A 57,671-nucleotide genomic window follows, 5' to 3' on the forward strand; every position below is an offset into this window, starting at 1 on the left:
TAAGTCTAGGGGTTTATTATTTAAGACATTAAGTGCATAACTCCAAGACTAAATGATCGAACAGCATCCGAACGCCTTTAGATGCTGTTTTTAGTCTTAACAACCTGATGGTGTTCCTTTCCTTTGCGGGTCGTGCATCCACATAAAAGTCTTTTTTAAGACATCATTATTCTTCTTCCTTTTGTGGTTCACTCTAGTAATATCCATTGCCACAACGTCTTACGGCACAAGTCAGAACCAAACCTAACCTTTTTTTCTTGCTTCTTGCCGCTTGATGACTCAGTAGGCGCAACCCCTAACATTTTCTCAAATCTACGTCTTGATAAATACCTTTTAGTGTATTTATTCTTGCTGCGTTTGGTCGCTGGTTTAAAGACTACAATCGGCTTGTTATCTTCATCTAAGAAATTCTCAAACGGATAAATTTGACCAATTAAAATTGCTTGCTGTCTTTTTCCAAATCCAAACTTAATTAACACTTTTAAGTAAGGTTTAAACCGTTCATCTTGCATCAATTCGGTTAACTCTTGCTCTATTTCTATTTCTTCTGATTGAAGGTCAATTAACCGTTTAGCGTGCTTTCTGACCGTATCAGTTAACCCTAACCCTATCGTCTTGGAGTATAGATTATCGTACCGTTTCCAAGGTCTTAAACCCGCTAACCATCGATAAAAGATAGGCACAGTATAACCACGTCTACCCACTACTTGACTACTAATTTCTGGGAATTGCCATGATAAATCTTGGCGCATTCGATTAATAATCGGATTTTGTACCCGATTAAGATGCTCAAGTCTTAAACTTAATTCCCTAACTCGTTGGGTGACTTTATCTCGGATGATCAAGAATTTCTTCGGTCGCTCTAGGTTACTTAACCCATAATGCGCCAACGCAAAAGCATCTGTCTCGTCTTCCTTATCGGGTAAACCCAGATGATCTCGATGCGTCGTTAGGGCGTTATGTCCTATCAGTCTAACCTCAATGCCGTGATCAATCAAAACCGTTGACCATATTTTAGAGTAATTAACTCCTGTTGGTTCTAAAACCGCAATGTCAGGTTTTAAGGCAAGTAACGCTTTAACATCGGCGGAATTAGCCTCAAAATGATGATAAAGACTTCGATCTATATAAAATTGTCTAGGTTCACTCGGCAGCGCGTCAAGTAGACAACAGACTGCCGTTCCGTTGCCAATGTCCATACCAAGGACTCTCATAGTTTTAATCAGGTGATAGTGAATATTCCAAACACCCCAAACCAAAAGCCGATGAATCACCCAAAAGCCCTAACAAAAAGTGAGCCTATTTCCCTGTTACAGCCGTTTTAGCTTAAGCATGACTCAAGCTAACTGATTTGAGCATTCCGTTAAAACTGTCCGAGCCGACGAAGTTTAAAAAGCCGAAGCCTGCTTCAGTCCTACAGCCCTAAAACAGTCCTAAACAGAAAGACGGGAAGGTTTGGAAGCTTCCCATTATGTCCCCAAAAGTTAGGGAACATTTCAACTAGTAGCTAACCAGTCTCATCAGATGGGAGAGCGATCGCACTCAACTTTATCAGTAAGTTTGTCCCTAGTGAATTGTTTCAAATTGTAACAATCACTTAGTTAGTAATTACTTATTGTTATTGATGTGAAACTTCATCAATTGTTCAATAACAATTTGACGTTCTTTGTCAGAAAAGATGCGAGGGGAACCATTTCTTAATTTAAGTCGTATAAATTCCCCATCATCGTTAACTTCTGCTATCTCAAAGGTGTTAATCATAGTGAAGCATTCCTTCTCTTTAACTGTGTAAGGAATTAGAACAAATTGAGGTATGGATAGATTAATATCAGTCATTTTGTGTTATCATCAAAATAGGTTTAAACAATTAAACGAAAGGACGTTTGAGTATCCCTCACTGTAACTTGCAAAATTAATTCAGTGAGGGATTTATTATTCCTTATGTCTCGTTAAATTCTTGGTTAAAGTACCCTTTTTAATCTCCTCATAGAAAGTTTTTAACTCCTCACAATTTTCGGTCAAAAATTCTGTAAATGAGTCACTAGCATCTTTTATTAAACACAGATGATATTCTTCAAAAGCCTTTGAAGCAATTGCTAGACAACAAGACACATTAACTAAGTGTAATTGAGTGTAATTGAAAGAGACCTTAAAATTGTCTTTGTTAAGCGTTGCTTGTTTAAAGACTAATTGTTTAAAGTATTCCAATTCGATATCAATTTTCTCTAAGGATCGAGAAAGAACCATTCTTAAAGATGTGTTAGGAATTGTTAGCTGTGTGGATGTCAATTTTTCAATTGACAAACCATTTAAAATCGCAAAAAATTCATAAGTTTTTACTTTTTCTTCTTCGGTTAATACTTCCTCTGGTATCTCCCAAAAGTAGGTTATCTCATCGGATGATTTACCCTCTATTTTTTGGATGAAAAGTACGGGAATTCCATCAGGGAAAATTTTTTGTAAAGGTTTAAAATCTGACTTTAGCTTAGTATAAGCGGTAAAGTAACCCGAAAAACCCATTTTAGGCATAATTTACTCCGTATTGTACAAGCGTTGTAATTGTTGCAAGTCATAGCTTGCGCAGAGATTCTCAAGGTCGTCTAGCCATCGGTTAACCTGTTCAACCGTAACAGGTTCTATTATTTCATCCTCTAATACCTCCTCATCTTGTGTTTCTTCTTCGGGTTCCCATTCTCCCAAAAGCTTCTCTAGTTCCTTTTTTGGATTACCTCCTTTATCTAAGACTTTAGCTTCAAATTCGTCCCATACTTTTCTAGGTATCTTAATACTTCGATAGGCATATTCTTTCTTTTCATCCATTCTCTCCTCAACAATTTCAGCCGTGATTAAATGAGAGGGTATTGTGTGAATAACCTCATTCCATCTATCCGCTAATTCATCCCCCTGATACTTAGTTAATGGCCGTGCTTGTGCCTCATTAACTGGTAATTTACTAAAGCCCATCTGTGCTAATTCTATTACGATTTTAGAAGCTTTAATAAGCCGTTCTATATAACTTCTGCTACGGTCTAGGGCTTTTTCACAAAAATCTTTAAAGGTCTTAAATTTACCTTGATAAATTTTCAACTCTTTAACAACTTGTGCGATTGCTCCCATATATAGCCAAGAAAAGGATGAGCGATGAAATAATTCTATGGCCTCATCTAATTCTAGCCATTTACCGTTATCTACTTGCTCCGTAATGACATTTAGAATGTGTTGTAAGTAGTTGGGTAAAATCTCATAAACCTCTTGATCCATGTAGACACGGGGCAAAAAGTCCTGACAACTTATTTCATGTCCATTGTGAAAAATACGAGAGCAAAGCCCTTTTAAGAGAGTTTGAGGATTAGCGTCCATAATAAAGACCTAAAGTTGAGTAAGTTAGGGAACAATCCCTAATTAGGGAACAATTTGAGGGAAGAAATAAGGGGAAATTCAAGCCTATTAATAATTCCCCTTAGACTTAAAGACAATAGGAAACTGTAATGGTAAAAAGTTTGCTTGTGTCACTCAATAGCCTAATTTTTAATTAAACACCTCCCAATTAATTAGCAATTCGTTACAACACTAGACTATAACCTGTTCCCTAACTATGACTTAACCTTGCCAGGAGTCCTTAAGGGAAGGGGTTTGTGTTGTCTCTTGTTAACAGTCTACTGTTTACCGGCCTTCCTGTCAACTGTTGACTGTTGACAGTCTACTGTCTACAATGAAAGAACAAATCAACAAAGAACCTAACTTAAAAGTGAAAGCTTATCGTGAAGCGATGGGCTATTCTCAGCAAGAATTAGCTCAGTTATTAAATTGTCACTGGCGGACTGTTGCAGATTGGGAACTAAAAGGGACTATCCCAAACTTTGAAAAAGTGGTGTTACTGGCTAAAGTATTCAAGATTAGTCTTAAAACACTGGCCAATGATTTCGGACTTGATACCGTAGGCATCCCAGATGATTCCAATTCACAACCATCAAACGAATTAACCGCTAGTAAGTGTTAACTGTTCCATGTGTTCCCTAAATTGTTTTAAGCGATCGCGATCGCGGATTTGTTCCCTAAAAACATTTGTCCTGAAAAGGTAAGGAGTTTTTAGAAACTAATTAACAGTGCCAATTGGCAGAAAATTAATGACTATATTTTTTTGTGCCAATTGGCATCAATCCGCTTCGATCCATCACCGCCCCCTTAGAGCTTTATGCCAAACCCAGAAAAATCCCAGTTGAATAGAGCGTCAAACAATTTCTATCTATATAGAAGAATTTTTCGCCTTTTCAAAGCCATCATAAATGACCATCACCGCCATTACCGACCCGACCGAAAAATTTGCAACCAGTCGAAAAATGGAGCATTGGCCCTATGGGGAATGGTCGGGGTTTGGTGCGCGATCGCGCCCTTCTTTCCCCCAAGCTTGATCTAAAACCGCGATCGCCCACGTACCAAATAACCTAACCCGTCTAGTCGGGTTAGGGAACAATCTACACACATTAATCAAGAGGGAGTTAATTAAATGCTCATAGAAAAGGATGGATATAGCCTAAAAAAAGGCTTTCGTAGTTTGATTGAGACGATTGCTTATAATAATGTTTTTGAAGACGATGACTTATGTTATGGGCATAAAGTTCTAACCCACAAAGAAGTACGAATTATTGCCAAATCAGCTATAGCAAACAATATGTCACACTGCTTTTATGGAGACATTGACAATCAAATAATGTTTTATCTTTGGAGTTTACAATGTTACGGTTTAACCCATAAAGAAAGAATTTCTATCGCTAGACAAATTTTAGATTTAATTAAAGAACAAGAAACTAGAGAAGAAATCGAAAAAGAAAACGATACCATAGAGGGATTTTAAAATGATTAAACATTACGAATGCTTAAATTGTCAGCTGGCGTGGGGACATAAAAATCTATAAGCTAGACTTAATCAGGGATATAGCCCGTCGTCCTCGTCGATAATAGGCGCGTTTTTCGGGGCTTAATTGCATTAATGCCTGGGCTTCAACGGTAAATAAATCACAAGAGTCAACCCAATCTTTTCCATGAAGACCGATATAAAAGTTACTGTGTCTCCGTCGCATTTTCTTGTTTTTTCTGACTCTCCCCACATATTTTGCCAATCCTTTCTCTTTAATAATTTTTCCAGAAAATGTTGCCATTGAATAAGCTAGAGTAATCAATATAATTAAGGAAGTAAGGCGATGTCCTGTTAATTTCGTTCTTTCTAAATCATAACCACCTTTCTTAAAATCCCGAAACATTTCCTCAATACAAAATCTCTTTTTATAAGCGTCAATCGTCTCATCAATACTGGTTAAATTTGTGATAATAAACCAAGCTTCTTTTGTCTCTATTCCTCTATACTTCTTTTTCCATTTCGCCACTATATTACTGCCTATAAATCCTTTTGTTTTCGTAACTTTAACTCCTTGATAAAATAAAGACATTCCTGAAGATAATCCTAAATCTTTTAGTCGCGTCCACATTTCCTTTTCTACTTCAATATAGTTGCTTTTCTTCAATCTGAGTGCATAATAAACTCTTTTTTGTCCATGTAACCATTTTGCTAGTTCAACTGAGCAGAATTCTCTATCCCCTAAGACAACTATTTTATATTCTTTTAGAAAGAGTAATATTCGGGCTAATATACTTTTCTGTGTGTCAAAGTTACTATTACCGATGTGATCTAGCAACTCAAAATATAAGGGAATTCCTCTATTATCAATTACCAGACTTACCATCAAAATATTAATCAACCCCCATTGGGTTCTATCTATGGCAATATGTAAGACATCTCCTGTACTAAATGATTGCTTTAACCACTGTTTTATGATAGGTATCCATACTCCTTCAATTGTCAAACAAGGAATCTCGAAAAACCGTTTTAACTTTTTTCTCTTACTTTCAAATAAAATGGGACTGGGAAAATAACTAGCTAACTCATAAAACCTAATTTTCCTATATACTTGCACTAATTCTATCATGATTAACAGTATTAAATATTCCGATTTTTTCAGATACTTTGTTAAATGGTTGTTATAAATTTCTGGTAACATTTTGGGTTTAGACGGCGATCGCTAAAAAAAGAACATTTTCTTTTTACCATGTTTTGCTCTTTTCGTCATCTGGTAAGGCTTTCAGGGTTTCATGTCCCCACGCCAGATCTCAGGGTACTTAACTCTGACTCCATCAGGAATATTTTTAACTGCTTCTCCGATAATCTCAATTAATTTTACAACTGATAGGAAGATTTCTACCCTAGCTAAAAATTCTTCAAAGCTTATATTCTTAGTAATTTTTTCTAGTTGATAAATTGCTTCTATTATGTCTTGTAAGAAATCGGTAAAATCTCTTTGTGTCATACATAAATGACCTCGGATAGAATTCTTTCTTTCCTTTTCCCTTTTAAGCCATTTTTACTGATAACGTCTGTTTTTACTTTCAGTAAATCACTTAAATAGTATTCCATATCTACTAAATCTAGTAAACTTGGTGGTTCTGTATAATCTATCAGGATATTAATTTGACTATCTTCTTTAACTTCTCCTTTTACATAATCGCCAAAAATACCTAATTCACTAACCTGATACTTTTCTTTTACAAAAGATTTTACTCGATTTAAAATTTCTTGAATTTCTTCTAAGTTTTTCATGATATTTACTCTGTAAAGGGAATTATCAATTATCCATTGTTGAAAAAATCGATATAGGATATTAACTTATTTAATAAGCTCAAAAAAACTATCATCAATATCATAACCAAATAATTGGGCCATTGATTTTAGACGAAATTGAGCAGGAATTTTTTGCTGTTTTAACCACTCAGAAAGAATAAATAATTTGTGCATGACAAAGATTTCTAACGCTTCTGGGTTATATTGAATACCTTCTGTGCGACTAAATTGATGGGGAACTAACATAGCAGTATAACGGGCTAATTCTCCCCTCTTTGCGTCTAAAATAAAGGGTATCCAGGGATAAAGTGCATCTAGACGCACAAACCATAAACGAACCTCGGAAATTTCTGAGAGTTCCCTGGGATCGGACGGATCACGAGGATAATGAATCTCAAAGGTGAGGGTTTGTTCTTGAGAGGCGATCGCCCCTTGTTGCAGCAGAGGATCAACTACCGTTTTAACAGGGGAGAGATCTAAGCGAGTGAGGTGATCAAGTTGAATGGCGATCGTCTGAGACATGGAATTATGAATTATGAATTATGAATTATGAATTATGAATTATAGTTAATTTAGCCGCTATTATAACACATATAATGCTGATCTCCAAGGATAAGTTAAGATAAGTAAATACTAAAAATGGGTTAGGAAATGTCCACTTTAATGAATTAAAATAGTGTTGATAGGCAAAAGAGCCACTAGGAATTGTGTTAACTTAATTTCGCAGAATAAAGGCTTTTTAGCATTATATCATAAAGGGGGCTTTTTGTCTTTAAATTCTGAGGATCTTTTAAAATTAACCTCAGTCATTTTACCAAGAAATAACAACAGCAGACCTAGATTACTATCACCTTCAATGAGCAAAAAAGGATTATCAAAAGGAATAAAAATACCATGGAAAAATTATTAGACGATGCAAGTAAACGACTAGAAAAAGCTTTAAAATATGTCTCAATTTCTGACGATGCCAGTCAACGATTAAAACATCCTAAAACCAGTTTAAGTGTGTCAATTCCAGTGCGGATGGATGATGGTTCTTTACGCATTTTTCAAGGATATCGGGTACGGTATGATGATACGAGGGGGCCAGGTAAAGGAGGTGTACGATATCATCCTAATGTGACGATGGATGAGGTGCAATCTTTAGCCTTTTGGATGACCTTTAAATGTGCCTTATTAAACCTACCTTTTGGGGGTGCAAAAGGAGGGATTACCCTAAATCCTAAAGAATTATCCAAACAAGAATTAGAACGATTAAGTCGGGGATATATTGAAGCGATCGCAGATTTTATTGGCCCTGATATTGATATTTTAGCCCCGGATGTTTATACAAATGACATGATTATGGGGTGGATGATGGATCAATATAGCATTATCCAACGCAAAATTACCCCAGGTGTAGTGACAGGAAAACCCAAAACTATGGGGGGAAGTCAGGGACGAGATACCGCCACAGGAACGGGAGCTTTTTATGTAATACAGGCTATTTTGCCTAAATTTGAACGAATTACAGAAAATACAACTATTGCCGTACAAGGATTTGGAAAAGCGGGGGCCGTTGTTGCCGAATTATTAGCAAAAGCAGGCTATAAAGTAGTAGCAGTAAGTGACTCCAAAGGAGGAATTTATGCGGAAAAAGGACTCGATATTTTGAGTATTCGTGGCTATAAAAAACAACACCGAGATATTGCGGCAATTTACTGTGAGGATACTGTCTGTAATATTGGGGAACATCAAAGTATTAGTAATGACGAATTATTAGCCCTAGATGTAGATGTTTTAATTCCGGCCGCGTTAGAAAACCAAATCACTGAAAATAATGCCCATAATATCAAAGCAAAATATATCTTTGAAGTAGCTAATGGGCCAATTACTTCGGCGGCTGATGACATTTTAGATCAAAAAGGCATTTATATTTTCCCTGATATTTTAGTCAATGCAGGAGGGGTAACAGTCAGTTATTTTGAGTGGGTACAAAACCGCAGTGGTTTGTATTGGACACGAACAGAAGTTCATGAAAGAATGAAAGAAAAAATGGTGACTGAAGCGCAAAAAGTTTGGTCTATTAGTCAAGAATACGGGGTATCTATGCGAACGGGGGCTTATATTCATGCTTTAAACCGTTTAAGTGAAGCTTTAGATGCAAAAGGAACCAGGGATTATTATATTAATGGGGTTACTCATTAAATATAGCTTTAGATTCCTTCAGTCTTTAGACTGAGGCTATAAAAACTAAGCCTGCCTTCGCAGGCTTTTAATGTTATCATTAATTAAGCTTTGATCAATTTGTTGATATAATGTATCTAAGGTTGAATCATTCTCTAAAACCACATCAGCAGCCGCAATTTTTTGGCTCAATGGTAATTGACTATTGATACGAATGATAGCCTGTTCTTCCGTTAAATTATTGCGCGTCATTAACCGTTTAATTTGTTGATCATAAGGACAAGATACCACCCAAATTTCTGTGACTAAATGAGTCAGATTAGACTCAAAAAGCAAAGGAATAACTAGAATAATAGTAGATGATTCTGATTCCTGAATAGCTTCTTCAAACTGATGTCTAACATAGGGATGAATTTGAGATTCTAGCCATAATTTTTCTTGAGAATCATTAAAAATAATGTCCCCTAAAGCTTGACGATTTAACTCACCTTCTCCCAAGATAACGGATGAACCATAACGATTAAAAATTGCAGTTAAAATAGGAGAATTCCGATTAACCGCTTCTCTAGCGTAAATATCAGCATCAAAAATTGGCAGATGATAAGTATCCCCCAAATAACGAGATACGGTTGTCTTACCTGTAGCAATTCCACCCGTTAAACCAATAATACGCCTCACATTATTTATCCAATTAGTTTAATAAAACTAGCATATAAACGAACGTTTATAGTAGGTTCTCTTTAGGGCTTAAAAGCTTTGTATAATAATGGCTAAAGCCATCACTACGAACTTTTCTATTGAGATTTTGTAACATAAGTAGGTACACAAAATTAATTACCCAAAATTTGTAGGGGCGGGTTTTTTACATAAATCAATGATTTTCACAAAAAAACTAGATAAACCCGCCCCTACAACCTTTGTTACTCAAGCATTACGACTATATCAAAACCCGCGCCTTGACTGTGCAATTAATTTTGCGCGCGGTACTTAATAAACATTGTACCCCATGATCCTGAGAGAACCGACGTTGTGTGTTAGGTTGCACTTCGTTTAACCCAACCTACGGGTTATGATGATGTTTGATAGTGCGATTTTATACAAAAATTCTAAACTATTAACTATTAACTATTAACTATTTATGCACCGTCTTTACCTGAGATAAAAAAATAGATTAAGATTAGATTTGTAATAGCAAATATTAATCATAAAGGAACATGAATCCGTTAGCCTGTCCCAAATGCAAGGGAACACTCAAGGCAATTATATATCAAAACATTGAAATTGATCGGTGTGATGATTGTTTAGGAATTTGGTTTGATTCCTTAGAAGCAGAAGAACTGAAAAATTGTCAAGGATCAGAAAGTATTGATAAGGGAGATCTTAACGAAAAAAGTCTCAGTGATCCTTTAACTAAACCCATCTTTTGTCCCCGTTGTCAAGTTACCATGCTCAAAATGCTCGATCTTGATCAATATCCCATCTGGTATGAAATTTGTTCCCAATGTCAAGGTATTTGGTTTGATGCAGGAGAATTCAAAAAATTCAAATCAAATTTTTTGCCAAAAGGGTTTTTTACGCAAGCAAAACAAGCCTTTAGCTTCAAAAAAAACCGATCTTAGCCCAAAAAAACAAGGGCGATGCTTAAAACCTATACTTAGTTAGCATCGCCCTTTATTCAGTTAATCAAATCTTGCTCTTGTCACCGAATTCTCTAACTTTCTGAATCTACTAATCTACCACAGACCAGGTACAGGTTCAGGAGCAGGAGCGGGTTCTAGAACTGCTGTATTAGGTGGTAAAGGAGGAATAGTAACATCAGGACGACTCCAATTAATGGCTGTCCGTTCAATTAAAGCAACTTCTTTGAGATCTAGACGAGATACCCATACCGGCATAGCAAAAGCCTGGTATGCCTTAAGATCGGCTCTTTTATCGCTAACAATAACCCATTTACCATCAACAACTCTCATGATGGCATCATCACCGGGTTTGAGATTAGGCCAGAAGGTAGGCATTGAGGTTGAAACAACGGTAACATCACGATCGCCAACTCTGACAGAAGAAGGAGAGATGATTTGAATTTGAGCCACATCTCCGGTGACACCACGAATACGACCAATGGCGAAATCTTCAAATTTGAATTTTAACCACTCGTCCCGATAGACCTCAATGGGATCTTCTAATTTGTGGCCACGTAATTGGCTAATTAACACTTCATTTTGCGCGGGTTCTGCTTGAGCAGGAGTCACAGCGATCGCTGACCAAGAAAGGGTTATAGCTAGACCGGCGAGTAGAGTAGACTTTGCATTTAACACGATAACCTCACTCCATCTTTTTTTGGGTAAATTATCCTTTGACACTTATAAGCATAGTTTAGTTCCCACGGTTATGCCACAAAATTTAAAAATAAATTTATAAAGTTTCAAAAGAGAAAAAACTTATGGTATTTTTACGAAAAGTTACTTAGTTTACGGAAAGAATTTATTTTTCAAATTGTCCCAATACTGAGTAATCTGAGTAACATTAATTTGCTTAAAAGAATCCTTTAATTTCTCAAGCCCTTGATTTTTCTGTGGTATCGAAGATGGCTGAGAAGGTGGATTTTCTAGGGTTGGTTGGATAATCTCAGTGGAGTTCACCACCGAGGAGTCCAGCACTGTAGACTTTTCTGGGAGTGGAGTTTCCTTTTCAACTGTAGACGAAATCGGAATGACTTCGGGTTTAACCTCATCTGCTTGTTGTTCTTGGGTGAGGGGTTCTTCTGAAACGGGCGGTTGTTCAGTAACCTTGACAGGTTCTTCTGGTTGAGTTTCGGGTTCTTGAGTTAAACTTCCTTCTGGGACAATTTCTTCTGTAACAGGTTCACTCGGTTCTATTTCAGTTAAACTGTCTTCTGTTATAGGTTCTTCAGGTTCTGTTGCGGTTTCTTCAACGGGGGACAGTTCAGGGGTAGGAGAGATAGGTGTAGCGATGTAATTAGGATCAACAATAGAACGGACAGCTTGGGCCGAGAGTTCTCCTCGAACCATTTTTGATAGAGTATCCTGACCATTAGGAGTATAGGTAATTAGTCGAACCGTATTATTAAAGGCGTTATCAACTAAATTTCCTTTTTCATCTATAAATTCTAACTGTACCCAGTTTTTCCCTTCCTCAAACCCAGTCAGATAGATAGGTTGCCAAGTATCTAATAAAAAGCTTTCCCCATTAACTGTGACTCGAATGCGCCAGTCTACAATCTCATCCTCATTATTATCTCTAGCGACTACATGAAGCGGGGCATTGGTTAAATAAAAATCTAACATAATTGGTTGGGCCCCATAATCCCTTTTGGGACGACTGTAAGTTAAGAGAGGAAGGGAAGGATTAGGGGCATTTTCTCCTGTTTTCGTTAAAATATGAAAAGTACTTTGAGCATAGGCTCCTTCATTTTTAAAGCTTTCATGCCAAGGGCGAGAAGCAAATACGCGAATGGTATGGGTTCCAGGCGTTAAATTTTCTAAAATAATCGGTTTATCTACGTTGTAAACGGCTTGATAGGGTTCATTATCTACAATTAGATGAATATGAGGCCCCATTTGAAACTCAGCATTATTAAATAGAGGTAAATCTCTGACTTGTAGCTTGACAGAGATAGTAGTTTCCTCAAACATTTGATCGGTTTTAGGACTGACAATACTTACTTGAGGCGAATATTGTTCTAAGACTTGACGCAGTTCTTGAATGACAGGTGGTGGTGTAACTTCAGCTAGTTTCCCTGTGATCACCACTTGGGGTATAGGTTCGCTTAAGGGTTCCGATGCTTGTAAGCGGTCGCTACAACTAATTAACCCCCAACTGAGGAAAAATAGCAAGCCACATAGCCATAGGGATTGAATAGGTTGCGATCGCAATTTAAACCGAAACACAGGCTTATCTCCTTAATTGCTTTGCTGATTCTTTTTTTTGTTCCTTAGTTCCATAATAAACCCTAGGGGGTTATCCCTTGGTTTATCAGAAATTTGGGTTTAAAACCCTGTCATTTCCACAAGCTTAGGGTATCCCTAAAAGGAACGGCTTTTGATTCAATCAGCGAACCCATATATTGTTAAACTTAGTAAAGAACTCTAATAATGTTAACGATACTATTAAAATTATGGGTCGCGTTGGGATCTTATTACTAAATTTAGGGGGGCCAGAACAGTTAGAAGACGTTCGCCCTTTTCTCTTTAACCTGTTTTCTGACCCAGAAATCATCCGCTTGCCTTTTCCTTGGTTACAAAAGCCTTTAGCTTGGCTGATTTCTAGCTTAAGATCCAGTAAATCTCAGGAAAACTACCGTCAAATTGGGGGTGGCTCTCCTTTACTGAAAATTACTCAAGCACAAGGGGAAGCCTTAGAACAACGGTTGTCAGATATTGGCCAAGCTGCTCATATATATATTGGAATGCGTTATTGGCATCCCTTTACAGAAGAAGCTATAGCCAGAATTAAACGGGAAAGAGTGGAAAAACTCGTTATTTTGCCCCTATATCCTCAATTTTCTATCAGTACTAGTGGCTCTAGTTTCCGCGTGATTGAGGAAATGTGGCAAGCTGATCCGTCTTTGCGACAAATTGAGTATACTTTAATTCCCTCTTGGTACGATGATCCTGGTTATTTAGCAGCCATGAGTGATTTAATTGTTCAAGAATTAGAAAAATTTGAACATCCTGACCAAGTTCATCTCTTCTTTAGCGCGCACGGTGTCCCCCAAAGTTATGTCGATGAAGCTGGAGATCCTTATCAGGCGGAAATTGAAAGTTGTACGAGTTTAATTATGCAAACTCTCAACCGTCCTAATCCTCATACTTTGGCTTATCAAAGTCGTGTCGGGCCAGTAGAATGGTTGAAACCTTATACCGAAGAAGCACTTCACGAATTAGGTGAAGAAGGAGTTAATGATTTACTGGTGGTTCCTATTAGTTTTGTCTCGGAACATATCGAAACCTTACAGGAAATTGATATTGAATATCGAGAAGTGGCAGAAGAAGCAGGAATTCACAATTTTCAAAGGGTTCCAGCTTTGAATACTCACCCGATTTTTATTGATTCTTTGGCTCAATTAGTAATTAATTCCCTAGAACAACCTCCTATTACTTTTGATTCTGTAACCCATCCCAAAAAGAACATGAAAATGTATCCTCAAGAACGTTGGGCCTGGGGTATGACAACTGCGGCTGAAGTCTGGAATGGAAGACTCGCTATGCTTGGTTTTATCGGACTTTTAATTGAGTTAATTACTGGACATGGCCCCTTACATTTTGTGGGGTTACTGTAATTTATTCTTGTTAAATTAAGGTTAAGAAATAATAGAAAATTAACAGAAAATGCTAAAGACAAATCAGCTAATTCTGTGATAAAAATCTATTATTTCAAAGGGTAAACTGTATGCTATGTTACAAAATCTCGGAAGGTGGATTACGGCGCGGACAGGAAAACTAGATTATAATTCACAAATTATGACCCGCGCCTAACCCACCCTACGATATATAAGATTTTATCACCACAGGTACGGGAGAGGGACTTCTCCGAGAATTCTGTTAAGAAAGAAAAAAGTGTAATTCTGTCCCGACAGCCCGTTAATATCCCTATAATGATTAATTAAAGATGACGGTTAAGTGACTACCCTATGTCAAAAATTGAAACTAGAACCGAACCCATGGTACTCAACATGGGGCCTCATCATCCCTCAATGCACGGGGTATTACGTCTAATTGTCACCCTAGACGGGGAAGATGTAATCGACTGTGAACCCGTAATTGGTTATCTCCATCGAGGGATGGAAAAAATTGCTGAAAGTCGCACCAATATCATGTACGTTCCTTACGTTAGTCGCTGGGACTACGCTGCAGGAATGTTTAATGAAGCTATCACCGTTAACGCTCCCGAAAAATTGGCGGATATTGAAGTTCCTAAACGGGCCCAATATATTCGGGTGATCATGTTGGAATTAAACCGCATCGCTAACCATTTATTGTGGTTAGGGCCTTTTATGGCAGATGTGGGGGCGCAAACTCCCTTTTTCTACATTTTCCGAGAACGGGAGATGATTTATGATTTGTGGGAAGCTGCATCAGGAATGCGTTTAATTAATAATAATTATTTTCGCATTGGTGGTGTAGCTGTTGATTTACCCTACGGTTGGATTGATAAATGTGAAGACTTTTGTGATTATTTTCTCCCTAAAGTTGATGAATACGAGAAATTAATCACGAATAACCCCATTTTCCGTCGTCGGGTTGAAGGAGTAGGAACCGTTACCCGCGAAGAAGCGATTAACTGGGGACTTTCTGGCCCGATGTTACGAGCATCTGGGGTACAATGGGACTTACGAAAAGTCGATCATTACGAGTGTTACGATGATTTCGACTGGGAAGTTCACTGGGAAACCGCCGGAGACTGTTTTGCTCGTTATCTCGTCCGTATTCGGGAAATGCGCGAGTCAATTAAAATCATTTATCAAGCGTTAAAAGGCATTCCAGGGGGCCCTTATGAAAACTTGGAAGCTAAACGGATGATGGAGGGCAAAAAATCCTCCTGGAATGATTTTGAGTATCAGTATGTGGCCAAAAAAGTCGCCCCTACCTTTAAAATTCCCACCGGAGAACATTATGTTCGCATGGAAAGTGGTAAAGGAGAATTAGGCATCTTTATAGTTGGTAATAATGATATTTTCCCCTGGCGATGGAAAATTCGCGCTCCTGATTTTAATAATTTGCAAATTTTACCTCACATACTTAAAGGGGTAAAAGTGGCGGATATTATGGCTATTTTGGGCAGCATTGATGTTATTATGGGTTCGGTTGACCGTTAACGATTGACCATTCATAATTAGGTAGTAGAGGGGATTTATTCCTCTCTTTTTTTGCCTAAATAAAAAACTTTCGGGGTCAACGGCCGTTGACCCCTACTTAAATTAATTAAGGTTCTACCGAACCTAGAATATAAAACTATTAGAAATTATACGTTTAAACCCGCTCATGGTTAAGCTATAAAGACAAAACCCGCCTACGCGGGTTTAATTTAGCCCCCTTCGGGAGGCTTTGTTCATATAGCATCAGACTTTAGTCTGTGGTGTAGACGTTTAAATTAATTGTCATAATTTAAAATTTCCCTATCGATTTAAATTACTTGCAATATTCTATCTTTTTTGACACTATAAGTAGTCGGACATAAATAAAGAATGCTGTGTTAAGAGATATTAAGGAGATTCAAAGCGTTTTGGCGTTGCCTATTGCCTGTTGCCTAACCTCACCGTTAACTTTAATTTTGTCCAACTACTTAGCTGTTGCAAAATGCTATGATTGATGCTGATAGTGACATCAATCATCACATCATGACCCAACCAACCGTTCGCACAACCATTACCCTTCCTGAAGAACTCTTAAAAGCGACTGATTTAATGATCACTCAAGGCAAAGTCAAGAGTCGCAATGAATTTATTGCTCAGGCATTACGACACGAATTAGCTGCTCTCAAACAAGCTGAAATTGACGCAGCACTGGCGGAAATGGCGCAAGATCCCGATTATCATACAGAAGTATTAAGGATGGAAGCCGAATTTACCACAGCCAGTTGGGAAGCATTTCAATTAGGGGAATCTCAATCGTGAAACGAGGAGAAGTCTATGATGCTCGTCTCGAACCCGTCGAAGGGTCTGAACAAGGGGGGACTCGTCCCGTTATTATTGTTAGTCGTGATGTTATCAACGCCTACAGTCCGGTCGTCTTAGCTATTCCCTGTACCACCTATCAACCAAGAAAACGAGTCTATCCAACTCAGACTTTGATTCGTGCCAATGATGGGGGATTAACTAAAGATTCCATTGCTATGGCTGACCAAGTAAGAGTTCTCTCGAAAACTCGCTTGAGTCTGTTACGAGGAACCCTTAGTAATGAGGTAATGCAACAACTTAATCTAGCTCTCTTAATTGCTTTGGATTTACTTGAATAATTTGCTCATTATAATATATGACCGAAACCTCTCAAACCCTTCAATTACCAAGTCATGAAAGTGCGATATCTTTAGCTGGAATAGGCGAAGAAAACCTTAAATTTTTGTCTCGTCATACGGGGGCAAATTTAGTATTACGGGGTCAAGAATTGCGTATTTATGGACTTGAAAAACCAGTCGAACGGGCCTTAAAAGTAGTGCGATCGCTGCAACCTTATTGGCAAGAAGGAAAAAGCATTTCTCGGCCTGATTTAATGACCGCTTTTCAAGCTTTAGATACAGGTAGAGTGGAAGAATATAAAGACATACAAACATCAATTTTAGCTCGTACTCGTCGCGGTGAATTAATTCGGGCAAAAACCTTTCGTCAACAACAATATATTAAGGCTATTCAAACTCATGATATCACCTTTTGTATTGGGCCAGCCGGAACTGGTAAAACTTTTTTAGCGGCAGTTTTAGCAGTCAAAGCTTTATTAAATGATGACTATGAAAGGTTAATTTTAACTCGTCCAGCAGTTGAAGCAGGGGAAAAATTAGGCTTTTTACCAGGAGATTTACAACAAAAAGTTAATCCGTTTTTACGCCCTTTATATGATGCTTTATATGAATTTATTGATCCACTAAAAATTCCCGATTTAATGGAACGAGGACAAATAGAAGTGGCCCCATTAGCATATATGCGTGGACGAACTTTAAGTAATGCGTTTGTCATTGTAGATGAGGCACAAAATACCACACCAGCACAATTAAAAATGGTCTTAACTCGCTTAGGTTTTGGCTCAAAAATGGTAGTAACAGGAGATATTACTCAAACTGATTTACCAAGTCATCAAGAGTCTGGTTTAGTAGTAGCAAGAAAAATCTTAAAATCAGTGGAAGGAATCGCATTTTGTCAATTTTCTCAAGCGGATGTGGTGCGTCATTCTTTGGTACAAAAAATTGTAGAAGCCTATGAAAAATTTGAAGTTTAATTAAATACTAATTTGTTTCAATTTGTGTTTGTTACTAATAATAATCTTTTTATTTAATTTATTTTTGAAATTCTTTCTTTTATCCATTGACGAAAAGCTTTGATAACTTTATTTCGCCCTATTATTTTACTATCTCTTAAATAGCTCATTATTACTGAAATCGGTATATCTGGAAAAATAGAACTTTGTGAAACTTCTATATATTCTCCATTTTCTAATACATTAATTTGTATATTTTCTCCTTCAATTCTCCATAGTTCTGCTACTCCTAAAGCTGCATAAATTAGAGGATTAGTTCGAGAAGTTATATCAATTTCAATCGCTAAATCAGGGGGCGGGTCTATGCTTAGATCAATTCTTTTTTTGCCTCTAATAATTGCTTCATTTTGAATATAAAAACATTGATCAGGTTCAATCCCTTTACTCATATTCTTATTTTTAAAGGTTGTGGAACCAAGGGTTCTAAATTCAATTTCTAATTCTTCTAAAAGTGCTTTGGTTAAATCTCCTAAAATTTCTTTATCATCTTCATGTTCAGGTAAGGGTGTCATAATTTCTAGAATTCCATTATCATAAGTTAAACGAAATGCCCGATGTTCTCCTAATTCTGTTACAATATTTTCAAATTCAGTCCAACTTATATTGTCTAATAAAACTCGTTGTCCAGGAGGAATATTTAGTTGTCTGAGTTGTAATGTTACCATAAGTTTAAACCGTTTTTTAAGGTACTTAAATGAATCTGCCTACTTGGATTACTTTATCCCGTTTATTAGGATTACCTTTTCTTTTTTATTTCTTAAATCATCCTACTCCATTATATCGCTGGATAAGTGTTACTATTTTCTTAATAGGAGCAGCAACGGATTGGGTTGATGGTTATGTAGCCAGAAGACTCAATCAAGTCACAGAATTAGGCAAATTTCTTGACCCTTTAGTAGATAAATTATTTGTCTTAGCTCCTTTATTGAGTTTACTTCAATTAGGAGAAATTTCTCCTTGGGGAGTCTTTTTAATTTTAGGTCGAGAATTAATGATCGCGGGATGGCGTGTCAATCCTAATTTAAGTGGAAATACCAGCATTCAAGGAGCAAATATTTGGGGAAAATTAAAAACAGTAAGTCAAATTATCGCTATTACTATATTAATTGCTCCCCGTCCTTCTAGTTGGAATTTGCCCAGTATAATTATGTTTTGGGTATCAGTTATACTAACGTTAGTCTCTGGAATAATTTATCTATTACCTCCAAAAGATACCCATTCTGAATCAGAATGAGATTCCTTACTTTTGGAATCAGAAAAAGTCTTAAATTCAGAAGATACAGAGTTTTGAGGTTGTTTAAATTCTTCAACTTTTAAAAGTATAAGATATTCATAAAAAGCTTGAAGGGTACACCAAGCAAATCCGGCCTTACCGTCTAAAATCCCTCCTAAAATAAAATACATATAAAACCAACGGACTAGAGGTCTAAAAGGTATCCGTAAAGATAAATCTTTTAAAGCACGTCGTCTTTCTACTTCCGAAGAACCAAATAATAATTTTTTCCAACTAACCCCCCCTTTTTCTAATTGATAAAGGGTTTCTTTGGCCTCATCAGTAGAGTAACGGTTATGTTTTTCAATCCAACGACTTAAGCCTTTACTACAGGTATAATGAGGGTAAGTTTCTTTAATAAAACTGACCGGACCTGCATAAACTTCTCTTTCTGTATGGCCATAGTCATCAAACCAAACTTGATCCTTTTTAAATAATCGCATTTGATAGCGAGGATATTGCGTACTACGACGAATCCAACTTCCCATAAACATAACTCGTTCAGCTACATAATAACCAATAGCTTCTTCTCCAAGACTTGCTTTAAGACATTCGGCAAATAATTCAGGAGTCATGCGTTCATCAGCTTCTAAAAGATAAATCCATTCATATTTAGTACATATATTTTTTAACATCCAGGTTCTTTGTTTTCCATGACTTTCAAACTTATTTTGGAAAATTTGAACCGGATAAAGTGAAGCAATTTCTACAGTGCGATCGCTACTAAAAGAATCAACAACAATGACATCATCTGAGAGAGAGATAACGGACTCGATACACTCAGCAATATCAACTTCTTCATTATAGGTCAGGATATAAATTGAAATCATTAAGGGTTGGGCTGGTTATTTAATCTAAGGGTTTATGGTTTAAGGGCTGTTTATTCGCTAAAAATTAAGTCTATCAGCTAGTTTATCAAGGTATCTCTGGTTTGTCTCAATTTTGTTAAAATTTATCTGTCTTGCTAAAATTAAAGTCAAAAGTTAATTAAAGGAGTTAATCCCTTGAATCAGTCCAATTATGTCCCTATTTGTTTAAGTTTGTTGACAGTTCCTTTTTTGTGTGGTTTGTTGGTGGTAGAGTCTCTAAGACGCGAACTGCTCGAACTAGGACAAGCGAGTGAAGAAGTGTTTCGGGGCGATCGCTTACCAATTCTCAACTTTCCTGAGCCTAGCTCAAACCCATAAGTTTCTTAAGGTATTCTTAAATTTATTAAGATTATCGGGTGAATAACTCCCAAACCAAACAAGAATCGGTAAAATGATGAAGTTCGTTCTGGTGAGTTCTTCGTTAGTTATCATTGTTCCCAAGAAAAAATGACTAGAGAATAACAAGATTAATTAATCTAGAATAATCAGCAACGACACCCTAAAAATGTCCTTGAGGCCGCTATGAGTCCCCTCCTTGAATCATCTCAATCTATTGTTGAAGACGTTAATATTTTCTCCACATCCGATCTATTTTTGCGCCACTGTCTCAAATTAGTTGAAGATTTATGGGAAGCGGTGTTACAAGTTGAATGTGGACCGGAATTAGTTAATTTACTGAAACGCTTGCGGAAAATTTGCTCTCCTGAAGGACAAGTTACCGATATCACAGAAACCTCCATTAATGAACTCATTGAAGGACTAGAACTTAATGAGGCCATTCGGGCGGCCCGGGCTTTTGCTCTTTATTTCCAGTTAATTAATATTGTTGAACAACATTATGAACAACGGGATCAACAACTGACTCGGCGGGCCACCTACCAAGATTCCGAGATAGAAAATACTCAAGAAACCCCAGAAACAACTATTAATGGTTCTATAGGGGTAAATTTACTGGAAAAAAGCTTTGTGGGTGGGGATACGACCCAAGAAACCGCCGGAACCTTTCATTGGCTATTTCCCCAACTCAAACAACTTAATGTTCCCCCACAACAAATTCAACGACTTCTCGATCAACTCGATATCCGTCTGGTCTTTACGGCCCATCCTACGGAAATTGTGCGCCATACCATTCGACGCAAACAACGGCGTATTGTCAATATTCTGCGGCGTTTAGACCGGGCTGAAGAAGCTTTTCGCGGTATGGGCTTAACTTCCTCTTGGGAGGCTCAATCAGCCAAAGAACAACTCACAGAAGAAATTCGTCTTTGGTGGCGTACCGATGAATTACATCAATTTAAACCCAGTGTACTAGATGAAGTAGATTACACCCTACATTATTTTAATGAGGTGTTATGTGAGGCCTTACCGGAACTGTCCAAACGACTGCAACAGGCTTTAAAAGCCTCTTTTCCTTGGTTACGTTCCCCAACGAGTACCTTTTGTCGCTTTGGTTCTTGGGTAGGAGGTGATCGCGACGGCAACCCCTTTGTGACTCCAGAGGTGAGTTGGCAAACGGCCTGTTATCAGCGCAATATGATTCTCAAGAAATATTTAGACAGGATGTTTGAACTCAGCGAAGTTTTGAGTCCTTCTCTTCATTGGAGTAATGTGTCTCAAGATTTGCTTGATTCTTTAGAACGCGATCGCGTCAAAATGCCCGATATTTATGATGAACTGGCTATCCGTTATCGTCAAGAACCTTATCGCTTGAAACTTGCGTATATTCAAAAACGCTTAGAGAATACCCGCGATCGCAATAATCGTTTAGCCAACCCGGAACAAAGACAACTACTGTTTGAGAAAACAGAACAGAATATCTATCGGTCTGGGGCAGAATTTTGGGAAGAATTACAACTGATTAAACGAAATCTCGAAGAAACTGGACTAAATTGTCAAGAATTAGATCATTTAATCTTCCAGGTTGAGATTTTTGGCTTTAATCTCACTCAATTAGATTTTCGGCAAGAATCTTCCACTCATGCCGAAGCGATCGAAGAAATCGCCAAATATTTAAACATTTTGCCTAAACCTTATCGTCAACTCTCAGAGGCAGAAAAAATCAATTGGTTAGTCCAAGAACTACAAACCCGTCGTCCTTTGATCCCTATGGGGAAACCCTTTGAAGGGAAAACAGATGAAACCATTGAAACTCTACGGATGTTGCGTTATTTGCAAGAAGAATTTGGCTTAGAAATTTGTCAAACTTATATCATCAGCATGACCAATGATGTCAGCGATGTCTTAGAAGTGTTGTTATTAGCCAAAGAAGCGGGATTATATGACCCTGCTACTAGTAGCATTTCTATTCGCATTGTACCTCTATTTGAAACCGTAGACGATTTAAGACGGGCCCCAGAAATTATGGAGGCTTTATTTGCTTTACCTCTTTATCGGGCCGCTTTAGCTGGAGGTTACGACAAACTCTCAGAAAGTCAAAAAAATATCCCATCTCATCCTATGACGATCGTCACCCTTCACCCGACAGATCTTCAAGAGATTATGGTGGGATACTCTGACAGTAACAAAGATTCAGGGTTTCTCAGTAGTAATTGGGAAATTCACAAGGCACAAAAAGCCCTGCAAAGTGTGGCCCAACCTTATGGCGTTGATTTAAGATTGTTTCATGGACGAGGAGGATCAGTTGGTCGTGGGGGTGGCCCAGCTTATGCGGCGATTTTAGCCCAACCAGCAGGAACGATCAATGGCCGTATTAAAATTACGGAACAAGGGGAAGTATTAGCCTCAAAGTATTCTTTACCAGAATTAGCTCTTTATAACCTAGAAACCGCTACAACCGCCGTGATACAAGCGAGTTTATTAGGGAGTGGGTTTGATGATATTGACCCTTGGAATGAGATTATGGAGGAATTGGCCAGTTTGGCCCGTCAAGCTTATCGGGGACTGATTTACGAACAACCGGATTTTCTCGATTTCTTCTTATCTGTGACCCCTATCCCCGAAATTAGCCAGTTACAGATTAGTTCTCGACCGGCCCGGCGAAAAAGCGGAAAAGGCGATTTAAGCACTTTACGGGCTATTCCTTGGGTGTTTAGTTGGACACAAAGTCGTTTTCTCTTACCTGCTTGGTATGGAGTAGGAACAGCATTAGAGAAGTTTCTAGAACAAGAACCGGAAGAAAATTTAACCCTGTTGCGTTATTTTTATCTAAAATGGCCCTTTTTTAAGATGGTTATTTCTAAGGTGGAAATGACCCTTTCTAAAGTAGATTTAGAAATAGCGCATCATTATGTCAGAGAATTGTCAAAACCTGAAGATTTAGAACGATTTGAGGTAGTATTTGCACAAATTTCTGAGGAATATTATCGGACTCGTGATATCATTCTGAATATTACGACTCATCAACGGTTACTTGATAGTGATCCTAGCTTACAACGTTCGGTTCAACTACGAAATGGAACTATTGTGCCTTTAGGATTTTTACAAGTTTCTTTGTTGAAACGGTTACGTCAGTATACGCAACAAGCTGAGTCGGGAGTTGTTCACTTTCGTTACTCTAAAGAAGAGTTACTCAGAGGGGCATTATTAACTATTAATGGTATTGCTGCGGGAATGCGTAATACGGGTTGATCTTTAAGATGGGAACAGGGGCATAATTATTATGTCTCTACAATTGATTATCGTAGGGATTTAACAGAGTTAAATCCTTTATAATTAAAGAATAAATAAAAAACTCTCCGATACAATTTTAAAGGGAGAAGATGTGATTCCAGATTTTACTTTAGCCTTAAAAATATTACTCTAAATTTGAATATAAGGAGAGCAATAAAATGCTGACTCAAACTGAAACCAAATATTACACAACCGAAAAATATTTAGAATTAGAAGAAATTGCTGAATATAAGAATGAATATCATAATGGAGAAATTATTCCGATGGTAGGTGGAACAACCAATCATAATCAAATTTGCCTTAATTTTTGCCGCAAATTTCCTTTGACTATTAATAATCAAGATTATTATGTTTATATGGAAGGGATACGTTTATGGTTATCTGAACATAACTTTTATACTTATCCTGATGTCATGGTGATTAAAGGTGAACCTATTTATCATGGAAAGGGAACTTCAAATATTACTAATCCTTTAATTATTATTGAGGTTTTATCTAAATCTACTCAAGGTTATGATCGCGGAAATAAATTTCAATATTATCGTTCCCTACCCACTTTTCAAGAATATATTTTAATTGATCAATATAGTTATACAATAGACCAATATATTAAACAATCTGAAGATAAATGGTCACTAAATTTTTATACCGGAGAAAATGTTATTTTCAAGTTATCTTCTGTTGATTGGGAAATTTCTTTAAAAGATTTATATCAACGAGTTAACTTTGAATTAATAGAAGAAGAATAGAAAAGAACAAAGGAGATCAATAAAATGCTAGTTCAAACTGAAACCAAATATTACACAGTCGAAGAATATTTAGAATTAGAAGAAACTGCCGAATATAAAAATGAATATCTCAATGGAGAAATTATTCCGATGGTAGGTGGAACAACTAATCATAACAAAATTGCTGGAAATTTTTACAAACGGTTTCCTTTGACTATTAATAATCAAGATTATGATATTTATATGGAAGGAGTGCGTTTATGGTTATCTGAACATAACTTTTATACTTATCCTGATGTCATGGTGATTAAAGGTGAACCTATTTATCATGGAAAGGGAACTTCAAATATTACTAATCCTTTAATTATTATTGAGGTTTTATCTAAATCTACTCAAGGTTATGATCGCGGAGATAAATTTCAATATTATCGTTCCCTACCTACTTTTCAAGAATATATTTTAATTGATCAATATAGTTATGCAGTAGACCAATATATTAAACAATCTGAAGATAAATGGTCACTGAATTTTTATACCGGAGAAAATGGAATTTTAAAATTATCTTCTGTTGATTGGGAAATTTCTTTAAAAGATTTATATCAACGAGTTAACTTTGAATTAGTAGAAGAATAAAAAAGTTAACTAGGGAAAAAGAGGCAACATAAGGAAAAGTATTGAAGTCAATAGGATGAGGACATAATGATATTATGTCCCTATAATCGATTGTGGTAGGGGTTTAACACCGTTAAATCCTGTATGATCTGACATTGTTGACTTGGCACAAAACCCAAGACAACTCCGTCGAAAGCCTTGAAAGGAGGAAAACTGCTGCATGAAAACCCTATTGCGTAACTGTTGGTATGTTGCCTTACCTAGCCAAAAACTGAAACCAGGTAAAATGGTTCATAAAAAAATGTTAGGCGAACCCGTTTTAGTGGGACGGCGTAAGGATGGGGAAGTTTTTGCCATGCGTGACATTTGTCCCCATCGAGGTATACCCCTACAGTATGGATGGATGGATGGAGATGACGTATGTTGTCGTTATCATGGTTGGCAATTTAGTACAAATGATGGACGTTGTAGCCTAATTCCTTCTTTAACAGAATATGATGACTTAGATATTAGTCGTATTCGGGTTCCTACTTATCCCTGTCGAGAAGTTCAAGGGAATATTTGGGTTTATTTTGCCGAAGACACCAAAAAAGAAATTGATCTTGCAACTATTCCTCCAGTGCCGACTATTCCTGATTTTGGCAAAATTGAGCCAGGAATCTCGGAAATTATCCATTTTAATTGTCATATGGATCATGCTATCATTGGGTTAATGGACCCTGCTCATGGCCCTTATATTCATAGTTCTTGGTGGTGGCGTAGTGGCCGCCGTAAGTTTACAGTAAAAGAAAAGCTATATGAACCTGTACCCCAAGGATTTCGTCTAGTTCCCTATGATATGCCCGTCAGTGCGCGTCCTTATAAGATTTTAGGCAATAAGGTCTCTATTGAGATTGTGTTTGAGTTGCCCAGTGTTCGTACAGAAATTTTAAGAGGCGATCGCTATTCTGCTTGTTTATTGACGACTATTACTCCCATTGATGAAACCCAATGTGAGGCATTTCAAAGTATGTATTGGACAATTCCTTGGATGGGTGCATTCAAGCCGTTATTAAGCTTTTTAACCCGTAAATTTCTCTACCAAGATCGAGATGTGGTGATTCAACAACAAGAAGGGTTGATGTATGATCCGGCTTTAATGTTAATTGATGATGCGGATACTCAAGCAAAATGGTATTTTCGTCTTAAACAAGAATATCAAAAAGCTCAAGCTGAAAACCGACCCTTTAAAAATCCTGTGGAACCCAGAATATTACGGTGGAGAAGCTAATTTAACAGTTATCAGTTATCAGTAAAAAGTTTTGATAACTGTTCAGGTGTTCACTGATTTAAAAACCCACTCAATTAAAATGCTTGTATCCATTCCTTAATCTCATAATCTGTCCAGATTCCATTTTTCCAATAAGGATCATTTTCGATTAATTCTTTAATCGTTTCTCGGTTCTCAGCTTCATAAATACCAAAGACTTTTGTGTTATCTTTCGTGGGGCCAAGGGTAATTAAAATTCCCTGTTCTTTTTGTTTACTTAAACCGTCTAAATGCGCTTGACGGTAAGGTGTCCGTTTTTCCAAGGCATTTTCGCAATAGCTACCGAATAAGATGTATTTTGGCATAATTAAATCTCAATGAAATAGTTTAGGTTTTTTGTAGGGGTTTAACACTGTTAAACCCTTATGAATAGTGGGCATAATAATAACCACTGACTTATCAGGGGCATAATAATATTATGCCCCTACAGGATAACCTAATGTTACCCTTGATGTATGGAAAGTAAAGGATAGAAAACATTATCCAGAATTAACGGCGACGCTTCAGACTTAATCCCCCTAAACCTAAGCTAATTAATCCGATTATAGCACTCGGTTCTGGAACAGTTTGCCGTGGGACAAAATTAGAAACGTCTCCCTTAAAAGAATAGAGATAAGTAGGAATTAAAACCAGTCCTGAAGGACAGTTAGCATTGAGAGCAACCTGACGATCGGCATTATCGATTAAGTTAGTACAGACATTGGTTTGAATGCCATTCGGATTATCTTGAGTCACACTATAATCATTATCTGATCCTAGCAAAATTGTGTAACTACCATCATTTAATTTAGGGCCAATTGTCAATCCTTCAATTTTTTCGGGAATTACTTGGCCAGCATTTTGTAACTGGCTTTGAATATCCAAAAACAATGTTTTAGCAACAGGAGTAATTCCTCCTAAATTGTTAGTTCCAGTTAGAGAGGTATTACTAACATCTGTTGCTCCTGTAAGATCAATTTTATAAACTCTTTTACTGGCAACAGGATTATTAGCAACACCCGCTACGGTAGGAGAAGCAGGAGCATCAACCCCGATACCTCGGTTATCTCTTTCAATGATTAAAAATTCATTGTTATTAATAGCAGTAATTGCACTAATACCAATACTGCGCCCTTGTTGATTGGCATCAAAAGGAGAAGAATTACCAACATTAAGAGCAGCAATATCATCTAATTGGTAGATATATTGAGCGGTACTATTACCAGTAGCCGTATCAAATTGAACGATTCTGAGATTACGACTGTAGCGACCATCATTATTACTATTACCTGGATTTTGTCCTTCATTTACTAAAGGATCTTGTAACATAGCGAATAATTTTGTGCCATCAGGAGTAATAGCTAATCCTTCAAAACCCCGATTATCTTGACGACCATTACTAACACCATTAGGATTACTATTCGTTACTCTACCATCAACGTAATTAGTTGTCCCATTACTTTGTTTAGGAATTAGATTAATGGGGTTAGTATTAGCGTTAGCATTTGGAGTATTAAATGCTCTGATAAAGCTTCCTTGAGGATTGAATTCATATACAGAAGGGCCATATTCATCAGAGACATAAAAATTGCCATTGGAAGCAACAACAAATCCTTCAGAATCAAAACTTAAGCCGAGATTTGCACTATTACCATTTAGGAGTCGAGGATTTAATCCATTGAAGTTTTGACCATCCTTGGTAAAGAGAATCGTATCAACTAAGTTGAAATTGCTAATTGCTCCCGTATTAGGATTAACATTAAGGGTAAATTTTTGCACTCTAGTATCATAAGATAGAACACCACCACCAGGGCCGCGATCGCTTAAACCATAATAAAAGTTACTGGATCTATCATAGTACAAATCAGAAAAGAAACCCCCCAGACGATTTCCATTTGCACCAGTCGGTTGACCACTTAAATCAGTCGTATCCCCTGGAATAACAATGGTATTTACTAAAGAGACAGCTTGAGCAGCATTAGGAATTAAACTAGATAGAATTAAGGAACTCCATAACAAAGGGAATAACGGTTTAATTGGCATATTTCCAAAAAAGGTTAGGTTTTCACATAAAAACCCTAATCTATTTAGATTAAGGTTTGTTTAGGAACACCTTCGTGATTTATCATAGATTAATCTATGATAAAATAAACAAAATGAGCGAGTCTCCTGTAAATGATGATGCAGTACCTATAAATTCTATGTTTATATTGATATTTCTCAAGAAGTACAAGGATTTTTAGTAGTAATTATTGGATTACTAATTATTGTAGGTATTGATTTTTTTTAAAAAGATACAAATACATAACATATAGCCAAAACGTTAATTAGTATTAGGAGAAAATCTATGCCACTGATTAAAATCCCCAAGAATTATCTAATTACTGAAGATGAAAATTTTATCACAGTAGACGTACCCGAATCGTTGCTTCAGCTTTGGCAAAAAGACTATCAAAAAGTGATTAAAGCTAAGGGTATTCTTAAGAATAAAAAAGCAGCAATACTGGATCATCTAGAGTCTGTTCGTCGGGAGTGGAGTGAATGAAATACGTCTATGACACCAATATTTTTATTTATGAATATTTCTGGTTTAAAACTTAAAAATCCGTTTATCGGTGAAGGGTAAAGAATGATAAATAAACTAATAACAGCCATTGTGGTAGGGGTCAACGGCCGTTGACCCCTACTTTATTTAACTACGAAGGGTGACATCAAATTGCTTAACTAAAGTTTGGCGAATTTGATCATGAACGGGTTCAACATCCCCATCCGTTAAAGTGCGATCGCTAACTCGATAAGCTAAACTAAAAGCTAAACTTCGTTGTCCTTCAGGCACATTTTTTCCTTGATATTCATCGAACAATTCTACACCCGCTAATAATTGTCCTCCCGCTTTATTAATCGTATTAGTTAACTCAACTACCGACACTTTAAGAGGGGCAAAAAAAGCTAAATCTCGTTCGACTGCGGGATAAGTAGAATAAGCTTGAAAACGAGGAGTCATTAACTCATCTTGCTTGATATTTTTTAATAACAGATTCAAATCTAATTCAAACCCGTATATAGACTCAATTAAATCTCGTTTTTGTCGTAATTGGGGATGAATTTGCCCAAACACACCTAACCGTTGTCCCTTTAACCATAAAGAAGCAGTTCGGCCAGGATGTAACCGTTCGTCTTGAGTATCGGGTTGATATTCCACAACTAACCCTAACCTTTGAAACACACTGTCTAAAATGCCTTTCCCTTCATACCAAGTCATAGGGTCAGGTTTACCGCTTCTTGTCCAACGACCTTGAGATAATAAGTCACCCCCAAAAATTCCCGCTAAATTATCATGTTCATGGATTTCTCCGTCAATTCGTCGGAAAATACGCCCAATTTCAAAGCCATTAAGGGGCCCATTACCCTGAGATTGATTATAAACAAACGCATCAATCAACCCGTCTAAGAGATTAGTTCTGAGGGCAGAATACTCCGCAAATAGGGGGTTAGCGATGACTACCTCGGCTTTTTCCGGTTTAACGAGGGAATACTGCACTAATTCTGTTAATCCAACTGCCCGAAACACTTCCCTAACTTTGCGTTGTCCCTGATACTCAAAGGAGAGTCCTCCTGCTTCAGTTTTGTCCGGGAGTTCATCACAAAAATGATCATAACCGTAGAGACGGGCCACTTCTTCAATAAGGTCAATTTCCCGCTCTAAGTCTCGATAACGGTAAGAAGGAACAGTAATCATCCAAACATCAATTTTACCCTTAATAGGGGTTAATTGACAAGCTAAGTCGGTTAAAATCCGTTCTACGTCTACTGCCGCTATTTGATTAATACTATCGCCTTTTTTGACGGGGCCTAAAACTTGCTGAACACGCTCAAGCCGTAGCATAATGGATTGAGTTGATAAATCAGGACGGTTATCAGCAATCGCCTGAGTGACCGGATTTCCCCCCGCTAATTCAGCAATTAAAGCGATCGCCCGTTGACAGGCCAATTCTAACTCAGATTGATTAATACCTCTTTCATAACGGGTGGAAGCTTCACTGCGTAAACTTTGGGTACGAGAGGAACGACGGATAGTTACAGGTTCAAATAAGGCCGCTTCTAGGAGAATATTTTTGGTTCCCTCATAGACCTCTGTTTCTTCTCCTCCCATGACACCAGCGAGGGCGACAGGGGTATCATTAGCGGTAATTAAGAGGTTAACGGTTTTTAGGGTTCGGGTTTGGTCATCAAGGGTTTTCAATGTTTCCTCATCCCTAGCAAAACGCACCCCAACAGTTAAATTTTTGCCCCCTGCGACGGTTTCTAAGCGTTGAAGGTCGAAAGCGTGGAGAGGTTGCCCCCATTCGAGGAGAATTAAATTAGTGATGTCTACAACGTTATTAATAGGACGAACCCCGGCCCCTTGTAGTCGTTTTTGCAACCATTCGGGAGAGGGGGCGATTTTCACCCCTTCAATAACGGTTCCCATGTAGGCAGGACAAGCATTTTTATCAGCAACGGCTAATTTGAGGGAATAAGTCTGTTTTTTGGGTAAAACGATCTTAGGAGGTTGAGGAAGGTTTAATTTACTTCCGGTTAAGGCCGCCACTTCTCTAGCGACTCCGATCATACTCATAGCATCGGCCCGGTTAGCGGTGGGATAGATATCTAGAATTACATCATCTAAACCCAAGAAAGGACGAGCATCTGAGCCTAATTGTAGATTATCTTCCTCAAAAATATGAATTCCGGCTGATTCTTTGCTTAAACCAACTTCTGCTAAGGAACAAATCATCCCTTCTGACTTGACTCCCCGCAGTTTGGCCGGTTTAATTTTGAGGTCAATTTTGGGTAAATAGGTTCCCATCGTAGCCACAGGAACGATTATATCCGCTTTAGCATTCGAGGCCCCACAGACAATATTTAAGGGAGTTTCAGCCCCAATATCGACTTGACAGACGCTTAATTTATCGGCGTTGGGGTGGGGTTGGCGATCAATAATTTTACCGATGACCACCCCATTGGCCCATTGGCGACGATCTTCTATTTCTTCGACTTCTAACCCCGCAATAGTTAAAATATCGGCTAATTCTTCGGGGGGTAGGGTGACGTTAACGAGTTCTCGCAGCCAGTTAACGGAAATCTTCATGGTTTGTATGTTAGTTGCGATCGGTGGCCAGATCTCAGTTTACCCTAAATCTGCTAAATTATGATTAAAATTAGAGTGATCCTCTTTGAACCTCCACGCACCTTTAGGCGAGTGGATTCCCATATAGACTCTTAACTAGACTGCAATAGCCCCCGCCAGAACGCCATTACTGGGCTGTTTGTTTAACGTTAACACCGCTTAAATTAATCAACCCATTGGCGTAATAAATTAGCATGAGTTTTACATAGCAAATCAAACTCAATACTTTTGCCTTCTTTCGCAAAAATAGAGCGGCGGACTGTATCTAAATCAAACAAAATTTCTCGTTTATATTCATCTCTAACTAAACTTTCTATCCATCCAACTACAACCAGTCTAGTTCCTTCGGTAACAGGTTCAACACGATGTAAAAAAGACGAAGGATAAAGTATAATTGAGCCAGCTTCGAGCTTATAAGATACTTCTCCTTGAGACTGTTCAATAATTAATTCTCCCCCACTATAATTATTAGGAGAACTGAGAAATAAGGTAAACGACACATCAGAACGCAAAAATTCCCCCCCTCCCATCAAGGCATTATCAGTATGAGTACCATAAGACATCCCGATGTCATAGCGACTAAATCGCAGGGAGTGTATCTTTTTGGGACGAACTGCTATACTAATTAGCAGATTGCGCTCTAAGGCCATTATGACTAAATTTTGTAACTTCTGGACTTGAGGAGCTTGTTTATCAAGTTGGGTATTATGTTTGACTAGTTTGGCGTGCCAGCCCGCCGTTATTTTACCATCCACAAACTCAGCCTGGGATAAACTCTCAGTTAACTCCTTTAGTTCGGGTAACGTTAGCAAAGAATCAATCGTTAAAATCATTGACAAAAATAGTTTTTTATGGTAAAAAATGCTTTTCCTATCGTATTATCTCTAATAAGATAAGTTTGTTGGCAATTTGAATAACTTATATCTACAATAAAGGCTTTAACATTAATTGAGGAGAAAATTAATGAACTCAAAGACAATACAACTCTTTTTAGCTCTTGGTTTAGCCGCTACCCTAGCAGCTTGTGGCGGTGGTGGAGGTAATGCTCCTGATGGCGGCGCAGGAACTCAATCACCTTCTCCTGCTGAAAATGCTTCCCCTGCTGAAGGGACTTCCCCTGCTGATAAAGCTAATGAAAAACCTGCTGAAGGGACTTCCCCTGCTGAGGGAACTTCCCCCGCAGAAGGAACTTCCCCTGTTGAAAGCCCTTCCCCCCAATAGGAGAAAATTATGAACTCAAAGGCAATACAATTATTTTTAGCTCTTGGTTTAGCTGCTACCCTTGGAGCTTGTAGCAGTACAGCAGATAAGGGAACTTCAGGGGGTGAAGCAGGACAAACCACGCAACCGACTGAACAACCATCAGTTTCCCCTGCCCAAGAAGCTTCCCCTGCTGATAAAGGAGATACTGATAAAGACGCTGAAAAACCTACTGAGGAAACTTCCCCCAAGGATGAAGGTGGTGAAGGTGGCGAAGGTGGCGAAGGTGGTGAAGGCTAAGCCAAAAGCTCAGTTAATAACCTAATAACTCAAAGCTGTTGGAGTGAACTACCCCATCTAACCTATCGGTATAGATGGGGCTTCTGAACTCACAGGGGAATGCCTCAAGACAGACCTACGCCCGCCTTTTGGTCTTACTTTCCCTCCCTCAGCAGCAGTCCTGGTTCCCAAGACCGACACCATCTTGCCGCTCCCATAACTTGACTTAGCTTTTGGGACTGCTCAGGAGTTGGATAAATTCTGACTTTGACGGCTCTGTACATAACCTGAGTTGGGTCTCGCTACCCTGAAGTTCGTTAATAGCGATCGCTAAAATTCTGATTTATTACTGACTCTAACTTGAATAGCACTGAAAATCGGGGTTCTAAATTTTAGTAAAACAATTAAACTGAGCAAATGAATTGACCAATGAGCAATGACTAAACCCCAGATGACACAAGCTAAGGCACTGGCCACTGCTAATGCCCCAAAAATATCATTCTCTGTCCGTTGATACCAGAGAATACTCCCTATAGAGGTTATGAGGAATAAAAGAGGGAAAAGGGGGAGCATCATATTAATCACCTTTGGGTCACGGGGTTGGCCAAGATATTAACTATTGATTGATTGAGGGTCAGTAGTTAACGAATGTCTTCTTTTCAGGATAACATTCTGATTTGGCAAAATCCCTTACTCTGTATGACAAACTGGAGATATTGTAAAAAATCTTTGCATAACTTCAATCTGTCTCCGGTGATTGTCATAATTAGGGTAGTTGTTTGACATACTCCACGCCGTAAACGGACGTGGATTCTTCTAGCATCACTGCTTAGAATTTCTGGCTCAACGAGTCCACTTGAATTAGATTCCTTGCGAAATCCAATCCAGAGGTGGTTTTCTTCTCAGACTTTTCGCTCCATTACAGAAGCCTGTTTTCGTGTGCCCCACGATACAGTTCAAAACCTTGAAAATACTTGGTTTCTCTGGTACTTGGTGCTTAGAATTTTTACCTATGAGAGCATTCCCCCATAGAACCCCATAACTCTAGTTTTCAAGGTGCGTTCATCTTGAGATGACTGGGTTTTTAAAGCGGTTACTTACCCTGCCCGCTATTCTTAAATATGATACATCATATAAAGTCGCCCTAAAAGGGCGAGGCTTTAAACCCAAATTTTCGGTAAACAAATGTTGAGGAAAATTGCGATTTTCTTATTGACTTTGCAAGCAAGAATAAAAAGGGGTTTACCCTAAAAATTCCAGGAGCCAGTTTTTCAGGTGAAACGTGGCCCGACAATCATCTTCATTATAACGCAAAATAGAAGCCAAGAAAGTCTGATCACTTGTCTTTAACCATTGGTCATACCAGCAAACGCATTGATCCCCGCCCATACCAGGGTCACGCCAATGAAATCCTAATGAGTTAGCCAAGGACTTGAGAGAATAGCTTTCCACAGGTAGAATTACACAGGTGATTACTCTTGCATGAAGATCAACAAAACGGGACAATAAACGCTCAATTTGTTTAGGAGGAGTTTTGTATAATTTACCCAGTCGTTTAATCGTTTCCACTTCGTATTCTGAAAAATGAAAAATGGGCGCATTTTCTTCACTTTCAACCAAGTTGAGAAATTCGAGCCAAATTTCTCCTTCAGCTTCGGGGGTTTCTGCGAGAAAAGGATGAAATGTTTGAGTTTGAGATGGTCTTTCTACCCGTAAAATCCCCAATAAATAATCTAAATTTCGTTCTGGTTCAGCTTCAATATCAAAATAAAATTCAACTTTAGCGGTGGGAATTAAAGTATGAATATTGTCTTTAAACTGAGATTTACGAATAGGCCGATTTTCTACTATAGCTTGGGCCTGTTGTTGTAACTGGTTAGCCACTTCTGTTCCTATCACTTCCCCCATATTAGTAGGACAAGCACCGGCTAAAGATTCTACCGTCATCAGTCCCATTTCTTGTAAAGATTGATAACGACTAGGGGTAACTCCAGGGACTAAAGACAGATGTTGTTGAGATTGGGCGATGGTATAACAATGATTATGCCAATGACATAAACTACAACGTTGACGAGAAATAAAAACTTCTGGTTCTTCTTCTTGAGATAACATGGTGACACATTCAATCACTGTATCTTCTAGTTTGACGAACCATTGACTTAAATCGACTATATAGGGATTATGTTCTCGTAAAATCAGGATCGGGATAGGAAGTGGGATATCTTGGAGATAACCCAACAGATGAGAATAAAAAGCCGCGACTATTTTATATTCAGGTTTAGGACGACGGCCTAAATGAATACTGACTGGACGATAGAACCAATCACCAAATTTAGACTCTCCTGGTTGTCTGACTAATAAATGAGGGTTTCCCAGACAATAAAATGACTCATCCGTCGGAAAAATCCGATTAGTAGGAAGATTCTGCAAAAAAATTGTCCCTTGATAAATACAATGTACCCCTTGTTTCATCAACGCTTCTGTAGCTTGAGCTTTACTTGCCCAGTCATTAGCAAGAGGGCGCACTTGTTGATAATGAGGATAAAATTTTTCTAGGGTTGATTGTATATGGATTTGATTTTCTTGTCGGAGTTTGAGCAGAAAATCCCGTTCTGCATCCCTTTGTGAGGGATTGCCATAAACGTCTAAAAAAGCCCGTCGTTGACAGCGTTTATAATTAAGTAAGAGGAAGTCGGTTAATAGCATTCTTTAATGTTGAAGCTTACAACGTTGGGAGCCAAAATAACCCGCAAGGAAAGCTAAAATAGGTGAGATAGGATAGATAAAAGCGATTGAGAATATTCTAACGTTAGCGGGGTCTTTCCCGTTTGTCTCCTAGATTTTTCTAATGTTAACCATTGAGTAACCTATGACCCATCCCCAAGCGATTTCTTCCTCTGTCGAAAAACAACGACAAGAGTTTCCCGGACTGACCAATAAAGTTTATTTTAATTTTGGGGGACAAGGAACTTTACCTCGTGCTGGATTAGAAGCTATTCTTGATGCTCATAAATTTCTTCAACAACAAGGGCCTTTTTCTTTAAAAGTTAATGCTTGGTTGGAACAAAAAAATTGCTTACTCAGACAAGAAATTGCTTCTGAATTAGGGGTATTTCCTGAAACTATTACTTTAACTGAAAATGTGACGGCTGGCTGTAATATTGTTTTGTGGGGATTAGAATGGCAAGAAGGCGATCGCATTTTAATGACGGATTGTGAACATCCTGGAATCATTGCCATTGTTCAAGAAATTGCTCGACGTTTTGGGGTTGGTATTGATATTTGTCCCATTCTTAATACTCTTAATCAAGGTGATCCTGTTGCTATTATTAAGGAACATTTAACTCCTCAAACTCGCTTAGTGGTTTTAAGTCATTTACTATGGAATACGGGGCAAGTTTTACCTTTAGGTGATATTGTTCATGTTTGTCATAATTATAGCGATCACCCGGTTCAAGTATTAGTAGATGCTGCCCAATCAGCCGGATCATTAGCTTTAAATTTACCAGAAATTGGGGTTGATTTTTATGCTTTTACTGGTCATAAATGGTTCTGTGGGCCAGCCGGAGTTGGAGGACTTTATATACGTCCAGAAAGTTTTTCATCTGTTCATCCTACCTTTATTGGTTGGCGAGGAATTAATATGAATGCAATGGGTCAACCGACGGGTTGGAAAGAAGATGGTAGAAGATTTGAAGTGGCTAGTTCAGCTTATCCTCAGTACGAAGGATTACGGGCAGCTATTGCGGTTCATCGAGATTGGGGAACCCCGGAAGAACGTTATCAACAAATTTGTCAATTAAGTGAGTATTTATGGCAAGGTTTATCTAAGATTGATGGCATACAATGTTTAAAGAATTCTCCTCCAGAAGCGGGTTTAGTTTCTTTTACAATTAATCGTGATATTTCTCATGATAAAGCAGTTCAGGAATTAGAAAAACAAGGATTTTTTGTGAGAACAATTCGTGATCCTAATTGTATTCGTGCTTGTGTTCATTATTTTACACTTCCGGCTGAAATTGAACAGTTAATTGGGGCTATTGGTAAAATTATTTAATGTGATCATAAATTACCCCTACAGATATGGTTTGTGGGTAAGTATTATTAATGAGGGAAGTTGGGAAAGAATAACTTAACTGCCCCTGTTCCAATTGCTAAAATAAAGCCAACTACCACCGAACGATTGATGAATTCTTGAGAGTCTAACCGCTTACTAATTCCTTTGACTTCTGCATCAAGTGCTTTAATTTCTCCTGTTAATTTTTCTTCTAATCTGACTTGTCCTATCTTCAAATCATTAACATCTTTTTGTAGGGTGTCTAATTTTACCTCAAATTTTTGATCCATTTTTTCTAATTGCTGATTGATCTTATCTAAAGCTTCTTTAAGATCTATTTCGATGGTTAGGGACATAATGTTATTCTCCAATTAGTTATTTTTTTCAATACAGGTTAACAGATCAATTCATCATGACAGCCAAATGGATAGGAAGAATTATAAGTTTTTTCTCTTTTTCCAAACAACTTATAACGATTATCTCTTACTTTTTCATAGGTTTTATCTCCCAACATTTTCATGCCTGGTAATGCTCGATACGCAATGATAAAAGCTTGTCCCAACGGTAAAAGATTGATAATTTCTTCTGCTGCTTCACTACCTTGCCAACGATTTTGAGAACTATTCCCATCGATTAAAATCATACCCATTTGACAGTCTTCAGAAGTAATGCCAAACTGTTGTAAAGTGTCTTGATTTTGAATGGGAATATAATCAAATAATTTACCCTGATCAAAGGTTTCTAATAGTTGGGTAAATGTGGCACAAAGATTACAATTTCCATCGTAAATTACATGATAAGTCATTTCAGTTACCAGTTATCAGTTATCAGTTATTCATTATCCATTAATCGTCTCTGCCATTCTTTGTCAATCTGCTCAGATCTTTCTATTTCTTGTTCTAATACATCTTTTTCTGTAGTATAAGTAATATCAGACTGAGTAATGAATTTTTCGGCAGCAAATTGATGAGCATAATCTAATTTTTCTTGAAGTGATTTTTCTATTTGTTGTAAATTCTCTACTTGTTGTTGTCGTTTAATGTTACGAGATTCAATTTTACTATTTTGCCATTGAATCCAAAAATAACGCATCAAGGGAACACTTAAAAATGCAGTTGCATAAGCCAATAATATCCAATAAATTGAATTAACAAAAGCAACTAATCCTCCAAATTGAGCTACTAAAGCAGGATCTTTGAGAAATGAGCCTAATACTAAGGCTAAAATAAAATTTAAAGCTCCTAATCCAATTGATAGCATAATTTGCCCACTATTGGCTCGACTAAACCGATAAAATTTCTCCTCTAAATAACTAGCAACTGATTTTTTAGTCTGTTTTTGTACCGTAACTTGTAACTCAGGAAAATAGTAAATAATTCCCCCTGCAGGTGACACTTCAGGAGAACCATTAAATCGAATTAATACAGGCAATATGTAATCTTCATTTTCCTGATTATATTGTGTGATATTATCGAGATAAGGTGCAACTTGTTCGGCCACAATGGCTCCTTTATTATTACGAATAACTGACCCTATTTCTTGCCAACGACGCTCTTCTAAATCATAATTAGGATTACCATCTCCAAAGAGGAAAGAAAAAATACCTTCCAAAAAATTAATCTCGCTTTTAGCTTTTCCCTTTTTAGGAATTTCTTGAGATTGATATTCATAGCGATTATCGTAACGATTGGGATAAAAAATCCAGAACAAATCTGAAAAATTAGGAAAGAAAAAGAAGTTTAAACCACCAGAATTTCTATCATTTCCTCCTTGAGAATCACTATCTCCATTACGACTTGAATTAATACCAATAATGATAATGGCAATTGTAATCATCATTAAGATAATTGAAGCAATAAGAATAACACCAAAAGAAACTCGAATCAAATAAAATAAAACTTTCCAGACTTTTTCCCAAGTTTCTTGTAAGCGTAGTTTCCAATATTTATTACGTAGAATTGTCCGAAAATTTTGGGGGAAAAGATAGACAATTTCTCCTGATTCAGCAACTTGTAGATGTCCCCCTGCATCAGAAGCTAATGCGAGTAATCCTTGTTGTGCTAAATTAAGTTTAAGTCCTGCTTGTGCGGCTACGTCTCCAACGGTTACACGGTAGCCTAGTTTTTCAACCGATGTCATGATTTCAGGTTTAGGAGTCATGGCAGTATTTTCCTTTAATCTTTTCTATTTTCTATTATAAAGTCAACTCTTAGGGATAGTGGAAATTTTTTGTTAATATTTGGGATAAAAATCATTAAGCTAAGTTGACAAATTTTCCATAATCATTCTTATTTTTTGTTTTAAGTCTGGCAAATCATTGACTATAATTAGCCAGACTTCTTCTAAATCAACTCGAAGATAATCATGGATTAAGACATCTCGAAATCCTGCTATTTTTCTCCATTATATATCAGGATAAGCCTCTTTGAATTCATTTTCTAACCGTTTAGTGGCTTCCCCAATAATCTCAAAATTACGAATAACCGCATCCTGAATCATGCGATTTTGTGTAAATATCTCCTGTCCTTCTTGAGTGTAAGTTTCAATATTGGCAATACATTCTTGAATATTACTTAAATAAAATTCATTTTTTTTCATCTTAATTTTACGAGGCTGCTTGCTCCATATATAATTTAGCTAATTTTAGATATAATAATCAATAAGGTCAAAATTAACCAAACAGGAGTTATTAATGATTATAAGACAAAATCTCAATTTTTCCCTAAGTTTAACCTTAATATGCGGAATTTTTGCTAATTTTTCTTGGGTTATTCCCGTTCAAGCGGCTGAGCAAGTTATATTAACTTATAGTATTCTCCGAGAGTCCGTATCTGTTGATGAATTAAGTGACTTAGCCAAAACTGGAAGTGTTTCTCCTGCTTTAAAATCTTATTTAAAATTAGCTAATAAAAATCCAGAAGATTTGCGAAATGTTTTAAACCAAAGTGTTAATGTTGATCCGGTTATTTTGTCTAAGGTTCTTAATAGTTTTGCTGGAAATTATGTTCTGGATGAAGTAGGGCAAATTATTCATACTCCCTCAAAACGCGCTAGTCGAGAATCATTAAGAGGTGCTTTAGTGACTTCTGCTGTATCTGATCGTAATATTCAGGTAGTAGAAATTTTAGAAAATTATCCTACCTCAGAACTTCATGTTGATGGCGATCGCTTAGCGGAAATTTATAAACAAATTCAAGGAGTTGTTAATCAAATTCCTCGTCTTCCTTTTTAACTATTAGAAAAAAAGCCTGTGAAGAAAGGCTTTGTATGTATAGCATCAGTCTTTAGGCTGAATAAACTTATGATTTAAGTTCCTCTTTTTAACTATTAGAAAAAAAGCCTGTGAAGAAAGGCTTTGTATGTATAGCATCAGTCTTTAGGCTGAATAAACTTATGATTTAAGTCTCTCTTTTTAACTATTAGAAAAAAAGCCTGTGAAGACAGGCTTTGTATGTATAGCATCAGCCTTTAGGCTGAATAAAATCATGATTTAAGTTCCTCGTAATTGTTTAATTAAATGAATTAATTCCGGTAAAATCAACTTATCTAACCCTAATTTTACAGCATTAGAAGAACCTGGAAGCGAAAAGATTAACTTATTTTGATAAATTCCCGCGATCGCTCTTGAGGCCATGGCCCGCGACCCAATTTCTTGATAACTCAAAAAACGGAATAATTCCCCAAATCCTGGTAAAGTTTTGTCTAATAACTCAGATAAAACATCATAGGTAGTATCTCTAGGAGAAATTCCAGTTCCCCCGTTAAAAATCACTCCATCTATGATATTATTTTGAGATAATTCTTGTAACTGGGACTGAATTTTATGAGGTTCATCAGGTAAAATCAAGTAAGCACCGATGACATGACCAACATCCGTAAGACGTTGTTGAATTAATTGGCCACTCTTATCAGTTTGGAAGGTTCGGGTGTCACTTATGGTAATTATCGCACAACAAACAGATAAAAAGTCTTGATCAGGATGGGGAAGGGTCATGATTAAAAGTGTTAGGAATAGGCTATAAATATGCTTATGTGAAGTATAAATTATAAATTGGGATTGTTGAAATCGGCTCTCCCGATATCTTGGTGTAAAATGTATATCTGAGTTACAATAGTTAAGATGGTGGCTTACGACGCGCCTTAAAACTTATTAGTTTTTCATCAAAATCATAGCCGCGTCTAACCCACCTTACGAACTATAAGCTTAACTTATCACCACAGATACAGGAGAGCAAGATAGATTAAGCTTTAGAAAATCCCATTCCATTTTTTTGTGCATAACGTTCCATAAACCGCATGAAACGATCCCACTCTGCTTGAGAGTTCATAATTAAAATAGCTTCTATAGAGGTTGCTTTTCCATTGATAAATTTGCCTTTAACCTCGCGGGTAAGGATTTCTCCTTCCTCATCAACGAGGTACATTCCCGTGATTTCATCGGTTCTTCCTGCATCGAGAATGTTAGGAGAGTCAAACCGGAAAGTTGCTGTTCCACTGTCTCCCTTAACTCCGCGTGTCAGACGAACTTCAGGAACGACAGATTCAGTCACACCAGGAGAAAATTGTATTTCAGCCATCCTTGTTATCCTTATGTTAAATCTAAATGATCATTTATTTATCATCTCATAGTCTGGCTTTTTTTGTCTTGGGGAACTATACCTGAAAAACTATCAACAGACTAATTTTTAACGTTAACCGTTTCTCCCGCTAAATTTTGAGCTAAGGTTAAATAATCCAACCAATCAAAAGTCATAAATAATCATATCTGACATAAATTTGACTGCGGACATCACTATTATAGTTTCCTAACCACTCAGCATAAAGTTTTTCAATTTGTTCAATTGCTTTCTCTGTATCTTCAATTTTTCTTGTTAGGTAAACAACCAATTGGAAGTCAGCTAATTCTGGATCTAAAATACAATCAAGAAATACATTTGAGTCAGGTAAATATTTGCTTATTAAATTTTTACCTAATACTAAAATTGATAATAGATTGGGATGCGTTTCTAAAAATTGAACAACATCATTCTCACGACGAAATTGATAAAATGATTTTAAATCATAAACTAGAGATTAGAAAGTAGTACCTATCATGGTATTAACTAAACTTGATTGAGCTACGACAATTAAAACGAACACGGAGGGATTTGAACCCCCGACCCTCAGGACCGGAACCTGATGCTCTATCCACTGAGCTACGTGTCCATAATCTGTTTTAGCATAACACGATTCGGCACCTTTTTGTGATTGTCTTGCGTCAGGAATTACCGACAAAAACCGCGCCCCTTTCCCTCAAACTTTGGGACATTTCTTCAGTTATTCCGGGATTTTCACCAAATTTAGCCCCATTTACTACTGCACCGCTAAAATTGGTCTGGCTTAAATTCGCTTCTACTAAATTAGCGTCCGTTAAATCTGCCCCAATGAGATTAGCTAACGCCAAACTAGCACGGTAAAAGTCCCCCTGATTTAACTTGGCATTACCCAAATAGGCTCCGCTTAAGTCTGCACCGCTAAATCTAGCATAACATAGTATAGCCTCACTCAAATCTGCATCCGTTAAATTAGCACCCCGAAAATTACTGCGAATCAAATTCGCCCCACTTAACTCAATACTACTTAATTCTGTCGCCAGAAAATTTCCGCCGCATAAGTCAACTTTAGGGTTTAATTGGGCTAATTGGGCTAATTCGAGTAAATTATGATTGTTAGCGGTGTAAATAGTCTCAATGGTTTGATGAAGTTGAGCTAAACTATGAGGATTAATTCCTTGAGTCGGTTGGTCATCTGGACTTTCCGAGGCTAATCCGTCCAAGCTGACTTGAATTTGAGATAAATAGGGATTTAGTCTATTTTTCCACAAAAACTGAGCTAAGACCCGTTCTAAAATGCTATGTTGATTAGGATGAATATCATGTCGCCATAACCCCTCAGTTTGAGTGATAGAAACATCCGAGGGACTAACTTCAAAGGTAACACTTAAGGAGGTATCAGGTATTACCTCAATTATCGCTATTTGAGAGGAAATAGAAGGGATCTTAAGGTAAGATTGTCCAAGTTGAGGGGTAAATTGCCAAACAGCCTCAACCGGGGTCAAAGTTTGTAATTGACAGGCATCATTAAAAGAGCGTTTTGGTTCTATTATTTGCCCATTTTTGAGATTAAGTTTCAGTTTACCTCCTTTTAAAGCAAATTTAATCTGACCATTGAGTAAGGATTTTTCTTGTTCATTGAAGCGAATAGTTAATTCTAGGTTTAATTGTTCTAATACGGTTGTCTCCACCCTCAAAGGTAAGACCTTCAAATTCAGAGAAACACAATCAGGATAGGGGTTATAACTGGTTAGATGAGGCTCAAAAGAGCGAGATTCTGACATGGATAAAAATTATGAATTATGAATTATAAATTATGAATTATCAATGGACAATTGATAATTGACAATTGGTTAATTTGGTTTAAAACCTCAACGGTACTTTCTCCTTTATTTCTGCTACATAAAACTGATACAACGTGGTATATTACGTCACATTGAAGTTTACTTCGGTGCTTCAACCAGAACCGTCGGCGGCACTCTGTCCACAGGCGTCAGACGGTATAGCCTACCGCCTTACTCGCTAACATTTTAGCGGCATTTAAGTCTCTCTCTACCTTTTAGGTAGAGGTAATTTTCTATTGTCCATTGTCCATTGTCCATTGTCAATTGTTGAAGAATTCCCCAAAGGGGTTAGACTGGATAACTAACCACGCGATCGCGGCCTTCTTTTTTTGCTTGAAAGAGGAACTCATCAGCTTGATTAATTAAAGTGGTTTCTGATATTCCTAAAGTGGGAAGCACTGTGCCTACCCCTAAACTCATGGTGACATAGGATTGTACTTTTGAGGCTTTATGGGGAAGTTGTAACTGTCGAATTTCTTCGAGAATTTTCTGGGCGACTTGCATGGCTCCTGATGTGGGAGTATTAGGTAAGATAATGGCGAATTCTTCACCCCCATAGCGGGCAACTAAATCAGCCGGACGATGAATAACACTAGAGATAGCTTGGGCTACTTTTTTGAGACAATCATCTCCTGATAAATGTCCATAATTATCGTTATACAATTTAAAATAGTCAATATCCCCTAAAATTAAGGATAGGGGCTGTTTTTCTCGACTCAAACGCCGCCATTCGTGTTCGAGGGTTTCATCAAAACAACGACGGTTCGCTACTTCGGTTAACCCATCTAGGTTGGCTAAACGATGTAATTTAGTATTGAGTTCGTGTAATTCACGATTCATTTTATGGACAGAAGCCTCATAACGTTGTCTTTCTTCTTCTGCTAGTTTACGTTGTGTGACATCGGTTTGCACCCCAATGTAATAGACAACTTGTCCTGACTCATCTTTGACTGGAGATAAAGATACCTCGTTCCAAAAAAGAATACCATCTTTACGATAATTACGAACAGTAATAGAACATTCTCTCTTTTCTTGAATACAATTATGTAATTCTAAGATGCCGGATTGCTCTCGATCACTTCCTTGAAGAAAACGACAATTTTTTCCTTTTACTTCTTCTAAAGAATACCCTGTCATTCTTTCAAATCCAGGGTTAGCATAGATAATAGGATTATCAGAATGGGTGGCATCTGTAATAATAATTCCGTTGTAAGTCGCGGCGATTGCTTGATGAAGTAAGTAAGCATCTATTTGAGGTTGAGCATGAAATTCTTGGGCAGCTTCACTTAATTTTAATTGTCGTTTTAAGTAACGATTATTACTTTGTAATTTCTGATGTAATAGACTAAGTTTAACTTGGGTTTCAACTCTGGCTAATACTTCTTGAGTATGATAAGGCTTGGTAATATAATCTACTCCTCCGACTTCAAAGGCTTTTGTTTTTTCTAATATTTCATCAAATGCACTTAAAAAAATAACGGGAATTTCTGCGGTTTTCTCGTTTTTTTTTAGATAACTACAAACTCCATATCCATCCAGTCGAGGAATTTTAATATCTAGTAAAATAACATCAGGTGTTTCGGTGTCAATAGCAATTAAAGCCATTTCTCCATCTACGGCTTGTCGTACTCGATATCCTCGCTTAGCTAATAGATTTGATAACAATCTTAAGTTATCAATTTGATCGTCTATAATTAAAATATCGGCTTTTTCACAAGACTGAAGGTTCATCTGTTTTTAATCATTAATATTTGGTTGACTAAGTTTTCTTATTTGACGATAATCAAAATTATTGACTAATTCAATCATGGACTGAATTAAAAAATAATGCTGCTCAGGAATTTCCTCAATTAATTGGTATAGACGTTGACCATCTCCCGCATTAGCTGCACCCTGAACTTGCACAATCCAATCTGATGACATTACTTCTAAAGATTCCCTGTTTAAAACAACTGATTCTTGGTCTTGTTCTACCGCTTCTATTGCCTGACTTTCATAACGATAACTAACTCCTAAGTGAGTGACTAACTTATCAAGTACCCGTTGGATTTCAAAGGGTTTACGAAGGATATCATCTCCTATTGTAGCTGATCTTTTATTTTTTTGTGCTTCCCTACTTTCTGAGGTAATGGTAATAATCACGGGTTGATTAATTTGTGTCAAGGCTTTAATTTTTTCAATGGCTTCATAACCGTCCATAATAGGCATCCGAGTATCCATAAAAATCAAATTAGGTTGCCAATTTTTACAAATTTCTACCGCTTCTTGCCCATTTTCCCCTTCTTTTATCTGAAATCCTATTGGTCTTAATAATTTAATAAGTAATTGACGGTTTTCTCGTTGATCATCTACGACTAAAAGACGATATTCTGGTTGATTAGGAGCTAATCCTATGACATTATACCTTGATTGTCTGGTAGGAATTTCTGATTCTTCAGGAAGATTAAAACCAATGTTAAAATGAATTAATGTTCCTTTGTTTAGTTGACTTTTTACTTGAATATTTCCTCCCATTAAATTTACTAATTTTTCGGTAATTGCTAATCCTAATCCTGCTCCATCACGCTCATGTTCTCTAACAAATGGTTCAAAGATTTTTACCTGATTTTCTAAGGCAATACCCCTACCAGTATCTTCGATTGCAAAAAAGAGAATTTGTTGGGGTTGCCAGTCATTTGTATTGTCTTCTAAATTCCAATCTTGATTATCACTTGCTAATCTGATGGTAACACTTCCTTGATCAGTAAATTTAATGGCATTGTCTAAGAGATTAATCAGAATTTGACGTAATTTATTGTCATCAGTTTTAATATATTGAGGAACATCAGGATCAATGTAAATCATGATTTGTAAATTCTTGCCTGTTGCTTTTAATCGGAACATTTCAATGACCCAATTAATTAAATCTCGTAAGTTAAATGTAGTTGCTTTGAGAGAAATATTTCCTATTTCTAATTTAGACAGTTCTAAAATATTGTTAAATAAGCTGCGTAAATATTCCCCACTACGACACATAATAGCTAGATTATCTTGTTGTTCTGGGGTTAGAGTCTGTTCTCGTTTAAACACTTCAAGAAATCCTAATAAAATATTTAAAGGATTTCGCAATTCATGACTCATTTGTCCGAGTAATTCTGTTTTCTTTTGCTTTGCTTCTTGTAGTTGTATATTGCTTTCTTCAATAAGCTTTTCTAAATATTCTTTTGTTTTAACAAGTTCAGCATTTCTTTGTTTAATTAATTGCTCAATTTTATTTTTATTGTCGATGATTTTCCAGAAATAAACTATTAATATTCCGGTTAAAGATAATACTAAAATAAAAGTAGCTAACGCTTTAGCAATTATAGGTAATAATTTGATATCCGGTAAAATTACCAGTGACCATTGACGATCAGCTACGGTTAAAATTTTCTTACATTCAAACAATATTCTACAGCTTAAAGGTAATTCTAATGATTGATTGATTTCTGGCTTTTTGTCAAAGCTAAATAGAATACCCTGATTGTCTTTAGCTTGTAAATCAATAATATAGAAACTTAATTCTTTTTTTTCTAACTTATTTAATGTGTTGTTAAATATTTGTTTAATATCATATAAAGTATAGATAATTCCCCTCAATTCTTGACGACTTTCTGAGAGATTTTTAGGAAAAAATCCAGGACTATAAGTTGGGTAATATATAGCAAAGCCTCTATCTCCATTAGTTAACTCAATGGGGCCACTGGTGGTAATTTTTCCTGAATCTCGTGCTTTTTCTAATGCCACACGAGATAAAAGATTAGCCCCTAAATCTAGCCCCATAATTTGTTGATTATTTTGTTTTAATTCTTCATATATAATAGGAAATTTGTCAAGTTTTTCTACTGTATTTTGATCATTTTTTGTGGCAATATTAAAATTAGAAAAATCATTATCTTTGAGAGGTTTTTTCTTAGTGTTTAAGGCTTCTATAGAGATTCTTTTCGCCCAAGTCATACCCATAATTCCTGGATAATTTTCCAGAAAAGGACGGGAAAATCTCTCAAAATCTTTTTGTGTTACTTCATCTGAAGCCTCATAAAAGTGTCCCACAGTTCGGGTAACTTCTGTATAATCATTAAGATGGTACTGTAAATATTGCCTTAGCTGCAAAGCTTGTGTCTGAAACTTGGTTTGTTGTATGCTTAGTTCTATATACCCAACCATTAAAGCGGCGATCGCAGACAATCCTCCCCCTATCAGTAAACTGATTCTTAGAGGAAAATAAGGCATCTGATGAGAAGAAGATTCTGTCATAAAAACAGATTTTATATACTATAGGACAAAAAACAAGTGCCTTTAATTATTATCTTATATTTTAAAGACAGTTTTCTTGAACTAAAATATTATTAGATTAACTACCCAATTATTTGTTTCGTCTTTTATTGTAGGTTGGGTTGAGGCACGAAACCCAACAGACCCGAATTCTAAGTCTAACTCACCCTACGAATTAAGTACCGCGCGCAAAATTAATTGCACAACTAGGGCGGGTTTTGATATAGTCGTAATGGTTGAGTGACAAAGGTAAGGGCTGGTTTATTTAATTTTTTGGTGAGAATAATTGATTTATGTAAAAAACCCGCCCCTACAAAAACCTGCCCCTACAAATTTTGTGTAATTAATTTTGTCTACCTACTTATAAGCTTTACTTCCTACTATTTTAATGCATTCGATCAATAGTTCGATACTGAATCGCCTCAGCAACATGATGACTTTTTAAGATTTCTTCATTACCTAAATCAGCAATAGTACGAGATACTTTTAAAATCCGATCCATGGCCCTTGCTGATAATCCTAACTTACGAATTGCCCCTTCTAATAAATTACGACTCGACTTATCTAATTGACAAAAATTGCGTAAATGAGATGTCTGCATTTGAGAATTACAAGAAACCGACTTTTCCATTTTAAACCGATTTTGGGCGCGATCGCGGGCGAGTTTTACTCTTTCTCGGATGGTTTTAGAATCTTCTCCTATTCCTTCGGCGATCATTTCTTCGGGTTTCAGACGATTTACACCTACTTGTAAATCAATTCTATCCATTAATGGGCCTGATAATTTAGCCCAATATTGTTCCCGTTGACGAGGAGAACAAGTACAATGTTGAATTGGATCACCAAAATAACCACAGGGACAGGGATTTGTGCTTGCTATTAAGGTAAATCTAGCTGGAAACGTGACAGACTGACGAGTACGAGAAATGGAGACATAACCATCTTCTAGGGGTTGACGCAAAAATTCTAAGACATTACGCTTAAATTCAGTTAATTCGTCTAAAAATAAGATACCATGATGAGATAAAGAGATTTCGCCAGGACGAGGAAAACTGCCACCTCCCACTAAAGAAGGGCCAGAAGCTGAATGATGGGGACTGCGAAAGGGTCTTTCTTGGATCAATGAGCCTCTATTTTTGAGTAATCCGGCGACAGAATGAATTTGAGAGACTTCTAACGCTTCTGAGAAGGATAAAGGCGGTAAAATGCCCGGTAAACGTCTTGCTAACATGGTTTTTCCGCTACCTGGAGGCCCCACAAAAATGAGGTTATGACCCCCTGCGGCTGCTATTTCTAAGGCGCGACGGGCGTGATTTTGACCTTTTACGTCCTTTAAGTCAGGGGTGGGAATAGGCGATCGCCCTAAAACTTCTATAGGTTTAAATTGGACGGGTTGATGAGTTTGAGGGTGACAGAGGAAGTCTGCAACATCTGTGAGGTGTTTAAAGCCATAAACAGCTAAATTATTGACAACTGAGGCTTCTTGCGCATTATCTAAGGGTACAACTAATCCGGTAATACCTAAGCGTTGGGCAGCCGCAGCGATGGGTAAAACGCCCGCAACGGGGCGCAAACTACCATCAAGGGATAATTCCCCTAAAAATAAATAATCCCCCAATAAATGGCCATCAATTTGTTCTGAAGCTGCTAATATTCCTACACTAATAGGTAAGTCAAAATAGGGGCCTTCTTTGCGAAGATCTGCGGGGGCTAAATTAATAATAATTTTACGAACGGGAAAGGCAAATCCTGAATTTTTTAATGCTGCTTTAACTCTTTCTCTAGATTCTTGTACCGCAGTATCAGGAAGTCCCACAATGGTAATAGCAGGAAGTCCCCCTGAAACATCAACTTCTACCCCAACTTTAAGCGCGTCAATGCCCACTAATGAAGCACTCCAAACCCTAGCTAACATTTTTTGAGTTCCTTAAATATTTCCCTTAGGTTTAGTATTCCCATTAATGTAGAAAAGTTTAGCATTGCTCAAAATATTATAAATTATAAATTATAAATTATAAATTATAAATTGGGATTTTATAGACCCAATATTGTAAACAATCAAAGTCATTAAAGTTGCATCAGTCCTAAAATTAGGCTCTCCCGTACCTATGGTGATAAGTAAAGCTTATAATTCGTAGGGTGGGTTAGACGCGGCTATGATTTTGATGAAAAATGCATAACTTTTAAGGCGCGTCGTAACCCACCATATTAAGTATTGTAGCTGATTATACATTTTATACCAAGATGTTATGAATTATAAATTATAAATTATAAATTATAAATTGGGATTTTATAGATCAAATATCGTAAACAATCAAAGTCATTAAAGTTGCATCAGTCCTAAAATTATTTGCCTGTGCAAACTTTTCAAGATTTATGGGAACTCTATTAAAAATCTAGATCAAAAAAATCCATAGACAACATGTATAATTATCAACATCAAGTTAAATGCGATCGCCAACAACTTAAACAAGAGGAACAAGAAACTATAGCCAAGGTAGAACGCGATTTCCTCAAATTAAAACAAGAGATTGAACGCGATCGCCAACAACTTAAACAACAACAACAAGAAATTATAGCCAAGGTTGAACGCGATCGCCAAGAACTTATACAACAACAACAAGAAATTATAGCCAAGGTTGAACGCGATCGTCAAGAACTTATACAACAACAGCAAAAAATATTCCTTCCTGTCTCCTATACCCCTTCTCCTGCCTTGTCTGAAGGGCTATTAATCGACACTCAGAAAGATATCTCGGTAGAGGGTGTAGGTTTTGTTATTGGCGGGGCCTTAGCTGGTGTTAGTACATCGGCTATGATTGGCGGGATGGGATTAGTGGGCAAATTTGGCGGTATTGGTCTAGGTTTGGGTACAATGACAGCAACAGGACTCATGATCGGTGCTGCCACTTATGGCGCGTTGACAGCCATCATAGAAGAAGATACTACAGCTTTGGCCGCGATGGGATTAGGTACACTAGGAGGAGTGGGAATCTCTGCTACTGTCGGGAGTATGGGTTTAAGTGTCGGAGGTACGGCTTTTGCCCTTGGAATGACTTCAATGGCGGCTGCTGGAGGTATCATCGGATTAGGAATCTATGGATTAACCAAGATTGTTAGCGATGGCACTAGAGATAGCAAAATCTACAGAAATTTAGAATTTTTAGCCACCATTATTAGAGAATATGAAGATGAAAGAAAATGGGCTGATTTAGAATCTGGATATTTAGGCATTGACGCAGAACTCCAAGCCCTAAAAATTGCGATCGCAAACCCTAATTAGGTTTTTAAAAACTAAAAGGGTATTTTATATTTCTCATACCCTCTTTCAAAATTAGAACCCATTTGCGATGGTAGGGGTCAACGGTCGTTAACCCCTACTGGGACAGGTTTAAATTATTAAACTCCTACTCTTCTTCTGCTGTTGCTGTGACTTCTAGTGCTTCTTCTGCTGTTTCTGCTTCTGCTATTTCTGCTTCTAAGGTTTCCCCTTCTGCAGCAGGAGGAACCAAGGCCACAGCCGCGATCGCATCATCTTCATCTAACCGTTGTACTCGTACTCCGGTTGCACTGCGAGACTGTAAAGAAATAGCATCAACCACCTGACGAATAATGATCCCTCGGTTAGAAGCGATCATCAACTCATCTCCTGGGTTAACCACATGGAGAGAAGCTAAACGATCCTTTGGAGACTTAAACTTAATGGCCCGAACTCCCATACCGGCCCGTCGTTGTAAGCGGAATTTTGAGATAGGAACCCGTTTTCCATAACCCCCATTGGTAATAGCCAAGATCCAAGGGCCTTGGTCTGTGGTATCTTCTTCTATCAACTCCTCAGTTTCATTTTCTAAGATTTCTTCATCTTCATCCTCTCCTGCATCGGCAATACTCGCTGTCACCTGACTTGGCAAAATATCCATGCTTATTAACTCGTCCCCAGACTTGAATTTCATGGACTTAACCCCTCTGGTGGCCCGGCCCAGGGGTCGCAGTTGTTGACTATTAGCACAAAAATGAATAGCCATTCCTAGACGACTTCCGAGAATAATACTATCTTCTTCTTTGGCCAGTCGCACCCATCGTAGTTGATCTCCTTCTCCTAGAGAAATAGCTATTAACCCGTTGGTGCGAATATTACTAAAAGCAGACAGGGCAGTTTTTTTGATGTATCCTTTGCGGGTTAACATCACTAAGAAGACATCCTCGCTAAACTCACTCACTGCCACAATAGAGGTGATTTTCTCATCTTTAGGAATAGGTAACATCTGTACGATCGGCATTCCCCTTGCAGTCCGAGACGCGGCCTGGATATGATAGGCACTGACCGCATATACGACCCCGCGATCGCTAAAAAAGAGGACATGATCATGGTCACAACAGGTCAAAAAGTGTTCAACGACATCATCCTCTTTAATTTTGGCTGCTGCTTTACCTCTAGTGGCCCGTTGTTGGGCAGCAAAGGTACTTACAGGCATCCGTTTAATGTATCCTTGTTCTGTTAAGAGGATGATAGCCTGTTCATTAGCAATTAAGTCAGTATCGACAATTTCCCCGTCATAATGGACAATTTGGGTACGACGGGGTGTAGCATGAATAGACCTAATTAGAGTGAGTTCTTCTACAATAATGGCTTCGATGCGCTCTCGTCGGGCTAAAATATCTTGTAAATCCGTAATTTTAGCTTGTAGTTCTTCATGTTCGGCGTGAATTTTCTCTGCTTCTAAAGCTGTCAAGCGACGTAACTGCATTTGTAAGATAGCGTCTGCTTGAACTAAAGATAAGCCAAATTCTTCAATTAATTCTTCTTTTGCGGTGGTACTATCAGCCGCCCCACGAATAAGGACAATAACTGCATCTAAATTCTCTAAAGCAATGAGTAAACCTTGCAAGAGGTGATCTCGTTCTTCTGCTTTGCGTAACTCGTATTGGGTACGACGGGTAATAGTTTCAACCCGAAAGTCTAAGAAAACGGTAAGAAATTTTTTAAGTATCAGGAGTTGGGGTTCTCCATTGACTAAGGCCAACATATTGGCCCCAAAATTCGCTTGTACAGGAGTTTGTTTATAAATGTTGTTAAGAACGACTCTTGGATAAGCATCCCGTTTGAGTTCGATCACCACCCGCATTCCATCACGATCGCTTTCATCACGAAGATCAGAAATACCTTCAATGCGTTTATCATTGACTAATTCAGCAATTCGTTCTATTAAAGCAGCTTTATTAGTTTGATAGGGTAATTCAGTAATAATAATAGCATCTCGATCAGGACGGCCTCGCTGTTCTAGGGTTTCAATGGTGGCGACCCCCCGCATAGTAATGGAACCCCGTCCGGTATTATAAGCGTCTTCAATGCCAGAGCGACCTAAAATCTGTCCTCCCGTGGGAAAATCAGGGCCAGGTATTAATTTAATTAAATCTTGGTTAGTTAATTCTGGGTTATGAATAAGAGCGATCGTTGCGTCAATTAATTCTGCTAAATTATGAGGGGGAATATTGGTGGCCATTCCAACAGCAATACCAGAAGAACCATTAACTAAAATTTGAGGAATTCTCGCAGGCAGAACAACGGGTTCTTGTTGTGATCCATCAAAGTTATCGGCAAAATCAACCGTTTCTGCTTCAATATCTCTAAGTAAAGCATTAGTAGATAAAGTTTGCAGACGACATTCGGTGTAACGCATGGCCGCAGGGGGATCATTATCCACTGAACCAAAATTACCATGACCAGCTATGAGGGGATCTCGCATGGAAAAATCCTGGGCCATGCGGACTAACGCATCATAGACGGCAGTATCTCCGTGAGGATGGTATTTACCTAAGACTTCCCCTACCACACGCGCACATTTACGAAAAGGCCGTTCAGGGGTCAAACCCAGTTCGTACATGGCGTAGAGAATGCGACGATGGACTGGTTTTAACCCATCCCTCGCGTCGGGTAATGCTCGTCCCACAATGACGCTCATGGCGTATTCTAGATAAGAACGAGACATTTCATTACTCAAGTCTGTGGGAATGATCCGATCTTGAGGGGTGGTCATAAGGGAACGAACTCCTTTAAAAACAAGAAAAAGAATATAATCAGCCCATAAATAGCTGATTAAGCGGGATAAAATAAGATTTGTTTTACTTTTCTTTAATAGTTTAACATAAAGAGGCTATTTTTTTGCGAAAATCTGCCAAGTTAGAAGATGAATTTTATTTTGATTTTTTCTAGCTTTTTTTAAAGATAATATGAATAAAATTATCTTAATCCTCCGACATTTCTAGATAATTTAAAATTTTTTAGTAAATATACTTTGTTTAAAAGTAATTATATAAGCGATTAATATTCGCCAATATAATCCTATTTTATTATTTATCTTAAATAAAATTTTATCCCTATGCGAATTATCTCTTGCTGTTATTTTTAAGCTGTTTCGTCCTTCGTGTATAATCAATTTTCTAAGATTAGACAATTCTAAATTGTCATGAATTTTCCATCCTGCTTTAGCTGCTGCTAATCCAATAAATGAACCATCTCCCTGAAAAACTTTGCGAAGTCCTAACCATCGGTCACTAAGTTCCCATGCTTCTAAAAATTCAGATTCTCTTCCTTGATCTTTTCTAATAATCATCAGATTTTCACAAACCCACTTTGCTTGACTTACATTAATATTAAGCTTGTTAGCTAATTCAAAGAATTTTTCTGCATTGTGTGGATAATATTTAATCAGGCATTCTTCCAAAGATTTAGTGGGTGTTTCTGCTGTCAATCCTGGACTAACATTTAGTTCTTTCGGAAGTGGATCGATTATTTGACTATCTGCATCAACAAATACAGTACATTCATGGTTTTCAAGTGCCATACTTATAGCCAAACGCTTATCGTTGTAGACATAAAAGATACTTCTTCTACGAATTTTTCTAGCAATAACATTCGAGTATTTTTGAAAATCTTGGGGAACATCAGTTGCAATGACCAGATCAATTCCAGAATTTTGTACTTGCTGAGCTAGTCTTTGTGCGGCTAATCGGTAAGGTGAACCAATTGCTAAAGTAGATAAACAATACTTCGTTGATATCATGTATATCTCTCCATGCTTGTAAATTGATTGTAACCCATTATAACATTTTTTAGAATAACGAACATAACGACAAAGAATAAACCCGTTAAAAATATAGAAAAATTAACTTAAATATTAGAATATTAATTCAATAATGGATAATTAATTATTAATTATCCATTATCTATCAATCAAATATCTCTAAGATAAATCCCGTTTAGTTCTAACCCATTGTGACTGGGGACGAATTAAAAAAGTAAAATAGAGAGGAATTTTCCAAAGTAAATAAAAAGGTATAGAAATTAAAGCTGAACCTGGAATTTCTTCCCGTCCAAATTTAGCCCAACCACTTAAAATACCCACAATTAAGAATACACCACCTATGCCTAAAATAAAAGTAGATAACCAAGAAAATCCTAACAATCCGGCTGTTACCATCATACTCATTCCTATCATCCAAAGCATTACTAATAAAGATAAAGGTGGTACACTTACTTCTAAAGCTAGGGCAAATAGATCAAAACGTCTTTGAAAAATTGCCTCTTTTAATAACCGAGGAACTTGAGTTAAAAGAGTTTTAATATGACCATGTTCCCAACGAGTTCTTTGAGTTTTCGCCGCACCCGACTCTTGAGGTAAAATTCCTGTTACCTTAGCATCAGGACAAAATTGAGGAGAATATCCAGCTAAAGATAAATCAATGCCTAATTGCATATCTTCAACAATATTACCACTTGCCAAAGAGACTTTTTGTAATACTGACCAAGGAAAAGCCATTCCTGTTCCTGCTAATAAACAAGGCAGTCCTAAACGGTTTAACCCTGTGGAACGAACTTGATTTTTAACTAAAAATGCTAAGGCAGAAATTAGATCTTTCGGACTAGGATTAGTTGGTTTTTCTAATAAATATAAAGCTTGTATCGGTCTACCATTTATTTGTGCTTGTTGTGCTAAAAGTTGAATAGTTCCTGATGTTACATAACAGTCAGCATCAACTAAAATAATAATATCAGGGTGATTATTTTTGAGGAAATTTAACCCATAATCTAGGGCATAACCTTTGCCCCGTTTTTCTGTATCTTGGCGTTCAATAACTGTTACTCCAAAATTTTGAGCGATCGCGGCTGTTTTGTCAGTACAATTATCAGCAATAACGATAATTTGCTCTGGTGTTTTTACCTGAGATAATAAAGATATCAAAGTTTTATCAATGACCATATCTTCATTATGAGCCGGAATTAAAATTTTGAAATTAGGTTCATTCTCTAACTTAATATCTAAAGAAGTAGAACCAGGAAAAAGGGACATTAAACATTCCATAAATAATACCCCACAAGGGATAGAAAGGATGAGGGAAATTAGGAATAATAATCCTTCTAAAATTAAATTCATAGGTCAGAATCAGGTGATAGATGGACAGACTCAAATAATTGTTTTAACTTTTGTGCTTCTTGAATAATATTATGTTGTTGTGCAACTTTTTTAGCTCCTATTTTTCCCATTTCTTCTAATTGAGAAACAGGAGTTTCTAAGACAGTTTGCATTGCCGTCACTAAAGCTTCAACCGAACCCGCAGCAAATAACCATCCTGACTCACCAGGAACTACCAATTCAGGAATTCCTGCGACATAAGTGCTAATTACAGGACGACCTAAAGCTAGACTTTCCATAATAACAACGGGCAGTCCTTCCGCAAAACTTGGTAAAACCATCGCCCGTGATGCTAAAATTTGTTGTTGAACTTGTGTTTGAGTTGCCCATCCTGTAATCTCAATTGTATCCTCTAAATGCCAATAAGCGATCGCTTCTTCAATGGGTGTTCTTAAGGGGCCATCTCCCACTAAAACCAACTTAAATTTATAGCCTTGAGCAACTAATTTACTAGCCGCTTCAACTAATAATAATTGTCCCTTTTGTTCACTCAAACGACCCACACAAACCAAACGAAGTTCATCTGTAATAGGTTGCCAAGGCAGAGAAAAGAATGAATCATCTAGTCCACAATGAATCAGATGAATTTTTGACCAGTCTGTGAACTCACACCAACGATAAAGTTGACTCTTTCCATAAGAACTAATAGCCACCACAAAAGCTGCCCGTTTAATCTTTTCTGGTAAAGAAATTGCCCCAACTTTATCAAATTCTTCGGGGCCGTGGACAGTAAAGCTATAGGATGGGCCCCCTAAAACTTGATTTAACAAAACAACAGTTGTAGAATTGGTGCCAAAATGAGCATGAAAGTGAGAGATATTTAACTCAGAAAAACGATCCAATAAAACACAAGCTTCTGCTAAATAAGCACAATGTAATAAAATCCCTCGGTCTGAATGCCAACCGAGTTTTAGAGTTAAGATAAAAGCTTGTAACCAACGGTTAGGACGAGTCAAAAAAACTTTGAGAAGACTGGTTAATAAACCAATCACTCCCACTCCTAAAACAACATTTGTTTTGTCTAATTCTTGTTGGTCTGCCTCATCAACAACTTTGCCAACAGATGAACGTAAAGAAAATCGAGTAATAGGAACACCCAAAGCTTCAATGGCCAAAATTTCTCGCCGAATAAAGCTATGGCTAATACTGGGATATTGGTTAACTAAGTAAGCAATTTTCATGCTATTATATCGCTAAAGTTTCTTTATTTTAGAATATGGAGATAAGAACAAACTAGACACTTTAATAGTATACAATAGCAGATGAGCAAAACTTACACAATTCCTTGAGAAAGAGACTATTTTGCCAGAGTAAATTTATGAATTGATTCTACAGGTATTACCAGATGGTTTATGATAATCTTCAGGCAAATTTTTTAGCTTGAGTAGAATATGAATAATTTAGGAATAGTCATCATTGGCAGAAATGAAGGAGAACGTCTAATTAGTTGCCTTCAATCATTAATTACTGAGCTTACCGATATTAGCAAAATTCCCATTGTTTATGTAGACTCAGGCTCAACTGATGATAGCGTTA

General features: G+C 37.3%; 57 protein-coding genes, 1 tRNA gene and 1 pseudogene (1 of these 59 running past the window's edge). 23 read left to right on the forward strand and 36 right to left on the reverse strand.

Features of this window, described 5'->3' with window-relative positions:
- Positions 1–188: 188 nt before the first annotated feature.
- The 4 genes from AsFPU1_RS18015 to AsFPU1_RS18030 all read right to left on the reverse strand — a co-directional run bounded on the left by AsFPU1_RS18015 (position 189) and on the right by AsFPU1_RS18030 (position 3,360).
- Positions 189–1,214: an IS110 family transposase gene (locus AsFPU1_RS18015; protein WP_125061160.1), complete on the reverse strand. Its 1,026-nt coding sequence runs from the start codon at positions 1,212–1,214 to the stop codon at positions 189–191.
- Between the two features lie 394 nt (positions 1,215–1,608).
- A complete protein-coding gene (locus tag AsFPU1_RS22765; RefSeq protein WP_124974450.1) occupies positions 1,609–1,836 on the reverse strand; it encodes a hypothetical protein in 228 nt (75 codons plus the stop codon).
- Between the two features lie 96 nt (positions 1,837–1,932).
- Positions 1,933–2,529: a hypothetical protein gene (locus AsFPU1_RS18025; RefSeq protein WP_124977148.1), complete on the reverse strand. Its 597-nt coding sequence runs from the start codon at positions 2,527–2,529 to the stop codon at positions 1,933–1,935.
- Between the two features lie 3 nt (positions 2,530–2,532).
- Positions 2,533–3,360, reverse strand: a complete 828-nt coding sequence (locus AsFPU1_RS18030) for a hypothetical protein (RefSeq protein ID WP_124977147.1) — start codon at positions 3,358–3,360, stop codon at positions 2,533–2,535.
- A gap of 352 nt (positions 3,361–3,712) precedes the next feature.
- On the opposite strand from AsFPU1_RS18030, the gene AsFPU1_RS18035 reads away from it, so the two are divergent.
- The 3 genes from AsFPU1_RS18035 (at position 3,713) to AsFPU1_RS18040 (ending at position 4,855) form a co-directional block, all read left to right on the forward strand.
- On the forward strand, positions 3,713–4,000 hold the full coding sequence (locus AsFPU1_RS18035; RefSeq protein ID WP_124977145.1) for a helix-turn-helix domain-containing protein: 288 nt from the start codon (positions 3,713–3,715) through the stop codon (positions 3,998–4,000).
- A 286-nt stretch (positions 4,001–4,286) separates the two neighbouring features.
- Positions 4,287–4,412 carry a hypothetical protein gene (locus tag AsFPU1_RS23350; protein ID WP_265415796.1) on the forward strand — a complete coding sequence of 42 codons (126 nt, stop codon included), beginning with the start codon at positions 4,287–4,289 and terminating at the stop codon, positions 4,410–4,412.
- A gap of 95 nt (positions 4,413–4,507) precedes the next feature.
- Positions 4,508–4,855, forward strand: a complete 348-nt coding sequence (locus tag AsFPU1_RS18040; RefSeq protein WP_124977142.1) for a hypothetical protein — start codon at positions 4,508–4,510, stop codon at positions 4,853–4,855.
- Positions 4,856–4,910: 55 nt separating this feature from the next.
- Here the strand turns inward: AsFPU1_RS18040 and AsFPU1_RS18045 are convergent, their stop codons facing one another.
- From AsFPU1_RS18045 to AsFPU1_RS18060, 4 genes are all read right to left on the reverse strand, one after another.
- Entirely contained in the window at positions 4,911–6,056 is a 1,146-nt protein-coding gene (locus AsFPU1_RS18045; RefSeq protein WP_124969650.1) for an IS4 family transposase, read from the reverse strand.
- 81 nt (positions 6,057–6,137) lie between these two features.
- Positions 6,138–6,362 (reverse strand): HepT-like ribonuclease domain-containing protein, encoded by a 225-nt coding sequence (locus tag AsFPU1_RS18050; protein ID WP_124977140.1) that lies wholly within the window; start codon positions 6,360–6,362, stop codon positions 6,138–6,140.
- Positions 6,359–6,652: a nucleotidyltransferase family protein gene (locus tag AsFPU1_RS18055; protein WP_124977138.1), complete on the reverse strand. Its 294-nt coding sequence runs from the start codon at positions 6,650–6,652 to the stop codon at positions 6,359–6,361. Before AsFPU1_RS18055 ends, AsFPU1_RS18050 begins: the two co-directional genes overlap by 4 nt.
- A 66-nt stretch (positions 6,653–6,718) precedes the next feature.
- The gene (locus AsFPU1_RS18060) at positions 6,719–7,195 is read right to left on the reverse strand and encodes a CRR6 family NdhI maturation factor (RefSeq protein ID WP_124977136.1); all 477 of its coding nucleotides are present in this window, start codon (positions 7,193–7,195) and stop codon (positions 6,719–6,721) included.
- Between the two features lie 372 nt (positions 7,196–7,567).
- Here AsFPU1_RS18060 and AsFPU1_RS18065 point away from each other — a divergent pair, with 372 nt between their 5' ends.
- Complete coding sequence (locus AsFPU1_RS18065) at positions 7,568–8,860, forward strand: Glu/Leu/Phe/Val family dehydrogenase (protein WP_124977134.1); 1,293 nt, start codon at positions 7,568–7,570, stop codon at positions 8,858–8,860.
- 45 nt (positions 8,861–8,905) lie between these two features.
- On the opposite strand, the gene coaE is transcribed toward AsFPU1_RS18065, so the two are convergent.
- Complete coding sequence (coaE, locus tag AsFPU1_RS18070) at positions 8,906–9,517, reverse strand: dephospho-CoA kinase (RefSeq protein WP_501162114.1); 612 nt, start codon at positions 9,515–9,517, stop codon at positions 8,906–8,908.
- 536 nt (positions 9,518–10,053) lie between these two features.
- Here coaE and AsFPU1_RS18075 point away from each other — a divergent pair.
- A complete protein-coding gene (locus AsFPU1_RS18075; RefSeq protein ID WP_124977130.1) occupies positions 10,054–10,458 on the forward strand; it encodes a zf-TFIIB domain-containing protein in 405 nt (134 codons plus the stop codon).
- 114 nt (positions 10,459–10,572) lie between these two features.
- On the opposite strand, the gene AsFPU1_RS18080 is transcribed toward AsFPU1_RS18075, so the two are convergent.
- Positions 10,573–11,154 (reverse strand): hypothetical protein, encoded by a 582-nt coding sequence (locus AsFPU1_RS18080; RefSeq protein ID WP_125061161.1) that lies wholly within the window; start codon positions 11,152–11,154, stop codon positions 10,573–10,575.
- A gap of 153 nt (positions 11,155–11,307) precedes the next feature.
- Positions 11,308–12,747 carry a DUF6130 family protein gene (locus AsFPU1_RS18085; protein WP_227875729.1) on the reverse strand — a complete coding sequence of 480 codons (1,440 nt, stop codon included), beginning with the start codon at positions 12,745–12,747 and terminating at the stop codon, positions 11,308–11,310.
- Between the two features lie 227 nt (positions 12,748–12,974).
- Here AsFPU1_RS18085 and hemH point away from each other — a divergent pair, with 227 nt between their 5' ends.
- The 5 genes from hemH to AsFPU1_RS18110 all read left to right on the forward strand — a co-directional run bounded on the left by hemH (position 12,975) and on the right by AsFPU1_RS18110 (position 17,787).
- On the forward strand, positions 12,975–14,138 hold the full coding sequence (gene hemH / locus AsFPU1_RS18090) for a ferrochelatase (RefSeq protein ID WP_124977154.1): 1,164 nt from the start codon (positions 12,975–12,977) through the stop codon (positions 14,136–14,138).
- A gap of 351 nt (positions 14,139–14,489) precedes the next feature.
- Entirely contained in the window at positions 14,490–15,674 is a 1,185-nt protein-coding gene (locus AsFPU1_RS18095) for an NAD(P)H-quinone oxidoreductase subunit H (protein ID WP_124977156.1), read from the forward strand.
- Between the two features lie 522 nt (positions 15,675–16,196).
- Positions 16,197–16,472 carry a ribbon-helix-helix domain-containing protein gene (locus AsFPU1_RS18100; protein ID WP_124977158.1) on the forward strand — a complete coding sequence of 92 codons (276 nt, stop codon included), beginning with the start codon at positions 16,197–16,199 and terminating at the stop codon, positions 16,470–16,472.
- A complete protein-coding gene (locus AsFPU1_RS18105) occupies positions 16,469–16,813 on the forward strand; it encodes a type II toxin-antitoxin system PemK/MazF family toxin (RefSeq protein WP_124977160.1) in 345 nt (114 codons plus the stop codon). The genes AsFPU1_RS18100 and AsFPU1_RS18105 overlap by 4 nt, the downstream gene beginning before the upstream one ends.
- Positions 16,814–16,830: 17 nt before the next feature.
- Positions 16,831–17,787, forward strand: a complete 957-nt coding sequence (locus tag AsFPU1_RS18110; protein ID WP_124977162.1) for a PhoH family protein — start codon at positions 16,831–16,833, stop codon at positions 17,785–17,787.
- 53 nt (positions 17,788–17,840) lie between these two features.
- Here the strand turns inward: AsFPU1_RS18110 and AsFPU1_RS18115 are convergent, their stop codons facing one another.
- Positions 17,841–18,491: a Uma2 family endonuclease gene (locus AsFPU1_RS18115; protein ID WP_124977164.1), complete on the reverse strand. Its 651-nt coding sequence runs from the start codon at positions 18,489–18,491 to the stop codon at positions 17,841–17,843.
- Positions 18,492–18,520: 29 nt separating this feature from the next.
- Here AsFPU1_RS18115 and pgsA point away from each other — a divergent pair, with 29 nt between their 5' ends.
- The gene (pgsA, locus tag AsFPU1_RS18120; protein WP_124977166.1) at positions 18,521–19,060 is read left to right on the forward strand and encodes a CDP-diacylglycerol--glycerol-3-phosphate 3-phosphatidyltransferase; all 540 of its coding nucleotides are present in this window, start codon (positions 18,521–18,523) and stop codon (positions 19,058–19,060) included.
- Here pgsA and AsFPU1_RS18125 read toward each other — a convergent pair.
- Positions 19,018–19,929, reverse strand: a complete 912-nt coding sequence (locus AsFPU1_RS18125; protein ID WP_125061162.1) for a glycosyltransferase family 2 protein — start codon at positions 19,927–19,929, stop codon at positions 19,018–19,020. The two genes, pgsA and AsFPU1_RS18125, sit on opposite strands and share 43 nt — an antisense overlap.
- Positions 19,930–20,103: 174 nt before the next feature.
- Here AsFPU1_RS18125 and AsFPU1_RS18130 point away from each other — a divergent pair, with 174 nt between their 5' ends.
- From AsFPU1_RS18130 to AsFPU1_RS18150, 5 genes are all read left to right on the forward strand, one after another.
- Entirely contained in the window at positions 20,104–20,286 is a 183-nt protein-coding gene (locus tag AsFPU1_RS18130) for a hypothetical protein (RefSeq protein WP_124976908.1), read from the forward strand.
- A gap of 204 nt (positions 20,287–20,490) precedes the next feature.
- A complete protein-coding gene (gene ppc / locus AsFPU1_RS18135; protein WP_124976910.1) occupies positions 20,491–23,556 on the forward strand; it encodes a phosphoenolpyruvate carboxylase in 3,066 nt (1,021 codons plus the stop codon).
- A gap of 200 nt (positions 23,557–23,756) precedes the next feature.
- Positions 23,757–24,347, forward strand: a complete 591-nt coding sequence (locus tag AsFPU1_RS18140; RefSeq protein ID WP_124976913.1) for a Uma2 family endonuclease — start codon at positions 23,757–23,759, stop codon at positions 24,345–24,347.
- 24 nt (positions 24,348–24,371) lie between these two features.
- Positions 24,372–24,959: a Uma2 family endonuclease gene (locus tag AsFPU1_RS18145; RefSeq protein ID WP_124976915.1), complete on the forward strand. Its 588-nt coding sequence runs from the start codon at positions 24,372–24,374 to the stop codon at positions 24,957–24,959.
- A gap of 199 nt (positions 24,960–25,158) precedes the next feature.
- Positions 25,159–26,208, forward strand: coding sequence for a Rieske 2Fe-2S domain-containing protein (locus tag AsFPU1_RS18150; RefSeq protein WP_124976918.1), 1,050 nt, complete (start codon positions 25,159–25,161; stop codon positions 26,206–26,208).
- 74 nt (positions 26,209–26,282) lie between these two features.
- On the opposite strand, the gene AsFPU1_RS18155 is transcribed toward AsFPU1_RS18150, so the two are convergent.
- Both AsFPU1_RS18155 and AsFPU1_RS18160 read right to left on the reverse strand, forming a co-directional pair.
- Positions 26,283–26,552 carry a YciI family protein gene (locus AsFPU1_RS18155; RefSeq protein WP_124976920.1) on the reverse strand — a complete coding sequence of 90 codons (270 nt, stop codon included), beginning with the start codon at positions 26,550–26,552 and terminating at the stop codon, positions 26,283–26,285.
- A 184-nt stretch (positions 26,553–26,736) separates the two neighbouring features.
- Positions 26,737–28,269: an esterase-like activity of phytase family protein gene (locus AsFPU1_RS18160; protein ID WP_124976922.1), complete on the reverse strand. Its 1,533-nt coding sequence runs from the start codon at positions 28,267–28,269 to the stop codon at positions 26,737–26,739.
- A 304-nt stretch (positions 28,270–28,573) separates the two neighbouring features.
- Here AsFPU1_RS18160 and AsFPU1_RS18165 point away from each other — a divergent pair, with 304 nt between their 5' ends.
- Positions 28,574–28,771: a hypothetical protein gene (locus tag AsFPU1_RS18165; protein WP_124976924.1), complete on the forward strand. Its 198-nt coding sequence runs from the start codon at positions 28,574–28,576 to the stop codon at positions 28,769–28,771.
- Positions 28,772–28,918: 147 nt separating this feature from the next.
- Here AsFPU1_RS18165 and pheT read toward each other — a convergent pair whose 3' ends face one another.
- Both pheT and AsFPU1_RS18175 read right to left on the reverse strand, forming a co-directional pair.
- Positions 28,919–31,357 (reverse strand): phenylalanine--tRNA ligase subunit beta, encoded by a 2,439-nt coding sequence (pheT, locus tag AsFPU1_RS18170; RefSeq protein WP_124976926.1) that lies wholly within the window; start codon positions 31,355–31,357, stop codon positions 28,919–28,921.
- A gap of 203 nt (positions 31,358–31,560) precedes the next feature.
- Positions 31,561–32,229 carry a Fe2+-dependent dioxygenase gene (locus AsFPU1_RS18175; RefSeq protein ID WP_124976928.1) on the reverse strand — a complete coding sequence of 223 codons (669 nt, stop codon included), beginning with the start codon at positions 32,227–32,229 and terminating at the stop codon, positions 31,561–31,563.
- A gap of 130 nt (positions 32,230–32,359) precedes the next feature.
- Between AsFPU1_RS18175 and AsFPU1_RS18180 the strand changes: the two genes are divergently transcribed.
- On the forward strand, positions 32,360–32,617 hold the full coding sequence (locus AsFPU1_RS18180) for a hypothetical protein (RefSeq protein ID WP_124976930.1): 258 nt from the start codon (positions 32,360–32,362) through the stop codon (positions 32,615–32,617).
- A 9-nt stretch (positions 32,618–32,626) separates the two neighbouring features.
- A complete protein-coding gene (locus AsFPU1_RS18185) occupies positions 32,627–32,896 on the forward strand; it encodes a hypothetical protein (protein ID WP_124976932.1) in 270 nt (89 codons plus the stop codon).
- A gap of 134 nt (positions 32,897–33,030) precedes the next feature.
- On the opposite strand, the gene AsFPU1_RS23455 is transcribed toward AsFPU1_RS18185, so the two are convergent.
- The 3 genes from AsFPU1_RS23455 to AsFPU1_RS18210 all read right to left on the reverse strand — a co-directional run bounded on the left by AsFPU1_RS23455 (position 33,031) and on the right by AsFPU1_RS18210 (position 35,581).
- Entirely contained in the window at positions 33,031–33,159 is a 129-nt protein-coding gene (locus AsFPU1_RS23455) for a helix-turn-helix domain-containing protein (RefSeq protein WP_124976934.1), read from the reverse strand.
- Positions 33,160–33,205: 46 nt separating this feature from the next.
- On the reverse strand, positions 33,206–33,451 hold the full coding sequence (locus AsFPU1_RS18200; RefSeq protein ID WP_124976937.1) for a hypothetical protein: 246 nt from the start codon (positions 33,449–33,451) through the stop codon (positions 33,206–33,208).
- 666 nt (positions 33,452–34,117) lie between these two features.
- Positions 34,118–35,581 (reverse strand): TM0106 family RecB-like putative nuclease, encoded by a 1,464-nt coding sequence (locus tag AsFPU1_RS18210; protein WP_124976939.1) that lies wholly within the window; start codon positions 35,579–35,581, stop codon positions 34,118–34,120.
- Positions 35,582–35,744: 163 nt separating this feature from the next.
- Here AsFPU1_RS18210 and AsFPU1_RS18215 point away from each other — a divergent pair, with 163 nt between their 5' ends.
- Complete coding sequence (locus AsFPU1_RS18215) at positions 35,745–36,932, forward strand: aminotransferase class V-fold PLP-dependent enzyme (RefSeq protein WP_125061163.1); 1,188 nt, start codon at positions 35,745–35,747, stop codon at positions 36,930–36,932.
- A gap of 47 nt (positions 36,933–36,979) precedes the next feature.
- Here the strand turns inward: AsFPU1_RS18215 and AsFPU1_RS18220 are convergent, their stop codons facing one another.
- The 4 genes and pseudogenes from AsFPU1_RS18220 to AsFPU1_RS18235 form a co-directional block, all read right to left on the reverse strand.
- Entirely contained in the window at positions 36,980–37,288 is a 309-nt protein-coding gene (locus AsFPU1_RS18220; RefSeq protein WP_125061164.1) for a hypothetical protein, read from the reverse strand.
- 38 nt (positions 37,289–37,326) lie between these two features.
- A complete protein-coding gene (locus tag AsFPU1_RS18225; protein ID WP_125061165.1) occupies positions 37,327–37,737 on the reverse strand; it encodes a thiol-disulfide oxidoreductase DCC family protein in 411 nt (136 codons plus the stop codon).
- 26 nt (positions 37,738–37,763) lie between these two features.
- A complete protein-coding gene (locus AsFPU1_RS18230) occupies positions 37,764–39,092 on the reverse strand; it encodes a hypothetical protein (RefSeq protein ID WP_124976056.1) in 1,329 nt (442 codons plus the stop codon).
- A 99-nt stretch (positions 39,093–39,191) separates the two neighbouring features.
- Positions 39,192–39,530: pseudogene (locus AsFPU1_RS18235) on the reverse strand (HepT-like ribonuclease domain-containing protein).
- A 100-nt stretch (positions 39,531–39,630) separates the two neighbouring features.
- On the opposite strand from AsFPU1_RS18235, the gene AsFPU1_RS18240 reads away from it, so the two are divergent.
- Positions 39,631–40,164, forward strand: coding sequence for an alpha/beta hydrolase (locus AsFPU1_RS18240; protein WP_124976070.1), 534 nt, complete (start codon positions 39,631–39,633; stop codon positions 40,162–40,164).
- Positions 40,165–40,422: 258 nt separating this feature from the next.
- On the opposite strand, the gene AsFPU1_RS18245 is transcribed toward AsFPU1_RS18240, so the two are convergent.
- From AsFPU1_RS18245 to AsFPU1_RS18275, 8 genes are all read right to left on the reverse strand, one after another.
- A complete protein-coding gene (locus AsFPU1_RS18245; protein WP_124976058.1) occupies positions 40,423–40,926 on the reverse strand; it encodes a MogA/MoaB family molybdenum cofactor biosynthesis protein in 504 nt (167 codons plus the stop codon).
- A gap of 247 nt (positions 40,927–41,173) precedes the next feature.
- On the reverse strand, positions 41,174–41,509 hold the full coding sequence (psb28, locus tag AsFPU1_RS18250) for a photosystem II reaction center protein Psb28 (protein ID WP_124976060.1): 336 nt from the start codon (positions 41,507–41,509) through the stop codon (positions 41,174–41,176).
- Between the two features lie 172 nt (positions 41,510–41,681).
- Entirely contained in the window at positions 41,682–41,819 is a 138-nt protein-coding gene (locus tag AsFPU1_RS22770) for a hypothetical protein (protein ID WP_172957535.1), read from the reverse strand.
- A 245-nt stretch (positions 41,820–42,064) separates the two neighbouring features.
- Positions 42,065–42,137: transfer RNA gene (locus AsFPU1_RS18255), tRNA-Arg, on the reverse strand.
- Between the two features lie 52 nt (positions 42,138–42,189).
- Positions 42,190–43,308 carry a pentapeptide repeat-containing protein gene (locus tag AsFPU1_RS18260; RefSeq protein ID WP_124976062.1) on the reverse strand — a complete coding sequence of 373 codons (1,119 nt, stop codon included), beginning with the start codon at positions 43,306–43,308 and terminating at the stop codon, positions 42,190–42,192.
- A 348-nt stretch (positions 43,309–43,656) separates the two neighbouring features.
- Positions 43,657–45,099, reverse strand: a complete 1,443-nt coding sequence (locus AsFPU1_RS18265) for a GGDEF domain-containing response regulator (RefSeq protein WP_124976064.1) — start codon at positions 45,097–45,099, stop codon at positions 43,657–43,659.
- Between the two features lie 6 nt (positions 45,100–45,105).
- A complete protein-coding gene (locus tag AsFPU1_RS18270; protein ID WP_124976066.1) occupies positions 45,106–47,643 on the reverse strand; it encodes a CHASE domain-containing protein in 2,538 nt (845 codons plus the stop codon).
- A gap of 403 nt (positions 47,644–48,046) precedes the next feature.
- Entirely contained in the window at positions 48,047–49,576 is a 1,530-nt protein-coding gene (locus tag AsFPU1_RS18275) for a YifB family Mg chelatase-like AAA ATPase (protein WP_124976068.1), read from the reverse strand.
- A gap of 507 nt (positions 49,577–50,083) precedes the next feature.
- Here AsFPU1_RS18275 and AsFPU1_RS18280 point away from each other — a divergent pair.
- Positions 50,084–50,944: an MFS transporter gene (locus tag AsFPU1_RS18280; RefSeq protein ID WP_125061166.1), complete on the forward strand. Its 861-nt coding sequence runs from the start codon at positions 50,084–50,086 to the stop codon at positions 50,942–50,944.
- A 124-nt stretch (positions 50,945–51,068) separates the two neighbouring features.
- On the opposite strand, the gene gyrA is transcribed toward AsFPU1_RS18280, so the two are convergent.
- The 4 genes from gyrA to AsFPU1_RS18300 all read right to left on the reverse strand — a co-directional run bounded on the left by gyrA (position 51,069) and on the right by AsFPU1_RS18300 (position 57,316).
- Positions 51,069–53,699, reverse strand: a complete 2,631-nt coding sequence (gene gyrA, locus AsFPU1_RS18285; RefSeq protein ID WP_124978669.1) for a DNA topoisomerase (ATP-hydrolyzing) subunit A — start codon at positions 53,697–53,699, stop codon at positions 51,069–51,071.
- 234 nt (positions 53,700–53,933) lie between these two features.
- A complete protein-coding gene (locus tag AsFPU1_RS18290; protein WP_124978668.1) occupies positions 53,934–54,725 on the reverse strand; it encodes a hypothetical protein in 792 nt (263 codons plus the stop codon).
- A gap of 180 nt (positions 54,726–54,905) precedes the next feature.
- Positions 54,906–56,096, reverse strand: a complete 1,191-nt coding sequence (locus AsFPU1_RS18295; protein ID WP_124978667.1) for a glycosyltransferase family 2 protein — start codon at positions 56,094–56,096, stop codon at positions 54,906–54,908.
- Positions 56,093–57,316, reverse strand: coding sequence for a glycosyltransferase (locus tag AsFPU1_RS18300; protein WP_124978666.1), 1,224 nt, complete (start codon positions 57,314–57,316; stop codon positions 56,093–56,095). Before AsFPU1_RS18300 ends, AsFPU1_RS18295 begins: the two co-directional genes overlap by 4 nt.
- A gap of 210 nt (positions 57,317–57,526) precedes the next feature.
- Here AsFPU1_RS18300 and AsFPU1_RS18305 point away from each other — a divergent pair, with 210 nt between their 5' ends.
- Positions 57,527–57,671: the beginning of a glycosyltransferase gene (locus tag AsFPU1_RS18305; protein ID WP_124978665.1), read on the forward strand. Its footprint extends 866 nt past the window's final position; the window shows 145 of its 1,011 coding nt (coding positions 1–145); the start codon lies at positions 57,527–57,529; its stop codon lies beyond the right edge, outside the window.

This window comes from Aphanothece sacrum FPU1, assembly GCF_003864295.1.
In the GTDB taxonomy this organism is placed as follows: domain Bacteria; phylum Cyanobacteriota; class Cyanobacteriia; order Cyanobacteriales; family Microcystaceae; genus Aphanothece_B; species Aphanothece_B sacrum.

What these genes read in the sequence shown, in the direction of transcription:
- AsFPU1_RS18220 (WP_125061164.1), bottom strand. Translation starts at nt 37,288, where the DNA reads ATGTCCCTAACCATCGAAATAGATCTTAAAGAAGCTTTAGATAAGATC.
- AsFPU1_RS18245 (WP_124976058.1), bottom strand. Translation starts at nt 40,926, where the DNA reads ATGACCCTTCCCCATCCTGATCAAGACTTTTTATCTGTTTGTTGTGCG.
- AsFPU1_RS18225 (WP_125061165.1), bottom strand. Translation starts at nt 37,737, where the DNA reads ATGACTTATCATGTAATTTACGATGGAAATTGTAATCTTTGTGCCACA.
- AsFPU1_RS18150 (WP_124976918.1), top strand. Translation starts at nt 25,159, where the DNA reads ATGAAAACCCTATTGCGTAACTGTTGGTATGTTGCCTTACCTAGCCAA.
- AsFPU1_RS18055 (WP_124977138.1), bottom strand. Translation starts at nt 6,652, where the DNA reads ATGAAAAACTTAGAAGAAATTCAAGAAATTTTAAATCGAGTAAAATCT.
- AsFPU1_RS18265 (WP_124976064.1), bottom strand. Translation starts at nt 45,099, where the DNA reads ATGAACCTTCAGTCTTGTGAAAAAGCCGATATTTTAATTATAGACGAT.
- AsFPU1_RS18115 (WP_124977164.1), bottom strand. Translation starts at nt 18,491, where the DNA reads ATGGTAACATTACAACTCAGACAACTAAATATTCCTCCTGGACAACGA.
- AsFPU1_RS18030 (WP_124977147.1), bottom strand. Translation starts at nt 3,360, where the DNA reads ATGGACGCTAATCCTCAAACTCTCTTAAAAGGGCTTTGCTCTCGTATT.
- hemH (WP_124977154.1), top strand. Translation starts at nt 12,975, where the DNA reads ATGGGTCGCGTTGGGATCTTATTACTAAATTTAGGGGGGCCAGAACAG.
- AsFPU1_RS18035 (WP_124977145.1), top strand. Translation starts at nt 3,713, where the DNA reads ATGAAAGAACAAATCAACAAAGAACCTAACTTAAAAGTGAAAGCTTAT.
- AsFPU1_RS18200 (WP_124976937.1), bottom strand. Translation starts at nt 33,451, where the DNA reads ATGATGCTCCCCCTTTTCCCTCTTTTATTCCTCATAACCTCTATAGGG.
- AsFPU1_RS18300 (WP_124978666.1), bottom strand. Translation starts at nt 57,316, where the DNA reads ATGAAAATTGCTTACTTAGTTAACCAATATCCCAGTATTAGCCATAGC.
- AsFPU1_RS18180 (WP_124976930.1), top strand. Translation starts at nt 32,360, where the DNA reads ATGAACTCAAAGACAATACAACTCTTTTTAGCTCTTGGTTTAGCCGCT.
- AsFPU1_RS18100 (WP_124977158.1), top strand. Translation starts at nt 16,197, where the DNA reads ATGACCCAACCAACCGTTCGCACAACCATTACCCTTCCTGAAGAACTC.
- psb28 (WP_124976060.1), bottom strand. Translation starts at nt 41,509, where the DNA reads ATGGCTGAAATACAATTTTCTCCTGGTGTGACTGAATCTGTCGTTCCT.
- AsFPU1_RS18050 (WP_124977140.1), bottom strand. Translation starts at nt 6,362, where the DNA reads ATGACACAAAGAGATTTTACCGATTTCTTACAAGACATAATAGAAGCA.
- AsFPU1_RS18015 (WP_125061160.1), bottom strand. Translation starts at nt 1,214, where the DNA reads ATGAGAGTCCTTGGTATGGACATTGGCAACGGAACGGCAGTCTGTTGT.
- AsFPU1_RS18280 (WP_125061166.1), top strand. Translation starts at nt 50,084, where the DNA reads ATGTATAATTATCAACATCAAGTTAAATGCGATCGCCAACAACTTAAA.
- AsFPU1_RS18260 (WP_124976062.1), bottom strand. Translation starts at nt 43,308, where the DNA reads ATGTCAGAATCTCGCTCTTTTGAGCCTCATCTAACCAGTTATAACCCC.
- AsFPU1_RS18125 (WP_125061162.1), bottom strand. Translation starts at nt 19,929, where the DNA reads ATGATTTCAATTTATATCCTGACCTATAATGAAGAAGTTGATATTGCT.
- ppc (WP_124976910.1), top strand. Translation starts at nt 20,491, where the DNA reads ATGAGTCCCCTCCTTGAATCATCTCAATCTATTGTTGAAGACGTTAAT.
- AsFPU1_RS18045 (WP_124969650.1), bottom strand. Translation starts at nt 6,056, where the DNA reads ATGTTACCAGAAATTTATAACAACCATTTAACAAAGTATCTGAAAAAA.
- AsFPU1_RS18160 (WP_124976922.1), bottom strand. Translation starts at nt 28,269, where the DNA reads ATGCCAATTAAACCGTTATTCCCTTTGTTATGGAGTTCCTTAATTCTA.
- AsFPU1_RS18290 (WP_124978668.1), bottom strand. Translation starts at nt 54,725, where the DNA reads ATGATATCAACGAAGTATTGTTTATCTACTTTAGCAATTGGTTCACCT.
- pgsA (WP_124977166.1), top strand. Translation starts at nt 18,521, where the DNA reads ATGAATCTGCCTACTTGGATTACTTTATCCCGTTTATTAGGATTACCT.
- AsFPU1_RS18155 (WP_124976920.1), bottom strand. Translation starts at nt 26,552, where the DNA reads ATGCCAAAATACATCTTATTCGGTAGCTATTGCGAAAATGCCTTGGAA.
- AsFPU1_RS18060 (WP_124977136.1), bottom strand. Translation starts at nt 7,195, where the DNA reads ATGTCTCAGACGATCGCCATTCAACTTGATCACCTCACTCGCTTAGAT.
- AsFPU1_RS18175 (WP_124976928.1), bottom strand. Translation starts at nt 32,229, where the DNA reads ATGATTTTAACGATTGATTCTTTGCTAACGTTACCCGAACTAAAGGAG.
- AsFPU1_RS18075 (WP_124977130.1), top strand. Translation starts at nt 10,054, where the DNA reads ATGAATCCGTTAGCCTGTCCCAAATGCAAGGGAACACTCAAGGCAATT.
- AsFPU1_RS18295 (WP_124978667.1), bottom strand. Translation starts at nt 56,096, where the DNA reads ATGAATTTAATTTTAGAAGGATTATTATTCCTAATTTCCCTCATCCTT.
- AsFPU1_RS18230 (WP_124976056.1), bottom strand. Translation starts at nt 39,092, where the DNA reads ATGACTCCTAAACCTGAAATCATGACATCGGTTGAAAAACTAGGCTAC.
- AsFPU1_RS18095 (WP_124977156.1), top strand. Translation starts at nt 14,490, where the DNA reads ATGTCAAAAATTGAAACTAGAACCGAACCCATGGTACTCAACATGGGG.
- AsFPU1_RS18140 (WP_124976913.1), top strand. Translation starts at nt 23,757, where the DNA reads ATGCTGACTCAAACTGAAACCAAATATTACACAACCGAAAAATATTTA.
- AsFPU1_RS18165 (WP_124976924.1), top strand. Translation starts at nt 28,574, where the DNA reads ATGCCACTGATTAAAATCCCCAAGAATTATCTAATTACTGAAGATGAA.
- AsFPU1_RS18110 (WP_124977162.1), top strand. Translation starts at nt 16,831, where the DNA reads ATGACCGAAACCTCTCAAACCCTTCAATTACCAAGTCATGAAAGTGCG.
- AsFPU1_RS18025 (WP_124977148.1), bottom strand. Translation starts at nt 2,529, where the DNA reads ATGCCTAAAATGGGTTTTTCGGGTTACTTTACCGCTTATACTAAGCTA.
- AsFPU1_RS18185 (WP_124976932.1), top strand. Translation starts at nt 32,627, where the DNA reads ATGAACTCAAAGGCAATACAATTATTTTTAGCTCTTGGTTTAGCTGCT.
- AsFPU1_RS18275 (WP_124976068.1), bottom strand. Translation starts at nt 49,576, where the DNA reads ATGTTAGCTAGGGTTTGGAGTGCTTCATTAGTGGGCATTGACGCGCTT.
- AsFPU1_RS18145 (WP_124976915.1), top strand. Translation starts at nt 24,372, where the DNA reads ATGCTAGTTCAAACTGAAACCAAATATTACACAGTCGAAGAATATTTA.
- AsFPU1_RS18040 (WP_124977142.1), top strand. Translation starts at nt 4,508, where the DNA reads ATGCTCATAGAAAAGGATGGATATAGCCTAAAAAAAGGCTTTCGTAGT.
- AsFPU1_RS18065 (WP_124977134.1), top strand. Translation starts at nt 7,568, where the DNA reads ATGGAAAAATTATTAGACGATGCAAGTAAACGACTAGAAAAAGCTTTA.
- AsFPU1_RS18270 (WP_124976066.1), bottom strand. Translation starts at nt 47,643, where the DNA reads ATGACAGAATCTTCTTCTCATCAGATGCCTTATTTTCCTCTAAGAATC.
- gyrA (WP_124978669.1), bottom strand. Translation starts at nt 53,699, where the DNA reads ATGACCACCCCTCAAGATCGGATCATTCCCACAGACTTGAGTAATGAA.
- AsFPU1_RS22765 (WP_124974450.1), bottom strand. Translation starts at nt 1,836, where the DNA reads ATGACTGATATTAATCTATCCATACCTCAATTTGTTCTAATTCCTTAC.
- AsFPU1_RS18215 (WP_125061163.1), top strand. Translation starts at nt 35,745, where the DNA reads ATGACCCATCCCCAAGCGATTTCTTCCTCTGTCGAAAAACAACGACAA.
- AsFPU1_RS23350 (WP_265415796.1), top strand. Translation starts at nt 4,287, where the DNA reads ATGACCATCACCGCCATTACCGACCCGACCGAAAAATTTGCAACCAGT.
- AsFPU1_RS18210 (WP_124976939.1), bottom strand. Translation starts at nt 35,581, where the DNA reads ATGCTATTAACCGACTTCCTCTTACTTAATTATAAACGCTGTCAACGA.
- AsFPU1_RS23455 (WP_124976934.1), bottom strand. Translation starts at nt 33,159, where the DNA reads ATGTACAGAGCCGTCAAAGTCAGAATTTATCCAACTCCTGAGCAGTCC.
- pheT (WP_124976926.1), bottom strand. Translation starts at nt 31,357, where the DNA reads ATGAAGATTTCCGTTAACTGGCTGCGAGAACTCGTTAACGTCACCCTA.